This window comes from Nonomuraea montanisoli, assembly GCF_013363975.1.
In the GTDB taxonomy this organism is placed as follows: domain Bacteria; phylum Actinomycetota; class Actinomycetes; order Streptosporangiales; family Streptosporangiaceae; genus Nonomuraea; species Nonomuraea montanisoli.
Genome location: NZ_JABWGN010000027.1, coordinates 1 through 56851, shown reverse-complemented (window position 1 = coordinate 56851; position 56851 = coordinate 1). Strand labels below are relative to the sequence as shown.

50 protein-coding genes and 2 pseudogenes (1 of these 52 cut by a window edge) are annotated in these 56851 nt (G+C 72.1%); 32 read left to right on the top strand and 20 right to left on the bottom strand.

Going from position 1 to position 56851, the window contains the following annotated elements; translation table 11 throughout:
* The 5 genes from HTZ77_RS43165 to HTZ77_RS43145 all read right to left on the bottom strand — a co-directional run.
* Positions 1-266, bottom strand: partial view of an SGNH/GDSL hydrolase family protein gene (locus tag HTZ77_RS43165; protein WP_175595594.1) — the 5' portion only. It extends 505 nt beyond the left edge of the window; only the first 266 of its 771 coding nucleotides appear in the window; it begins with the start codon at positions 264-266; its stop codon lies off the left edge, out of view.
* A gap of 10 nt (positions 267-276) precedes the next feature.
* Positions 277-903, bottom strand: coding sequence for a PadR family transcriptional regulator (locus tag HTZ77_RS43160; protein WP_175595593.1), 627 nt, complete (start codon positions 901-903; stop codon positions 277-279).
* Between the two features lie 81 nt (positions 904-984).
* Positions 985-2715: a nickel/cobalt transporter gene (locus HTZ77_RS43155; RefSeq protein ID WP_175595592.1), complete on the bottom strand. Its 1731-nt coding sequence runs from the start codon at positions 2713-2715 to the stop codon at positions 985-987.
* Complete coding sequence (locus HTZ77_RS43150; protein WP_175595591.1) at positions 2712-3938, bottom strand: tetratricopeptide repeat protein; 1227 nt, start codon at positions 3936-3938, stop codon at positions 2712-2714. The genes HTZ77_RS43155 and HTZ77_RS43150 overlap by 4 nt, the downstream gene beginning before the upstream one ends.
* 285 nt (positions 3939-4223) lie before the next feature.
* Positions 4224-5600, bottom strand: coding sequence for a DUF4331 domain-containing protein (locus tag HTZ77_RS43145; protein ID WP_175595590.1), 1377 nt, complete (start codon positions 5598-5600; stop codon positions 4224-4226).
* A 277-nt stretch (positions 5601-5877) separates the two neighbouring features.
* Between HTZ77_RS43145 and HTZ77_RS43140 the strand changes: the two genes are divergently transcribed.
* From HTZ77_RS43140 to HTZ77_RS43130, 3 genes are all read left to right on the top strand, one after another.
* The gene (locus HTZ77_RS43140) at positions 5878-7644 is read left to right on the top strand and encodes an ABC transporter ATP-binding protein (protein ID WP_328809105.1); all 1767 of its coding nucleotides are present in this window, start codon (positions 5878-5880) and stop codon (positions 7642-7644) included.
* 53 nt (positions 7645-7697) lie between these two features.
* Positions 7698-9347 (top strand): urocanate hydratase, encoded by a 1650-nt coding sequence (gene hutU, locus HTZ77_RS43135; protein ID WP_175595588.1) that lies wholly within the window; start codon positions 7698-7700, stop codon positions 9345-9347.
* Between the two features lie 119 nt (positions 9348-9466).
* The gene (locus tag HTZ77_RS43130) at positions 9467-10297 is read left to right on the top strand and encodes a MurR/RpiR family transcriptional regulator (protein ID WP_328809104.1); all 831 of its coding nucleotides are present in this window, start codon (positions 9467-9469) and stop codon (positions 10295-10297) included.
* A gap of 17 nt (positions 10298-10314) precedes the next feature.
* Here HTZ77_RS43130 and HTZ77_RS43125 read toward each other — a convergent pair whose 3' ends face one another.
* From HTZ77_RS43125 to HTZ77_RS43115, 3 genes are read right to left on the bottom strand one after another with little or no spacing between them, the layout of a single operon-like run.
* Positions 10315-11061 carry an ABC transporter permease gene (locus HTZ77_RS43125; RefSeq protein WP_175595587.1) on the bottom strand — a complete coding sequence of 249 codons (747 nt, stop codon included), beginning with the start codon at positions 11059-11061 and terminating at the stop codon, positions 10315-10317.
* Positions 11058-12014, bottom strand: a complete 957-nt coding sequence (locus HTZ77_RS43120) for an ATP-binding cassette domain-containing protein (RefSeq protein WP_205304680.1) — start codon at positions 12012-12014, stop codon at positions 11058-11060. Before HTZ77_RS43120 ends, HTZ77_RS43125 begins: the two co-directional genes overlap by 4 nt.
* 11 nt (positions 12015-12025) lie before the next feature.
* Positions 12026-12580, bottom strand: a complete 555-nt coding sequence (locus HTZ77_RS43115; protein ID WP_175595586.1) for a PadR family transcriptional regulator — start codon at positions 12578-12580, stop codon at positions 12026-12028.
* A gap of 53 nt (positions 12581-12633) precedes the next feature.
* Between HTZ77_RS43115 and HTZ77_RS43110 the strand changes: the two genes are divergently transcribed.
* The 5 genes from HTZ77_RS43110 (at position 12634) to HTZ77_RS43090 (ending at position 18151) form a co-directional block, all read left to right on the top strand.
* Positions 12634-13320 (top strand): SDR family oxidoreductase, encoded by a 687-nt coding sequence (locus HTZ77_RS43110; RefSeq protein ID WP_175595585.1) that lies wholly within the window; start codon positions 12634-12636, stop codon positions 13318-13320.
* 49 nt (positions 13321-13369) lie between these two features.
* Complete coding sequence (locus HTZ77_RS43105) at positions 13370-14596, top strand: allantoate amidohydrolase (protein ID WP_175595584.1); 1227 nt, start codon at positions 13370-13372, stop codon at positions 14594-14596.
* On the top strand, positions 14587-15912 hold the full coding sequence (locus HTZ77_RS43100; RefSeq protein ID WP_175595583.1) for a formimidoylglutamate deiminase: 1326 nt from the start codon (positions 14587-14589) through the stop codon (positions 15910-15912). The genes HTZ77_RS43105 and HTZ77_RS43100 overlap by 10 nt, the downstream gene beginning before the upstream one ends.
* Positions 15913-15958: 46 nt before the next feature.
* Positions 15959-17143: an imidazolonepropionase gene (gene hutI / locus HTZ77_RS43095; RefSeq protein WP_175595582.1), complete on the top strand. Its 1185-nt coding sequence runs from the start codon at positions 15959-15961 to the stop codon at positions 17141-17143.
* Positions 17144-17209: 66 nt separating this feature from the next.
* Positions 17210-18151 carry a sigma-70 family RNA polymerase sigma factor gene (locus HTZ77_RS43090; RefSeq protein WP_175595581.1) on the top strand — a complete coding sequence of 314 codons (942 nt, stop codon included), beginning with the start codon at positions 17210-17212 and terminating at the stop codon, positions 18149-18151.
* Positions 18152-18193: 42 nt separating this feature from the next.
* Here the strand turns inward: HTZ77_RS43090 and HTZ77_RS43085 are convergent, their stop codons facing one another.
* Positions 18194-18766, bottom strand: coding sequence for a TetR/AcrR family transcriptional regulator (locus tag HTZ77_RS43085; RefSeq protein ID WP_175595580.1), 573 nt, complete (start codon positions 18764-18766; stop codon positions 18194-18196).
* Between the two features lie 100 nt (positions 18767-18866).
* On the opposite strand from HTZ77_RS43085, the gene HTZ77_RS43080 reads away from it, so the two are divergent.
* A complete protein-coding gene (locus tag HTZ77_RS43080; RefSeq protein ID WP_175595579.1) occupies positions 18867-19721 on the top strand; it encodes an alpha/beta fold hydrolase in 855 nt (284 codons plus the stop codon).
* On the opposite strand, the gene HTZ77_RS43075 is transcribed toward HTZ77_RS43080, so the two are convergent.
* Positions 19699-20070, bottom strand: a complete 372-nt coding sequence (locus tag HTZ77_RS43075; protein WP_175595578.1) for a nuclear transport factor 2 family protein — start codon at positions 20068-20070, stop codon at positions 19699-19701. The two genes, HTZ77_RS43080 and HTZ77_RS43075, sit on opposite strands and share 23 nt — an antisense overlap.
* Positions 20071-20131: 61 nt before the next feature.
* On the opposite strand from HTZ77_RS43075, the gene HTZ77_RS43070 reads away from it, so the two are divergent.
* Both HTZ77_RS43070 and HTZ77_RS48900 read left to right on the top strand, forming a co-directional pair.
* Positions 20132-20833, top strand: coding sequence for a CGNR zinc finger domain-containing protein (locus HTZ77_RS43070; RefSeq protein WP_328809103.1), 702 nt, complete (start codon positions 20132-20134; stop codon positions 20831-20833).
* Positions 20716-21249, top strand: coding sequence for a helix-turn-helix domain-containing protein (locus tag HTZ77_RS48900; RefSeq protein ID WP_407940647.1), 534 nt, complete (start codon positions 20716-20718; stop codon positions 21247-21249). The genes HTZ77_RS43070 and HTZ77_RS48900 overlap by 118 nt, the downstream gene beginning before the upstream one ends.
* A 262-nt stretch (positions 21250-21511) precedes the next feature.
* Here HTZ77_RS48900 and HTZ77_RS43060 read toward each other — a convergent pair whose 3' ends face one another.
* Entirely contained in the window at positions 21512-22438 is a 927-nt protein-coding gene (locus HTZ77_RS43060) for an ABC transporter substrate-binding protein (protein WP_175595577.1), read from the bottom strand.
* Between the two features lie 198 nt (positions 22439-22636).
* On the opposite strand from HTZ77_RS43060, the gene HTZ77_RS43055 reads away from it, so the two are divergent.
* The 8 genes and pseudogenes from HTZ77_RS43055 (at position 22637) to HTZ77_RS43020 (ending at position 32216) form a co-directional block, all read left to right on the top strand.
* A complete protein-coding gene (locus HTZ77_RS43055; protein ID WP_175595576.1) occupies positions 22637-23950 on the top strand; it encodes an ammonium transporter in 1314 nt (437 codons plus the stop codon).
* The gene (locus tag HTZ77_RS43050; RefSeq protein ID WP_175595575.1) at positions 23947-24285 is read left to right on the top strand and encodes a P-II family nitrogen regulator; all 339 of its coding nucleotides are present in this window, start codon (positions 23947-23949) and stop codon (positions 24283-24285) included. The genes HTZ77_RS43055 and HTZ77_RS43050 overlap by 4 nt, the downstream gene beginning before the upstream one ends.
* Positions 24286-24386: 101 nt before the next feature.
* Positions 24387-26675 (top strand): annotated as a pseudogene (locus tag HTZ77_RS43045) ([protein-PII] uridylyltransferase); the annotation flags it as partial.
* A gap of 224 nt (positions 26676-26899) precedes the next feature.
* Positions 26900-29848, top strand: coding sequence for a nitrate- and nitrite sensing domain-containing protein (locus tag HTZ77_RS43040; protein WP_175595574.1), 2949 nt, complete (start codon positions 26900-26902; stop codon positions 29846-29848).
* A 25-nt stretch (positions 29849-29873) separates the two neighbouring features.
* Positions 29874-30296 carry a roadblock/LC7 domain-containing protein gene (locus HTZ77_RS43035; RefSeq protein WP_175595573.1) on the top strand — a complete coding sequence of 141 codons (423 nt, stop codon included), beginning with the start codon at positions 29874-29876 and terminating at the stop codon, positions 30294-30296.
* Between the two features lie 26 nt (positions 30297-30322).
* The gene (locus HTZ77_RS43030) at positions 30323-30685 is read left to right on the top strand and encodes a DUF742 domain-containing protein (protein WP_175595572.1); all 363 of its coding nucleotides are present in this window, start codon (positions 30323-30325) and stop codon (positions 30683-30685) included.
* A complete protein-coding gene (locus HTZ77_RS43025) occupies positions 30666-31244 on the top strand; it encodes a GTP-binding protein (protein ID WP_175595571.1) in 579 nt (192 codons plus the stop codon). Before HTZ77_RS43030 ends, HTZ77_RS43025 begins: the two co-directional genes overlap by 20 nt.
* 183 nt (positions 31245-31427) lie before the next feature.
* Complete coding sequence (locus HTZ77_RS43020; RefSeq protein WP_175595570.1) at positions 31428-32216, top strand: hypothetical protein; 789 nt, start codon at positions 31428-31430, stop codon at positions 32214-32216.
* Between the two features lie 144 nt (positions 32217-32360).
* On the opposite strand, the gene HTZ77_RS43015 is transcribed toward HTZ77_RS43020, so the two are convergent.
* The 3 genes from HTZ77_RS43015 to HTZ77_RS43005 form a co-directional block, all read right to left on the bottom strand.
* Positions 32361-33128 (bottom strand): TetR/AcrR family transcriptional regulator, encoded by a 768-nt coding sequence (locus HTZ77_RS43015; protein WP_175595569.1) that lies wholly within the window; start codon positions 33126-33128, stop codon positions 32361-32363.
* A 23-nt stretch (positions 33129-33151) separates the two neighbouring features.
* Positions 33152-34129: an SIS domain-containing protein gene (locus HTZ77_RS43010; protein WP_175595568.1), complete on the bottom strand. Its 978-nt coding sequence runs from the start codon at positions 34127-34129 to the stop codon at positions 33152-33154.
* Positions 34130-34209: 80 nt separating this feature from the next.
* Positions 34210-35217, bottom strand: coding sequence for a hypothetical protein (locus tag HTZ77_RS43005; protein WP_175595567.1), 1008 nt, complete (start codon positions 35215-35217; stop codon positions 34210-34212).
* A 383-nt stretch (positions 35218-35600) separates the two neighbouring features.
* On the opposite strand from HTZ77_RS43005, the gene HTZ77_RS43000 reads away from it, so the two are divergent.
* The 4 genes from HTZ77_RS43000 to HTZ77_RS48610 are packed head-to-tail and all read left to right on the top strand — an operon-like array spanning position 35601 to position 39473.
* Positions 35601-36725 carry a polyamine ABC transporter substrate-binding protein gene (locus HTZ77_RS43000; protein WP_175595566.1) on the top strand — a complete coding sequence of 375 codons (1125 nt, stop codon included), beginning with the start codon at positions 35601-35603 and terminating at the stop codon, positions 36723-36725.
* 7 nt (positions 36726-36732) lie between these two features.
* Positions 36733-37599 (top strand): ABC transporter permease, encoded by an 867-nt coding sequence (locus HTZ77_RS42995; protein WP_175595565.1) that lies wholly within the window; start codon positions 36733-36735, stop codon positions 37597-37599.
* Positions 37592-38371, top strand: a complete 780-nt coding sequence (locus HTZ77_RS42990) for an ABC transporter permease (RefSeq protein WP_175595564.1) — start codon at positions 37592-37594, stop codon at positions 38369-38371. Before HTZ77_RS42995 ends, HTZ77_RS42990 begins: the two co-directional genes overlap by 8 nt.
* Entirely contained in the window at positions 38358-39473 is a 1116-nt protein-coding gene (locus tag HTZ77_RS48610) for an ABC transporter ATP-binding protein (RefSeq protein ID WP_175595563.1), read from the top strand. Before HTZ77_RS42990 ends, HTZ77_RS48610 begins: the two co-directional genes overlap by 14 nt.
* Positions 39474-39508: 35 nt before the next feature.
* On the opposite strand, the gene HTZ77_RS42980 is transcribed toward HTZ77_RS48610, so the two are convergent.
* A complete protein-coding gene (locus HTZ77_RS42980) occupies positions 39509-40114 on the bottom strand; it encodes a TetR/AcrR family transcriptional regulator (protein WP_175595562.1) in 606 nt (201 codons plus the stop codon).
* Positions 40115-40270: 156 nt separating this feature from the next.
* Between HTZ77_RS42980 and HTZ77_RS42975 the strand changes: the two genes are divergently transcribed.
* The 6 genes and pseudogenes from HTZ77_RS42975 (at position 40271) to HTZ77_RS42950 (ending at position 47952) form a co-directional block, all read left to right on the top strand.
* Positions 40271-41518 (top strand): glycosyltransferase, encoded by a 1248-nt coding sequence (locus HTZ77_RS42975; protein ID WP_235996049.1) that lies wholly within the window; start codon positions 40271-40273, stop codon positions 41516-41518.
* Between the two features lie 43 nt (positions 41519-41561).
* Positions 41562-42968 (top strand): annotated as a pseudogene (locus tag HTZ77_RS42970) (aminobutyraldehyde dehydrogenase); the annotation flags it as partial.
* 261 nt (positions 42969-43229) lie between these two features.
* Positions 43230-46550 carry a sensor histidine kinase gene (locus tag HTZ77_RS42965; RefSeq protein ID WP_175595559.1) on the top strand — a complete coding sequence of 1107 codons (3321 nt, stop codon included), beginning with the start codon at positions 43230-43232 and terminating at the stop codon, positions 46548-46550.
* Positions 46547-46969 carry a roadblock/LC7 domain-containing protein gene (locus HTZ77_RS42960; protein ID WP_175595558.1) on the top strand — a complete coding sequence of 141 codons (423 nt, stop codon included), beginning with the start codon at positions 46547-46549 and terminating at the stop codon, positions 46967-46969. The genes HTZ77_RS42965 and HTZ77_RS42960 overlap by 4 nt, the downstream gene beginning before the upstream one ends.
* A 19-nt stretch (positions 46970-46988) precedes the next feature.
* Positions 46989-47393, top strand: coding sequence for a DUF742 domain-containing protein (locus HTZ77_RS42955; protein WP_235996047.1), 405 nt, complete (start codon positions 46989-46991; stop codon positions 47391-47393).
* A 7-nt stretch (positions 47394-47400) separates the two neighbouring features.
* On the top strand, positions 47401-47952 hold the full coding sequence (locus HTZ77_RS42950) for a GTP-binding protein (protein ID WP_175595603.1): 552 nt from the start codon (positions 47401-47403) through the stop codon (positions 47950-47952).
* An 86-nt stretch (positions 47953-48038) separates the two neighbouring features.
* Here HTZ77_RS42950 and HTZ77_RS42945 read toward each other — a convergent pair whose 3' ends face one another.
* From HTZ77_RS42945 to HTZ77_RS42925, 5 genes are all read right to left on the bottom strand, one after another.
* Positions 48039-48818 carry an ABC transporter ATP-binding protein gene (locus tag HTZ77_RS42945; protein WP_175595557.1) on the bottom strand — a complete coding sequence of 260 codons (780 nt, stop codon included), beginning with the start codon at positions 48816-48818 and terminating at the stop codon, positions 48039-48041.
* A 105-nt stretch (positions 48819-48923) separates the two neighbouring features.
* A complete protein-coding gene (locus HTZ77_RS42940) occupies positions 48924-50381 on the bottom strand; it encodes a dihydroorotase (protein WP_328809102.1) in 1458 nt (485 codons plus the stop codon).
* A 9-nt stretch (positions 50382-50390) separates the two neighbouring features.
* Positions 50391-51167 (bottom strand): ABC transporter permease, encoded by a 777-nt coding sequence (locus HTZ77_RS42935; RefSeq protein WP_175595556.1) that lies wholly within the window; start codon positions 51165-51167, stop codon positions 50391-50393.
* Positions 51164-51973, bottom strand: coding sequence for an ABC transporter permease (locus HTZ77_RS42930; RefSeq protein ID WP_175595555.1), 810 nt, complete (start codon positions 51971-51973; stop codon positions 51164-51166). Before HTZ77_RS42930 ends, HTZ77_RS42935 begins: the two co-directional genes overlap by 4 nt.
* Entirely contained in the window at positions 51970-52965 is a 996-nt protein-coding gene (locus HTZ77_RS42925) for an ABC transporter substrate-binding protein (RefSeq protein ID WP_175595554.1), read from the bottom strand. The genes HTZ77_RS42930 and HTZ77_RS42925 overlap by 4 nt, the downstream gene beginning before the upstream one ends.
* 515 nt (positions 52966-53480) lie before the next feature.
* Between HTZ77_RS42925 and HTZ77_RS42920 the strand changes: the two genes are divergently transcribed.
* From HTZ77_RS42920 to HTZ77_RS42910, 3 genes are all read left to right on the top strand, one after another.
* Positions 53481-56228 (top strand): sensor histidine kinase, encoded by a 2748-nt coding sequence (locus HTZ77_RS42920; protein WP_175595553.1) that lies wholly within the window; start codon positions 53481-53483, stop codon positions 56226-56228.
* A complete protein-coding gene (locus tag HTZ77_RS42915) occupies positions 56225-56647 on the top strand; it encodes a roadblock/LC7 domain-containing protein (protein ID WP_175595552.1) in 423 nt (140 codons plus the stop codon). The genes HTZ77_RS42920 and HTZ77_RS42915 overlap by 4 nt, the downstream gene beginning before the upstream one ends.
* Positions 56648-56652: 5 nt before the next feature.
* On the top strand, positions 56653-56851 hold a 199-nt coding region (locus HTZ77_RS42910; RefSeq protein WP_175595551.1), incomplete at its 3' end, for a DUF742 domain-containing protein.

Below are 56851 nucleotides of genomic sequence, written 5' to 3'. Positions count from 1 at the left end.
AAGCGGGGACGGATCAGGTCGTTCATGCCCGCCATGACGGTCGCGAGGTCGGGCCGCAGCGCCAGGGCGGGGGCGAGCTGCTCGTCGCGCACCTGGGCGGCCAGCCGGCCGCGCACGGCCAGGTTCGCGTAGAGCAGGCCGGGTTCGCGCTCGGCGAGCAGCTCGGCGAACCGGTCGGCCCAGCCGCGCAGGCCGCCGTCGTCGTCGCCGTCGCCCAGGCCCTCGGTCTGGCTGTCGCCGAGGGCGACGTAACGCGTGTGGCTCATCGGGGTCCTCTCACTCGCTGCTCGTCGCGGACCGGTCGGTGGCGGACGGTGTGGGGGCTGCGGGGCGGTCAGTGGCGGACGGTGTGGCGGCGCGTTCGGTCAGGACGCGGGCCGTGGTCAGGCACCAGTCGCGCATCTCCCGCTCCAGCCGGCACCCGCCCAGGCACGACAGGTACGGGCCGACGCGCTCGCCCCGGCGCAGGAACTCCTCCTCGACCAGGTCGCCCCGCAGGTGACGCAGCGTCCGCTCGAACAGCTCCAGCTTGGCCGCGGCCTCCTCGGCCCGTTCGAGGAGCTGCGCGATCACCGGGGCCGGGTCGAGCCGGTCCACGGCGTGGACCTTGACCGTCAGGTCGTAGCGGATCAGCAGCGGCTTGCCGGGCGCGGCGGCGAACGCGGCCAGCTCGGCGATCCCGGCCTCGGTGACCGTGAAGACCCGCTTGTTCGGCCGGCCGCTCTGCACGACCTCCCGGCCGCTGACCAGCCCGTCGGCCTCCAGCCGGGCCAGCTCGGCGTAGAGCTGCTGGGGGGCGGCGTACCAGAAGTTGGCCACGCCCACGTCGAAGATCTTGGCGAGCTGGTAGCCGCTGTGCTCGCCGTCGAGCAGCGCCGCCAGCACCGCGTGCCTCAGGGCCACCGTTCAGCCCTCATAGTCATGCCGATGACTACTCATGGACATGACTATAGGGAGACCTCCGCCGGCTCGCCAGCCCCGGGTTCAGAGGGCGGTGACCGAGCGCAGCGCCAGGCCGGCGCCCAGCAGCACGACCATGACCGCCGTCCCGGCCGGGGCCAGGCCCGACAGGCGGGCGGCCAGCCGCCGACCGGCCGAGGCCCGCCGCTCCAGGCGGCCGACGAGCTTGACGAGCAGCAGTCCGGTGGCGGTGAGCGTGGCCGCCATGCCGAGCCCGTACGCCGTGACCAGCGCGACGCCGAACCAGGCGCGGCCCAGGCCGATCGCTCCGAGCAGCACGATCAGCGCCGATGGGCTCGGCACGAGGCCGCCCGCGATCCCCATCCCGAGCAACCCGCCCCGCCCGAACCCGTCACCCGCATGTCCGTGCCCGTGCCCGTGCCCGTGCCCATGTCCGTGCCCGTGTTCATGGTCGTGTCCGCGTCCGAGGTCGTGATCGTGGTCGTGGTCGTGGTCGGAGGGGCGGTCGCGGTGGGACGCGAGCAGCAGGCGGCCGCCCATGACGGCGATCAGCACGCCGCTCGCCACCCCGAGCCACGCCAGCACCGACTCGCCCGCCAGGGCCGTGAACGCGCTCAGCAGCAGCCCCACCACCAGTACCCCGGCCGTGTGGGTGGCCGTCACCGTGGCGCCCACCACCAGCGCGTCCCGGGGCCGCCCCCGACGCCCGGCCAGGTACGCCGCCATGATGGTCTTGCCGTGACCGGGGATCAGCGCGTGACCCGCGCCCAGCACCACGGCCAGACCCAGCGCCAGCAGCCCGAGCGGCGCCGTCAGCCGGTCCGCCCCGACGAGCCCCGTGAACGTCCTGTCCAGCGCCGCCAGCGCGTCCCCGACCGGCCCGCCGATCGCGATCCCGCCCAGCGGTGACGCCCCCTTCGTGCCCGCGCCGGACCCGGCGCCGGCCGCCAGACCGGCGCCGCCTACCGTCACCGTCGCCGTAAGCCGGTCGAGGGGGTCGGACAGCAGGTCCTGAGGGTACGTGCGCAGCTCGTCGCTCACGCTGACCGCGGGGACCGACGACGCGGCCAGCCGCACCCCGTCCCCGACCGCGGTGATCTCCCGCCAGCCGATCCGCTCCTGCTCGAACGCGTCCGCGAACGTCACCTCCGTGCCCCGCCCGCCCGGCGACGCCCCGAAGGCGGCCGGGGCCGTCAGCTCGCAGGTGAGGCGGCTGGTGCGCAGGCCACCCTGCCCCGGCCGGTAGGCGTACTCGGCCCGCTCCACCCGCCAGGGCGCCGCCGCGCCGTCCACGGTCAGCCGTTGCGCGGCGGCCAGTGCGGCGCACCGCCGGTCCGCGTAGGAGGCGTCCACCTCCGGCTGGGCCTGGAGGGTGGGCAGCTCGGCGGCGTCCACCACGGCCAGGTTCCGCACCCGGCCGGGCTGGAGGCGCAGGCCGTTGTAGTGGTTCACGGTGAAGTTCCCCATGGGGTGCGCCAGCGCGGTCGCCGCCAGTGCGGGCCGGGCGAGCAGGAGCGGCCCGAGCAGGAGCGCGCCCATGACGCCGGCCGCCAGCGCGGCCGACACCAGCCGGGCCCCGGCGCGCAAGGCGCTCGGGCGGGCGGGGGCCGCGTTCAGGGAGGAGGCGCTGGGGCGGGCGAGTGCCGTGTTCTGGGGAGAGGTGCCGGAGTGGGCGTTCTCGGGAGAGGTGCCGGGGGCGGCGTTCTGGTAGCAGGCGGTGGTGGCGGGCTGGAGGGACGCGTCGAGGGCGGCAGGGGGCGCGTCGGGGCGGGTGGTCGTGTGAGAGGGCGTCATGAGAACCTCGCCAGGGCGGGCAGGGACGGGTCGAAGCCGGGTCGGGCCGTCAGGTCCGCCGCGTTCGCGCGCCCGCGCCCGAGGGCCTGCTCGATGCGCGCGCGGTGGTGGCGCAGAAGCGGGTTGCGCCAGCGCGTCGAGGTGGCCTTGACCGCGTACGGCAGGGCCGCCTTCGCGTCGCCCGCCCTGAACAGCGCCCAGGCCAGCGCGTCCGCCGCCACCAGGTTGGGGTTGCGGGCGTACTCGGCCCGGGCGTGCCGCACCGCCTGCCGCGGGTCGCCGTGGTCGGCCTCGAACTCGGCCCACGTCAGGTCGTCGCGCACCCCGGCCGACTCCAGCAGCCCGCGCTGGGCCCGCAGCAGCGTCCAGTCGGCGGGGCGGCCCGCCTTGGCGGCGGTCTCGCCCTGCTCGATGAGGTACTGCGGCAGCGGGAGCCGCCGCACCACCCCCTCGTACAGGGTGAGCGCCTCGGTCAGCCGCCCGCCGAGCGCCGTGACCCGCGCCTGCCCGGCCAGTGCCGGCGTGTACGCGGGGTCGGCCGCGAGCGCCCGGCCGTACTGGTCGCCCGCCTCCCGCAGGTCGCCGGAGTGCAGGGCCAGCTCGCCGAGGTAGTAGCGGACGTAGGCGACGTCGGCCGGGGTGTAGGCGTCGTCCAGGGCGTACTGGAGGAACGCGCGCGCGTCCTTCTGGTCGCCGCGCAGCTCGGCCGCGTACGAGGCCCGGGCGAAGGAGGCGACGCCGGGTCGCAGGCCCATCATCCGGTCCACGGCCCGGCGGGCGCCGGACAGGTCGCCGAGCTGGGTGCGGGCGTCGGCCAGCACCCCGTAGGCCGCCGCGCCGTACGGGTTGACGGCGGTGGCGCGCTCGGCGAGCCGTACCGCGTCGGAGAACTCGTGGCGGCCGGCGGCCAGCGCGGCCCGCCCGGTGAGCACCGCGTCGTCCTCGGGGGCCAGCCTGGCCGCGGTGGCGAGGGCGCCCTCGGCCTTGACGTAGTACGACGGGTCGCCGGTGACCCTGGCCTGGTCGACGTACTGGAGGCCGAGGCCGGCCCAGCCGCGGTGGTCGCCGGGCAGGCGCTTGAGCCGGGCCTGCAGCGTCTCGGTGAACGGCGCCGCCTGCCGCGGTGGCGCGGCCGGCCGCGCGGGCGGGGCGGACACCGCGACGGCGGTGAAGACCAGCGCGCCGGCCAGGACCACGCCGCCGGCGAGGACGAGCGATCGCATCGGGTGCTCCGGATGGGTCGTGGGCCTGAGCCCGGGGACATGGGCGTGCGTCCGGGAGGTGGGGGCGGAGTCCGGGAAGTGGAGGGGTGGAGGTCGGGAGGTGGAGGGGCGGAGGCCGGGAGGCCGGCCGGTCGCGACGGGGGACGCGACCGGCCGGTGGGCGGCGGACCCCGGGGTGGGCGGGTCCGCCGGGGCGGGCGCCCGGCCAGGAGAGGGAGCCGGGCGGCCGTCACGAGGGGTGGCCGGCGGGGAGCCGGGCGACCGTCGCCAGGGGTGGCCGGGCGGTCAGCGCTGGTTGACGGCGACGCCGCTCGGCAGCGGGATGTACGGGAACGAGCGCAGGATCGGCTTGTCGTTGTGGTCCACCTTGTCGGTCAGCGCCGCGACGAGCTTGCCGGAGGTGGCGGCCCCGGCCAGGGCCTGCAGCTCGATGTCGACGACGTCGTCGCCGAGCCGCCGCCCGTTCGGGAACCCCTGCAGGTCGCCCGCGAGCACGCCGAGCCGGTTCGGGTCCTTGGCCGGCGGGACCGTCATGTTGAGCCGCAGCATCTCGGCCGGCCGCAGCTTGCCGGCGTCCTTGTTGAGGGTCTGGGAGTTCAGGTCGGCGGCGATGGGCCCGTTGCCCTTGGCGACGCCGGTCAGGAAGATCTCCACCAGGTCGGCGCGGGGCGTGGCGGGCGCCTTGATGCCGTAGACGGCCTCCAGCAGCTTCGGCAGCTCGGGGTCGGTGACCCGCTTGACCAGGGCCGCCACGTCGGCGTCCTTGGCCGGGGGCAGCGCGTTGAAGGCGTCCTTCAGGCCCGCGGGCGACACGACCTCGTTGACCAGCGGGTTGCCGAGCCGCGAGACCTGGGTGTAGCCGCGGGGGCTCCACTTGTCGGTGGTCGACCAGACGCCGATCACCGGGTTGCGCCGGACGTCGCCCCTGAGCGCCAGGTCCGCGGCGGGCACCTGCACGGCCAGCGAGTTGACGTTGTAGCCCTTGGTGGTGTCCTGGCCCACCTCGGACAGGTTGCCGCCGTACAGCAGGTCGAAGACCCGCAGGTCGAGGAAGAACGCCTCGTCGGCCTGGCCGGCGAACGCCTTGCCGCCGCCGGACAGGCCGTGGACCGCCTGCTCGCGGAGCGTGGCGTAGTCGGGCATGGAGGCCGGGCCGACGTCGCTGGGGGCGACGACGCCGTTGGAGACGAGGGTCCGGACGCCGTGGCGGGTGATCCGCTTGAGGGTGTAGCGCTGGCGGAAGAGCAGGTTCTCGTCGTCGAGCGAGGTGACGGGGCCGTTGTTGTACAGGAACGTGCTGGTGCCGCGGCGGTCCTCGTCGCGGAACGTCCACTGGTAGGTGATGTCCGGCCGGGCGTCGCCGTCGTTGTCGATCTTGATGTTGTAGCGCGACCTGGTGTCGAACGGGTAGAAGTTCGGCCCGCCGTTGGGCTCCTGGAACGGGATCCAGTTGGCCAGGAGCGTCACCGTGTCGGCCCGGTCGGGGCTGACGAACGCGTACACGTCGGTGTTGTCGTTGCGCGGGTCGCCCGCGATCATCGGGGCCTCGCGATGCGAGGAGGCGGTTCCCGCGTCCGTCCGGAGCAGCGCGAACGAGGAGGCGGTCAGCGCCGCCGCGACGCCCAGCCCGATCAGTGCGCGCCGGTTGATCCGGAGCTCCATGTTCGGTCCTTCTTTCTGAGGGCTGATCTGTTCGAGAGGTTCCGGCCGGGTTCCTCGATGGGTGATACGTCGGCGGAGCGCGTTCGGATGTGGCCGAGCGCAAGGTCTCTGTGTGGAGATCGCCAAGCCCTCCTCCTCAGGGAGGACTCCGAAGGAGGAGACGTCAACCAAAGTTGACATACTTTGGTCGTCAATTTAGGTTGACGGGTGTCGAAGGTGCGCGCCCGTTCGTTGGGCGTTTCAGGATTTATCGAGATGTGTCGTGAAAGGAGGCGTGGTGATCAAGGAGCTGCTCTCCTACGTTCGCCCGCACCGGGGGATCCTCGTCGTCGGGGGGTTACTGGGCCTGGTCGGCTCGGCGGCGGGGCTCGCCATGCCGCTGCTGGCCAAGTACGTCGTGGACGCCTTCGGGCAGGGCGGGTCGATCGCCGGCCCGCTCACCGGGCTCACCGTGGCGGTCCTGGTCGGCGCCGTGGTCTCGGCCGGGGGCAACTACCTCATGGAGCGCACCGGCGAGGGCATCGTGCTCAGCGCCCGTCGCCGCCTCGTGGACCGGCTGCTCCGGCTCAAGGTGGCCGACGTGGACCGGCTCAAGCCGGGCGACCTGCTGTCCCGGGTGACCGGCGACACGACCCTGCTGCGGGCCGTGCTGACCAACGGCATCGTCAACTCCATCGGCGCGGTGTTCATGCTCGTCGGCGCCGTGGTCATGATGGCCGCCATGGACGGCGTGCTGCTGCTCGTCACGCTGCTCGTGGTCGTCGTGATCGGCGGCATGACCGGGCTGATCATGCCGCGGATCCAGCGGGCGCAGAAGGAGGCCCAGACCGCGGTGGGCGACATGGGCGCCGTCCTCGACCGGGCGCTCCAGGCGTACCGGACGGTCAAGGCGAGCGGGGCGGAGGAGCGGGAGATCGCGGTCGTCGGCGACGCCGCCGAGCGGGCCCGCGACCGGGGGCTCCAGGTCGCCGGGTGGACCTCGCTGGCCGGTGTGGCCACGTGGATGGCCGTGCAGCTCGCCTTCCTCAGCGTGCTCGCGGTGGGCGGGTCGCGGGTCGCGTCCGGGGCGCTGGCGATCTCGTCGCTGATCGCGTTCCTGCTGTATTTGTTCTACCTGGTCGCGCCCATCGGGCAGCTCGTCGAGGGGGCCGTCCAGCTCCAGCAGGGCCTGGCCGCGATGAAGCGCATCAAGGAGATCGAGGACCTGCCGGCCGAGCCGGCCGAGCCGGTCGCCGCCCCCGCTCCCGCCGAGCCCGCCACGGGGCACGCCGCATCAGCCGCCCCGGTCCGGGCCCCGGAGCGGGCGGAGCCGGTCGGGGTGCGGTTCGAGGACGTGGTGTTCCGTTACGGCGAGGACCGGCCGGCCGTGCACGACGGGGTGACCTTCGAGGTGCCCGCGGGCGGGCTGACCGCGCTCGTCGGGCCGTCCGGTGCCGGGAAGTCCACGGTGTTCGCCCTGCTCGAACGCTTCTACGACCACCAGTCCGGGACCATCCTGGTCGACGGGCGCGACATCCGCGCGTGGCCGCTCGCCGAGCTGCGCGCCGCCTTCGGGTACGTCGAGCAGGACGCGCCCGTGCTCGCCGGGACCCTGCGCGAGAACCTCCTGTTCGCCGCCCCCGGCGCCCCCGAGGACGAGCTGTGGAGCGCGATCGCCCGCACCCGCCTCGACGACCTCGTCGCCCGGCTGCCCGAGGGACTGGAGACGCCGGTCGGCCACCGCGGCGTGCTGCTGTCCGGCGGCGAGCGGCAGCGGGTCGCCATCGCCCGGGCCTTGCTGCGCAAGCCCCGGCTGCTCCTGCTCGACGAGGCCACCTCGCAGCTCGACGCGGTCAACGAGCTGCGGCTGCGCGAGGTCATCGCCGAGGTCGCCACCGAGACCACCGTGCTCGTCATCGCGCACCGGCTGTCCACCGTGACCAACGCGGGCCGCATCGTCGTCATGGAGGGCGGCGGCGTACGGGCGTCCGGCACCCACGAGGAGCTGGTCGGCCACGACGACCTCTACCGTGAGCTGGCCGCCACCCAGTTCCTGGTGAGCTGAGGCATTGTTACTCTTCCAGAGACAAAGATGAATGCCTTCATTCAGGAGGTCGCATGAGCCGCATCGTGCGCGCGCCGCGAGGCACCACGCTCACCGCGAAGGGGTGGCCCCAGGAGGCCGCCCTCCGGATGCTCCAGAACAACCTGGATCCGGAGGTGGCCGAGCACCCCGAGCAGCTGGTCGTCTACGGCGGTTCGGGCCGGGCGGCGCGCGACTGGCCGTCGTTCGACGCGCTGGTCAGGACGCTGACGACGTTGGAGGGCGACGAGACGCTGCTCGTCCAGTCCGGACGCCCGGTCGGGGTGTTCCGCACCCACGAGTGGGCGCCGCGCGTCCTCATCGCCAACTCCAACCTGGTGCCCGACTGGGCGAACTGGGAGGAGTTCCGGCGGCTGGAGGCGGCCGGGCTCACCATGTACGGGCAGATGACCGCGGGCTCGTGGATCTACATCGGCACGCAGGGCATCCTGCAGGGCACGTACGAGACGTTCGCCGCCGTGGCCGAGAAGAAGTTCGGCGGGTCGCTGGCCGGGACGATCACGCTCACGGCGGGTCTCGGCGGCATGGGCGGCGCCCAGCCGCTGTCCGTCACCCTCAACGGCGGCGTCGTCATCTGCGTCGACTGCGACCCCCGCTCGGTGTCGCGTCGCATCGAGCACCGCTACCTCGACGTCCAGGCGTCCTCGATGGACGAGGCGCTGCGCCTGGCCTACGAGGCGCGCGACGCCCGCCGGCCGCTGTCCATCGGCGTCGTCGCCAACGCCGCCGAGGCCGTGCCCGAGCTGCTGGCGCGCGGCGCCGAGATCGACATCGTCACCGACCAGACCTCGGCCCACGACCCGCTCATGTACCTGCCGGTCGGCGTCGCGTTCGAGGACATGGCGACCGAGCGCGACAAGGACCCGGCCGCCTTCACCCGCCGCGCCCGCGAGTCGATGGCCCGGCACGTCGAGGCCATGGTCGGCTTCAAGGACGCCGGGGCCGAGGTGTTCGACTACGGCAACTCCATCCGGGGCGAGGCGCAGCTGGCCGGCTACGAGCGGGCCTTCGACTTCCCCGGCTTCGTGCCGGCCTACATCCGGCCGCTGTTCTGCGAGGGCAAGGGCCCGTTCCGGTGGGCGGCGCTGAGCGGCGACCCGGCCGACATCGCCGCCACCGACCGCGCCATCCTCGACCTGTTCCCGGACAACGAGCCGCTGGCGCGGTGGATCCGCGCCGCCGGGGAGAAGGTCCACTTCCAGGGGCTGCCCGCGCGCATCTGCTGGCTCGGGTACGGCGAGCGGCACCTGGCGGGCGAGCGGTTCAACGACATGGTGGCCTCCGGGGAGCTGCAGGCGCCGGTCGTCATCGGCCGCGACCACCTCGACAGCGGGTCGGTCGCCTCGCCGTACCGCGAGACCGAGGCGATGGCCGACGGCTCCGACGCGATCGCCGACTGGCCGCTGCTGAACGCCATGCTCAACACCGCCTCGGGCGCGGCCTGGGTGTCGATCCACCACGGCGGCGGCGTCGGCATCGGCCGCTCGATCCACGCGGGCCAGGTCACGGTGGCCGACGGCACGGCCCTGGCCCGCGAGAAGGTCAACCGCGTGCTGACCAACGACCCGGGCACGGGCGTGATGCGGCACGTGGACGCCGGCTACGACGAGGCGGCGCAGGTCGCGCAGGAGCGCGGCGTGCGTATCCCGATGCGGGAGTCCTGACGGCGCCGTCGGCGGCCGTTCCCGACCCTTCCGGAACAGGGGGCGGGAACGGCCGCCGTGGCGGCGCCCGATGGTGCCAGGGATGAGAATGCGGCCCGCGTGGTGTTAGAGGTGGCGTGGTGGGTGGATATCACGGCGCGATGGAGCCGCTGCTCAACGGCCGGAGGCTGTCGCCCGTGCAGCGCAGGATCGCCCATTACCTGTCGGAGCATCTCGACGAGGCCATCTTCCTGTCCAGCGTCGAACTGGCCGAACGGGCGGGAGTGAGCCAGCCGTCGGTGACCCGTTTCGCCGTGGTGCTGGGCTTCGCCGGCTACCCGGAGCTGCGGCAGGCGCTGCGGCCGATGGTGATGGGCGGCGCGGTCGAGGCGCCGCAGGGCAGCCTGCTGCGCGGCGCCATCGACAACGAGGTCCGCAACCTCACCCTGCTGCGCGAGCGCCTGGCGTCGCTGCCGCTCAAGGAGGCGGGGGAGGCGCTGGCCGCGACCGAGCCGCTGGTCGTCCTCGGGCTGCGCGTCTCGTCGGGGCTCGCCACCACGCTCGCCTACTACGCCCGCCGCATCCACCCCGACGTGCGGCTGCTCACACATGGCGGGTCGGAGCTGGCCGACGGCCTGCACGCCGCCCGCCGGGCCGGGGCCGAGTGGGTGGTGGCGGTGCTGCTGCCCCGCTACCCGGTGGAGGCGGTCCAGGCTCTGGAGTACGCGGGCAAGCTCGGCCTGCGTACGGCCGTCATCACCGACAAGCCGGGCTTCCCCGCCGAGATCGTGCTGGACGCGCCCGTGGGCGACCGGCTGGTTTTCGACTCCCACGCGGCGCCGCTGGCCCTGGCCATGGCCCTGGTGGAGGCCATGGCCGACGCGGCGCCGCTGCGCACCCAGGCGCGGCTGGAGGAGTACGAGCGGATGACCGACGAGACCGGGACGTTCGTCCAGGGCGACCCCGCGTAACGGGACGCGAGCGGGAGTCAGCCGGCGATCGCGCGCAGGGAGCGTACGGACCAGGTGACCGTGAGCGCCGACAGCACGAGCATGATGCCGAACGCCAGCGGGACCGACGGGTCGGCCAGGTGCCCGGCGAACAGCGCCCGCCCCGCCACCACCGGGTGGTACATCGGGTTGAACAGCGCGACCTTCTGCATCCACTCGGGCGCCAGCGTCATCGGCAGCAGCGCGCCCGACAGCAGCATGATGGGCAGGGCGAAGAACTGCATGGTCTGGGCCATGCCGTTCTCGTCGCGCAGCGACAGGGCCAGGCCGTAGCCGATGCCGGAGGCGAACAGCCCGGTCACGGCGACGAGCAGCACGGTCAGGACCAGGCCCGGCAGGCTCGCCCGCATCCCCATGGCCAGGGCGATGAGGAGGACCGCGACGGACTGGGCCACCAGCACCACCCCGTCGCGCAGGGTGCGGCCGAGCACGATCGACGGGCGCCAGGCGGGGCTGACCGCGATGCGCTCCAGCACGCCGCTGCGCAGCTCGTAGATCATGCCGTAGCCGACGCCGATCGCGCCGAACAGCGCGGTGATCACCAGCATGCCCGGCGCGAACGAGGTGAGCGCGGCGGCCATCGACCGCCCGGACGAGCCCGCCACCAGGGGACCGAACAGCAGCAGGTACACGACCGGCTGGACGATGCCGAACAGCGGCCAGATCGGGTTGCGGAAGGTGTTGCGCAGCTCGTGGCCCAGGAAGAGCAGGGTGTGGCGGATCACGCGGCGGCTCCCGTGTCACGCAGCGAACGGCCGGTCTTGGCCAGGAAGACGTCGTCCAGGGTGGAGCGCTCCAGCGAGATCGAGGTCAGGCCGAGGCCGTGCTCCTCCAGGACGCGCAGCATGGCGGGCAGGGCCCGCTCACCGTCGTCCACGTACACGCGCAGCACCTCGTCGTCGACGCGGGTCTCGCGGGCGTACGGCTTGAGCTTCTCGGCGGCCGGCTCGGGGTCGCCGACCCGCAGGGTCACCACGTCGCCGGAGACCTCGCGTTTGAGCTCGGACGGGGTGCCCTGCGCGACGACCAGGCCGTGGTCGATGATGGCCAGGCGGTCGCAGAGCGCGTCGGCCTCGTCCAGGTAGTGGGTGCTGAGCAGGACGCTGGTGCCGCGTTCGCGCAACTCGCGGATGCGGTTCCAGAGGTTGGCCCGGTTCTGCGGGTCGAGCCCGGTGGTCGGCTCGTCCAGGAAGAGCAGCGGCGGGCTGTGGACGAGGCCGAGGGCGATGGCCACGCGCCGTCTCTGGCCGCCCGAAAGGGTGCGGGCGGGCCGGTCGGCCACCTCGGACAGGTCGAAGCGGTCCAGCACGTCGGCCGTCGCCTCGCTCGCGCGGGCGAGCCCGTGGACACGCGCGGCCATCATGATCTGGGCGCGTGGCGTGGTGTTCTCCTCGACGCCGCCGGCCTGGCTGACGTAGCCGAGGCGGGCGCGGATCCGGCCGGGTTCGGTGAGCAGGTCGTGGCCGGCGACGGTGGCCGTGCCGGCGTCGGGGGCGATCAGCGTGGCCAGCATCCTGATCGTGGTGGTCTTGCCGGCGCCGTTCGGGCCGAGGACGCCGAAGATCTCCCCGGTCTCGACGGCGAGGTCGACGCCGCGTACGGCCTCGACGGTCTGGATGGCGCCGCGGCGGCCCCGGGTGGTGAAGGTCTTGCGTAAGCCGTGCGCGTCAATGATCATCTGTTGTTCCCTCAAGGTAGTTCGTCGGCCTCCACCCGCGGGATCGCCTTCTCGGCCCAGTCGAGCTGGGCGGCGTACATGGCGGCGGTGAGGCGGAGGTTCTCGTCCACGTGCTGGGGCGCGCCGTAGCGCTGCTTGGCGCCGAAGATGTGCTCGATCATGGTGATGTTCATGCGGAGCTGCTGGATCCTGCTGTGCAGGCCGTCGAGCAGCTCCTCCTTGCTGAGGCGGTCCATGAAGCTGAGCGCCACCTGGAACGGGTCGACGATCGGCTTGACCTCGTGCCAGGAGGTGAGCAGCTGCCGTTGGAACTCCAGCCGGCCGGGCTCGGTGATCCGGTAGACCGCCTTGGCGCCCTTGGTGCGGCCGCCGGTGCTCTCGGGTTCGGTCACGATCTCCAGCAGGCCCTCGTCGGCCATCTTGGCCAGGCCGTGGTAGATCGAGCCGAAGGCCACGTTGGCCCAGGAGTCCGCGCCCATCACCTCCAGCCGTCTGCGGACCTGGTAACCGTTCATCGGCTCGTCGAGCAACGTGCCGAGGATGAGAATGCGGGTCGACGTCGACATGCTCAAGTTTGTGTTCAAATTTGAGTGTCTGTCAAGGTCGTAAACTGCTGCGCATGACCGAACGACCGACGGCGCTGGTCACCGGCGCCTCCCGGGGAGTGGGCGAGGCCGTCGCCCGGGCGCTGGCGCCCACGCACCACGTCCTGCTCGGTGGCCGCGACGCCGAGGCCCTGGACAAGCTGGCCGGCGAGCTGCCCGACGCCCGGCCGTGGCCCGTCGAGCTGACCGGGGTCGGCCCCGCCGACGTCGCCGGCGTGGAGCGGCTCGACCTGCTCGTCCACAGCGCCGGCGTCGCCCTGCTCGGGCGCGTCGCGGAGCTGACCGCCGACACCTGGCGGCGCACGATGGAGATCAACGTCGTGGCCGTGGCCGAGCTGACCCGCCTGCTGCTGCCCGCGCTGCGCGCCGCCCGCGGGCACGTGATCTGCGTCAACTCGGGCGCGGGGCAGCGCGCCAACCCCAACTGGGGGGCGTACGCGGCCAGCAAGTTCGCCCTGCGGGCCTTCGCCGACGCGCTGCGCCTGGAGGAGCAGGAGCTGCGGGTGACGACCGTCTACCCGGGCCGCGTCGACACCGACATGCAGCGCAGCGTGCGCGACCAGGAGGGCGGCGCGTACGAGCCGGACCGGTACCTGCGCGCCGACACCGTCGCCCGCGCCGTGCTGGCCGCCGTCAACGCCGGCCCGGACGCCCACCTCACCGAGATCACGCTGCGTCCCAGCGAGGGCCCGGTCAACTGACTGATCACCCCCCTCCCCGCTGAATGGCTTCATTCACTACAGTGGCACCATGCTTGACGACCTCGCGCGCATCGGACACGACCCCTCCACCAACGGTTACGTCAGGGACGCCTGGTCGGCCGCCGACCTGGAGCTGCGCGAGTGGTTCAGGGGCGAGGCCGGCCGGCTCGGGCTCGACCTGCGCGAGGACCGCAACGGCAACCTGTGGGCGTGGTGGGGCGACCCGTCGCGCGAGCCGGGCGTCGTCACGGGCAGCCACCTCGACTCCGTGCGCCAGGGCGGCGCCTTCGACGGGCCGCTCGGCGTGGTCTCCGCCTTCGCCGCACTCGACGTGCTGCGGCGCCGGGGCGTGCGGCCCGCCAGGCCGCTGGGCGTGGCCTGCTTCACCGACGAGGAGGGCGCCCGGTTCGGCGTGCCGTGCGTCGGGTCGCGGCTGCTGACCGGGGCGCTCGCCCCCGACCGGGCGCTCGGGCTGACCGACGACGCCGGCGACACGCTCGCCGACGTCCTCACCAGGGCCGGCCGCCGGCCGGGCGACCTGGGCAAGGACGACGAGACCCTGGCGATGGTCGGCACGTTCGTGGAGCTCCACGTCGAGCAGGGCCGCGGACTGGCCGCCACGGGCAGCCCGGTCGGCGTCGCGAGCGCGATCTGGCCGCACGGCCGCTGGCGCTTCGACTTCCGCGGCCGGGCCGACCACGCGGGCACCACCCGGCTGGAGGACCGCGACGACCCGATGCTGCCGTTCGCCCGCATGGTGCTCGCGGCCCGCGAGGCGGCGGTCCGGCGCGGCGTGGTCGCGACCGTGGGCCGGGCCCGGATCTCGCCGGGCAACACCAACGCCGTGCCCGGCCTGGTGTCGGCCTGGCTCGACGCCCGGGGGGCCGCCGAGGCGGATGTGCGGGCGCTGGTGGCCGAGCTCGCCGAAGGCGCCGGGGTGGAGGCGGCCGAGGAGTCGTGGACGCCGGTCGTGGACTTCGAGGCGGGGCTCCGCGACCACCTGGCCGCCGTAGCCGGCCGCGCCCTCGCCGACCGGGAAGCGGCGCCCGGAGAGGTCCGCGACCGCGCGCGGGCGGAGGTGGCGCCCGTGCCGGTGCTGGCGACCGGGGCCGGGCACGACGCCGGGATCCTCGCGGCGGCCGGCGTGCCCACCGCGATGCTGTTCGTCCGCAATCCCAGCGGCGTGTCCCACTCGCCCGAGGAGCACGCCGACTCCGCCGACTGCGAGGCCGGGGTGGCCGCGCTCGCGAGCGTCCTGGAGGACCTGTGCCGCTGACGTACTGGTGCGAGCACGCCTGGCTGCCCGACGGCGTCGCCGACGGCGTGCTCGTCGAGATCGACGGCGAGCGGATCGCCCGGGTGACCCGCGGCGAGCCCGCCGGGGCCGAACGGCTCCCCGGGCTCACCGTCCCGGGCCTGGCCAACGCCCACTCGCACGCCTTCCACCGGGCCCTGCGCGGCGTCACCCAGACGGGCCGGGGCGACTTCTGGACGTGGCGCGAGCAGATGTACGGCGTCGCCGCCCGCCTCGACCCCGACGGCTATCTCGCGCTGGCCCGCGCCGTCTACGCCGAGATGGCGCTGGCCGGGATCACCTGCGTCGGCGAGTTCCACTACCTGCACCACGGGCCGGACGGGCGGCCGTACGACGACCCCAACGTCATGGGCCACGCGCTGGTCGAGGCGGCCCGCGAGGCCGGGCTGCGGATCGCGCTGCTCGACGCCTGCTACCTGACGGGCGGGTTCGGCGAACCGCTGTCGGGCGCGCAGATCCGCTTCGGTGACGGCGACTCCGAGCGGTGGGCGGTGCGGGCCGAGGCCCTGGCCGCCGCCTACGAGGGGCGGGCCGACGTGGAGATCGGGGCGGCCGTCCACTCCGTGCGCGCGGTGCCGCCGGAACACGTTCCCGTGGTGGCCGAGTTCTCCCACCGGCACGCCGCGCCGCTGCACGCCCACGTCTCCGAGCAGGTGGCGGAGAACGCGGCGTGCGTCGAGATGTACGCCGCCACCCCCGTACGGATCCTGCACGAGCACGGCGCGCTCGGCCCGCGCTCCACCGCCGTCCACGCCACCCACCTGACCGAGGTGGACGTCGAGCTGCTCGGCCGGTCCGGCACCCACGTCTGCATGTGCCCCACCACCGAGCGCGACCTCGCCGACGGCATCGGCCCGGCCCGTTCCCTGTTCGACCGGGGGGCGCCGATCACGCTCGGCTCCGACAGCCACGCCGTGATCGACCTGTTCGAGGAGGCGCGGGCCGTCGAGCTGGACGAGCGGCTGGCCAGCCACCGGCGCGGCCACTGGCGGGCCGCCGAGCTGCTGACCGCCGCCACCGCCGCGGGCCACACCTCGCTCGGGTTCCCGGACGCGGGGATGCTCGTGCCGGGCGCGTGGGCCGACCTGGTGACGGTGCGCCTCGACACGGTCCGCACGGCCGGCGCGGGGGCGACGCCGGAGGCCGTGGTGTACGCGGCGACGGCGGCCGACGTCCACTCGGTGATCTCGGGGGGCCGCCGCGTGGTGAGCGACGGGCGGCACGTGCTGGGCGACGTGGGCGCCATGCTGGCCGAGACGATCGAGCGGTTGCGGTGACGCGGATGTGCGGGACGACGGGCGGGAACGCCAGGGGAGGGACGCCATGACGGCGACGCTGATCGACGGGATCGGGCTGCTCTACACGGCCGACCCGGAGCGCGAGGAGATCCGGGACGCGGCGCTCGTCGCCGAGGACGGGCGCGTCGCCTGGGTGGGGCCCGCCGCCGAGGCGCCCCACGCCGACCGGCGCGTGGACGCCGGGGGCCGGTGCGTCGTCCCGGGGTTCGTGGACAGCCACGCGCACCTCGTCTTCGCCGGCGACCGGACCGCCGAGTTCGAGGCCCGCATGTCCGGCCGCCCGTACTCCGCGGGCGGCATCAGGTCCACGGTCGAGGCCACACGGCGGGCCGGCGACGCCGAGCTGGCCACCCACGCCGCCGCCCTCGTGGCCGAGATGCTCGCGCAGGGCACCACCACGGTCGAGATCAAGAGCGGCTACGGCCTGAGCGTCGAGGACGAGCGGCGCTCGCTGGAGATCGCGACCGGGCTGACCGACGAGACGACGTTCCTCGGGGCGCACGTGGTGCCGGCCGGCGCGTCGGCCGACGACTACGTGCGGCTGGTCACGGGGGAGATGCTGGCGGCCTGCGCGCCGTACGCCAAGTGGGTGGACGTCTTCTGCGAGCGGGGGGCCTTCGACGGCGACCAGACGCGGGAGATCCTGCGGGCCGGGATCGCGGCCGGGCTCCAGGCGCGGGTGCACGCGGCCCAGCTCGGCCCCGGCCCCGGCGTGCTGATCGCCTGCGAGCTGGGGGCGGCCTCGGCCGACCACTGCACGCACCTGACCGACGCCGACGTGGACGCGCTCGCCTCCTCCGGCACGGTCGCGACGCTCCTGCCGGGGGCGGAGTTCTCCACCCGCTCCCCGTACCCCGACGCGCGGCGGCTCATCGACGCCGGAGTGACCGTCGCCCTGGCCACCGACTGCAACCCCGGCTCGTCGTTCACCTCCTCCATGCCGTTCTGCGTGGCGCTGGCCGTGCGGGAGATGGGGATGACGCCGCTGGAGGCGGTGCGGGCGGCCACCTACGGCGGGGCGCGCGCGCTGCGCCGGACGGACGTAGGCTGGCTGCGTCCGGGGGCCCGGGCCGATCTCGTGGTCCTCGACGCGCCCTCGTACGTACACCTCGCCTACCGGCCCGGCGTCCCCCTCGTTCACCAGGTCTTCCAGGCCGGTCTCCTCCTTGAGGAGGACACCCAGAACCGTCCGCTGGTCGTACCCCTTTAGGGAATCTTTGCATCTCGCCGGACGTTGCCGGGTTATACACGCAGCTGCGGAACGAGGTGCCTGGGGATGGCAAGGCCTACGGGGAGTCGCACGCAGGAGCAGCACGTCGCCGAGCGCGATCTGCTGGGGACCTATCTGGCCGAGATCGGCAGGGTCCCGCTGCTCACGGCGGAGGAGGAGGTCGAGCTCGCCAAGCGCATCGAGGCGGGCCTCTTCGCCGAGCAGCTGCTCGACAGCGGGGGCTCGGAGCCGCGGATCGGGGACGCGGCCGACGAGGAGCTGGAGCGCCTGGCGGTGTCCGGCCGGCGGGCGAAGGACGAGTTCATCCAGGCCAACCTGCGGCTGGTCGTCGCGGTGGCCCGGAAGTACTCGGGGCGGGGCATGCCGCTGATCGACCTGGTCCAGGAGGGCAACCTGGGGCTGGTCCGGGCGGTGGAGAAGTTCGACTACAAGCGGGGCTACAAGTTCTCGACGTACGCCACGTGGTGGATCCGGCAGTCGGTGGGGCGGGCCATCCACGAGCAGGCGCGGCCGGTGCGGCTGCCCACGCACGCCGGTGAGCAGATGACCCGGCTGATGCGGGTGCGGCGCGACATGCTGGCCGAGTTCGACGTCGAGCCCACCGACGACGACCTCGCGGAGATCCTGGAGCTGCCCATCGAGCGGGTGCGCGAACTGCGCCGCTGGGCCTCCGACCCGGTGTCGCTCCAGCTCGGCGTGGGCGACGAGGACGAGACCGAACTGGGCGACATGATCGCCGACGAGACCTGGGCCGACCCGGAGCAGCAGGCCATCGACATCCTGGAGCGCGAGCGGCTCGACGAGTGGCTGACCGGCCTGGAGGGCGACACGCGCGACATGCTGCGCTGGCGCTACGGGCTGGTCGACGGGCGCGAGCACACGCTGACCGAGGTGGGCGAGCGTTACGGCATCGGCCGCGACCGCGCCCGCCGCATCGAGCGCGACGCGCTGGCGCGGCTGCGCCGCATGGCCACCGCCGCCGCCTGACCCGTCCGCCGCCTCCTCGGCCCTGCCCGGCCTGTCCGGTGTTCAGGGCGTCGGGCCGAGGACGCGGCGGAGGAAGTCCTCCAGGGCGGCCTCGGCCGCCTCGGGGCCGCCGCCGCGCGCCACCAGCAGCGCGCTCTCGTTGATGGCGGCCAGCAGCATGTGCGCGTGCAGGTCGGTGAACTCCTCCGGCACCGCCCTGGCCGCCTGGAGCGCCGCCTTCAGCATCCCGAACGCGTACCGCTCCTCCATGGCCCGCCAGCGCTCCCAGCCGAGCACCGAGGGCGCGTCGATCAGCACGATGCGGCGCACCACCGGGTCGCCCGCCAGCCGCATCCACTCCAGGCAGCCCGTCACCAGGGCCTGACGGGGATCCTCGACGCCCCGCACCGAGGCGACGATCGCCCGGCCCACCTCCGCCTCCACGGCCTCCAGCACCGCCTCGAACAGCGCGTCCTTGCCCGCGTAGTGGTGGTAGAGGGCGCCCCGGCTCAGGCCGGACTCGTGCAGCACGGCCTCGATCGAGGTGCCCTCGTAGCCGTGCTCGGCGAACAGGCGGCGGGCGATGGCGACCACCTTCTCGCGCGTGGCCACGCCGCGCTGCGCCCTGAGACTCATGCCCCCACTCTAGACATACCGACTCTCGGTCGGTTATTTTCCAGACCGACAGTCGGTCTGTTTCGCGGCCCCTGAGGCCCCCGGTGGAGTGGAGGACGCCATGGCCAAGATCGCCGGCCTGACGTACGTGGACGAGGGCGAAGGGCCCGTGGCGCTGTTCCTGCACGGGGTGGGCACCAGCTCGCACCTGTGGCGGCACGTCATCGCCGAGCTGCGCGGCGAGCGCCGCTGCGTGGCGCCCGACCTGCCCGTGCACGGCGGCAGCGACCTCCGCGAGGACCTGTCGCTGCCGGCGCTCGCGGACGCGATCGAGGAGTTCTGCGCCGAGCTGGGGCTCGGCCCGGTCGACCTGGTCGCCAACGACACGGGCGGCGCCGTCGCCCAGCAGCTCGCGGTCCGCCACCCCGCGCGGCTGCGCACGCTCACGCTCACCAACTGCGACGTCCACGACGACACGCCGCCCCCGGCGTTCCGGCCGACGGTCGAGCTGGCCGAGCGCGGGGAGCTGGCCGGGCTCGTCGGAGTCGTGCTCGATCAGCCGGAGCTGCTCTCGGCCACCGCGTACGGCCAGAGCTACGAGCGCATCGGCGACCCGGCGGCGGTCGTCGAGGCGTACCTGCGGCCCATTCTCGGCAAGCCGGGCGGCGGTGAGGCGTTCGAAAGGCTGCTGACCTCGATCGACGCCAAGGACATGATCGCCATCGAGCCGGCGCTCACCCTGCTGGCCGTGCCCGCGCTCGTGGTGTGGGGCACGGGCGACGTGTTCTTCGAGACGCGGTGGGCGCGGTGGCTGCGCGACACGATCCCCGGCGTCAGGAAGGTCGTGGAGATCGAGGGCGGGCGGCTGTTCTTCCCCGAGGAGCGGGCCGCCGAGCTGGTGCCCCACCTGCGGGCCTTCTGGGAGTCCGAGCGTGCGACCGCGGCGGGATCGGTCAGTGCTCGGGGGCGGGGGTGATCTGGAAGTGCGCGGCCTTCCACTCGCCGTCCCGGCGCACCAGGGAGGTCGTCGCGTAGACGCGCATGGTCCGCTCGGTGGTGCCGCCCACGAGCATGTCGATCTCGACGGTGCTGGTGTGGATCGCGCTGTCCTCGGTCAGCATGATCACCTTGTGGTCGGACTGGTCGGTCCGTGTGTACGGGTTCTGGTTCTCGGCGAAGCCCTTGAGGATGGTGTCGCGGTCGGTCACCACGCCCCAGGGGGAGACGCTGTGGACGTCCTCGGTGAGGAAGCGGTCGTAGAAGGCGGCGTCGCCGTTCCGGTTGGCCTCCCACGCCTTTTCGGTCAGCGCGATCAGCTCGTCCATGGGGGATCTCCTTCGGTCAGGTGACACCGGTTTAAGTGGTGTCAAGTGTTACAGTGTCCTGGTGGAAGACGCAAGCGGGATGCTGCTGACGGGCGGGGACGGGCAGCGGTTCAGGTTCGACGCGGGCACGCTGTGCCTGGAGTTCCTGCTCAGCGGGGCCGTGGAGCCGTGGGAGCTGCTGCGCGAGCCCGCCGACCTGGCGGCGTGGGTCCCCCTGACGCGGCTCGGGATCGAGGGGCCGGTGACGGTGGGGCGGGGTGACCTGACGGCGGCCAGGAGGCTGCGGGCCGCGATCTGGCGGCTGGCCGTGCGGTCCGCCGGGGCCGAGGGCGTCCCGGGGGTCCCGGCCCCGATCGAGGACCCGCCCGAGGACCCGATCCGGGAGGCGGGCCCGCCCGAGGGCCCGATCCGGGAGGCGGGCCCGCCCGAGGGCCCGATCCAGGAGGCAGACCTGCCGGTCGGCGGGGGCGAGGACGATCTGCGCGTGCTGAACGCCGCCGCCTCCGCGCCGCCGCCCGTGCCGGTGATCGGGGCGGGCCTGGAACGCGGCTGGGCGTACCCCGTGACGGCCTCGCAGTTCCTGTCGGCCGTGGCCCGGGACGCCATCGACCTGTTCAGCGGCCCACGGGCCGCGCGGGTGCGCATGTGCGCGGGGGGCAACTGCTATCTGATCTTCCTCGACACCTCACGCCCGGGCGCCCGCCGCTGGTGCTCGATGAGCCGCTGCGGCAACCGCCAGAAGCTCCGCACCCGCCGCTCGTAGCTCGATGTACTGACGCACGATCGTGCGGTGATGCTCCGTCGGCCGATCCAGCGAAGTGGGAGCCTGGCCGGAGTTCGCCGGTACGGATTTCGCTGTGCCCGGCCATACTCCACCGCAAGGATGAGCTCGTGCGGTTGCGGCACTCCTTCCGGTTGGACCCGACCCCGAGTCGGCGGATCGCGCCGGCTCGCGCGTTCGGGTGCGCCCGGGTGGTGTTCAACGACGCCTCGCGTTACGCCGGGCGGCGCACTCCCGAGGGCTGCCGTTCGTCAGCGACGGTGAGTTGTCCAAGCGGGTCATCACGCAGGCCAAACAGACTTCCGAACGCGCCTGGCTGGGCGAGGTGTCCGCGGTGGTGTTGCAGCAGGCATTGGCCGACGCCTGCGCGGCCTACCGCAACTTCTTCACCAGCGTGAGCGGCAGACGGAAAGGACCGAAGATCGCCCCGCCCCGGTTCCGGTCCCGCCGCGACAGCCGGCAGCACAACCAGGCGTCCGCGCTCGGCATGGCGCCCCAGCCGTGCGCCGGCGCGTACGCCCGCGTGCTGCGTCCGGGCCGGGTCGCGACGGGCGACCCGGTGCGGCTGCGCGTCCCCCGAGACCCGCGCGGGCCGGCCGGCCGCAGCAGGTCACGCAGATCCAGGGGTGCCGGGAAAGGCCCGGGGATGACGGGAAAGGCTCAGACGAGCGGGGTCAGGCGGGTGTCGAGGTCGTCGAGGATCTTGCCGGCGGCCGTGACCCCGATGCCGAGCATCCAGATCTCGTCGTCCACGTTGTAGGCGTGCCCCGCCTTGACGGCCGCGAGGTTCTTCCACAGGGGCCCGCCGGTCACCGCCGCCTGGCTCTTGGCGGCCGCCTCGCCGTACGCGCTGTAGAAGACGGCGTCGGCGTCGGCCTGGGCGATGTTCTCCTGGCTGAGCTTGCCGAAGCGCTTGTCGGCCTGACCGGTCAGCATCTGCGTCTCGGGCCGCGGGATGCCCGCGTCGCCGACCACGATGCCGCTGAACGACTCGGGACCGTACATGCGGATCTCCGTCGGCATGAAGCGCACGATGCTCACCTTCAGCGCGGTGAACTTGGCGCCGACCTGCTTGGCCCGCGCCTCGTACGCCGACAGCAGCTCGGCGGCCCGCTCCTTCTTGCCCAGGGCCTCGGCGTCGAGCAGGAAGTTCTGCTTCCAGGTGACGCCGACCTTCTCGGTGAACACCGTGGGCGCGATCTTGCTGAGCTTGTCGTAGAAGGCGGCCTGGCGGAACTTGGTGCCGAGGATCAGGTCCGGCTTCAGCGCCATGATGGCTTCGAGGTTGAGCTGCTGGAGCGTGCCCACGGGCTTGGTGGCCGACAGGGCGGAGCCGAGGTACTTCGGCCAGGCCTGGCTCTCGGCCGCCTGCGCCGCGCCCACCGGCGTCAGGCCGAGCGACACCATCGTGTCGAGCTTGTCGGTGTCGAGCACCACGACCCGCTTGGGCTCCGCCGGGACCTTCGTCTCGCCCATGGCGTGCTTGACGGTCCGCGTCGGACCGGAGTCCTGGGATGGGGTGGAGGCGCCGCAGGCGGTGAGGGCGAGCAGGGGGAGCAGGGCCGCGGCGGCCAGGCGGAGACGCATGTGGGTTCCTTGATCGTTTAGGTAAGGCAAACCTAAGTCTAGTGCCCGTCATGTCCGGAACGCCGGGTGTGAAAAGGCCGAAACAACCGCGAAACACCACTGAGGCGAGATTCACGAACGTGAAACACGCCTGGTCGAGCCATGAAACCGCGGACGAACACGCTGTGGCCACACGTCATATGTAAGGAGGGTCGCGTCGTGAAGATCGATAGCGGCACGACTGCCTGGATGCTCACGGCCACCGCGCTGGTACTGCTGATGACTCCGGGCCTCGCGTTCTTCTACGGGGGCATGACCAGGGCCAAGAGCGTCCTGAACATGATGATGATGTCGTTCGTCGCCATCATCACCGTGACGATCGCCTGGGTGCTCTACGGGCACTCGCTGGCGTTCAGCGACAATTCCATGTCGTGGCTGAACCAGTTCGTCGGGGGCCTCGACCACGTCGGTCTGCAGAGCCTCGTCGACACGGCCACCAAGAGCGACGGCACGGGCATGCCCAGCCTGGTCTTCTCGGCCTTCCAGCTGACGTTCGCCATCATCACGGTCGCCCTGATCAGCGGCGCGATCGCGGACCGCGCGAAGTTCGGCGCCTGGGTGCTGTTCAGCTTCATCTGGGCGACGATCGTGTACTTCCCCGTCGCCCACTGGGTCTGGGGCACCGGCTGGCTGAACACCCTCGGCATCGAGGACTTCGCCGGCGGCACGGTCGTCCACATCAACGCCGGCGCCGCCGCGCTCGCCCTCGCGCTCGTCCTCGGCAAGCGCAAGGGCTGGCGCAAGGAGCCGATGCGCCCGCACAACCTCACGCTGGTGCTGCTCGGCGCCGGTCTGCTGTGGTTCGGCTGGTTCGGCTTCAACGCCGGCTCCGAGCTGGCGGTGGACGGCACGGCCGGCCTGGCGTTCATGAACACCCAGATCGCCACCGCCGTCGCGGCCGGCGCCTGGCTCGTCGTCGAGAAGATGCGCGACGGCCACGCCACCAGCCTCGGCGTCGCCTCCGGCGCGGTCGCCGGCCTGGTCGCCATCACCCCCGCCTGCGGCTTCGTGGACCCCTGGGCCGCGATGCTCATCGGCCTGATCGCCGGCGCGGTCTGCGCCTTCGCCGTCGGCCTGAAGTACAAGATCGACGTCGACGACTCCCTCGACGTGGTCGGCGTCCACCTGGTGGGCGGCGTCATCGGCGCCGTCTCCCTCGGCTTCCTGGCCGCCTACCCCTTCCTGGAGCAGCAGAACAAGGGCCTGTTCTACGGCGGGGGCCTGACCCAGCTCGGCCTCCAGGTGCTCGGCCCGGTCGCCATCGGCGGCTACTCCTTCATCGTCACCTGGGTCGTCGGCAAGATCATCGACAAGGTGATGGGCTTCCGGGTCTCGGCCGAGGAAGAGGTCACCGGCATCGACATCACCACCCACGCCGAGACCGGGTACGACCTCGGCACCGTCCACGCCTCCGGCGTGGCATCCCCCAACGGGCCCGCCGTCACCCCGGCGCCTAAGAAGGTGGACGCATGAGACTCATCACCGCGGTCATCAAGCCCTTCAAGCTCGATGACGTGAAGGCCGCCCTGGAGCAGTTCGGCATCAAGGGCATGACGGTCAGCGAGGCCAGCGGGTACGGCCGGCAGCGCGGCCACACCGAGGTCTACCGGGGCGCCGAGTACCAGGTGGACCTGGTGCCGAAGGTCCGGCTGGAGGTGCTGGCGGACGAGGACGACGCCGACGACGTGATCGACGTCATCGTCAAGGCGGCCCAGACCGGGAAGATCGGCGACGGCAAGGTCTGGTCGGTGCCCGTGGACACGGTGATCCGCGTCCGCACCGGCGAGCGCGGCCCCGACGCCCTGTAGGCGCCACCGCGGGTCCGGCGCGGACGCGAGAGCCCGCGCCGGACCGGCGGGTCACACCGGACCGGCGGGTCACAGCGAACCGGCAAGGCGCGCCGGACCGGCAAGTCACGGCAGATCGGCAAGCGAGACGAGGGCGTCCGGACGGAGCCCGAAGAGAGGACGTCTTGAGGGGAGAAGCTCGCTCGTACGCCGCGGCGCGCAAGGAGCGGGCCGCGGACACGGACCGCTGGCTGAAGGACCTCTTCCGCACGGCGAGCGACGGCGACGGCGTCTCCCTGGTCGCCGTCGGCAGCCTGGGACGCGGCGAACTGGCCCCGGGCAGCGACCTCGACCTGGTGCTGCTGCACGGAGGCCGGGACGACGTCGGCAGGATCGCCGACCGTGTCTGGTACCCCGTCTGGGACTCCGGCGTCGGCCTCGACCACTCGGTGCGTACCGTCGAGGAGGCCGTGGCGGTCGCCCGCGACGACCTGAAGGCGGTCCTCGGCCTCATCCAGGCCCGGCACGTGGCCGGAGACCCGGAGCTGACGCGGAAGGCCAGGGAGGCGGTGCTCGCCGAGTGGCGCGCCGACTCCCGGCGCCGGCTCGGCGAGCTGCGCGAGGCGGCCGACAAGCGGGCCCAGACCAGCGGCGAGGTCGCCTTCCTCCTCGAACCCGACCTCAAGGACGGCCGCGGCGGCCTGCGCGACCTCCAGGCCATGCAGGCCGTGGCCGCCGCCTGGGTGGCCTCGGCGCCGGGGCCGCGGGCCCGCGAGGCGTACGAGTTCATCCTGGACGTGCGGCACGCGCTGCACGTCGTCACCGCCCGGGGGGCCGACCGGCTCGTCCTGCAGGAGCAGGAGGCCGTCGCCGGGCTGCTCGGCCTGCTCGACGCCGAGGCGCTGATGCGCCGGCTCGCGGAGGCCGGCCGGACGATCTCCCACGCGTTCGACGTGACCTGGCGCACGGTTGACAGGCTGGTGTCAGGACCGGCCCCGAGAGGGCGCCGGCCGCTGGCCGACGGCGTCGTCGAGCACGGCGGCGAGGTGGTGCTGGCCCGGGGCGCCGACCCCCGCAAGGACCCGCTGCTGGTGCTGCGCGCCGCCGCCGCGGCGGCCGACTCCGGGCTGCCGCTGGCGCCCGCGACGATGTCCGTCCTCGCAGCTCAGTCGCCTCCGCTGCCGGTGCCGTGGCCGGACGACGCCCGCGACGCGCTGGTGTCGATCCTGGGGGCCGGCCGGGCGGCCGTGCCCGTCTGGGAGGAGCTCGACCAGGCCGGCATCCTTGTCAAGATTCTTCCTGACTGGGAACGCGTGCGCCACCGCCCCCAGCGCAACCCCATCCACCGCTTCACCGTCGACCGGCACCTCATCGAGGCCGCGGCGAACGCCGCCAGTCACACGCGCGAGGTGTCGCGGCCCGACCTGCTGCTGATCGCGGCGCTGCTGCACGACATCGGCAAGGGCTGGCCCGGCGACCACTCGGCCACGGGGGAGGTCGTGGTACGCGACATCGCCGCCCGCATCGGCCTGCCCCCCGCGGACGGGGAGATCCTGGCCACGGTGGTGCGCCATCATCTCCTGCTGCCCGAGACGGCGACCCGGCGCGACCTCGACGACCCCGTGACGATCGAGAAGGTCGCGGGCACGGTCGGCTCCCGTGAGGTGCTGGACCTGCTGGCGGCCCTGGCGGTCGCCGACGGCCACGCCACCGGACCGGCCGCCTGGAACGCCTGGAAGGCGGGCCTGGTCGCCGATCTCGTACGCCGGGTCCGCTCCGTCCTGTCGGGCGCACCGCCGCCCAGGGCGCCCTCCCTGTCGGCCGAGCAGGCCGCCCTGGCCCGGCACGGGGGCGGCGCCGTGCGCGTCAACGGAGGAGCGGTCACCGTGGTCGCCCCCGACCGGATCGGGCTGCTGTGGAGCGCAGCGGGCGTGCTCGCCGCGCACCGCATGATCGTCCGGTCGGCGTCGGCGGCCTCCGCGGGATCCACGGCGGTGATCGAGTTCTCCGTCGTTCCCGAGTACGGCTCGCCGCCGGACCCGGCCACGCTGGAAGCCGACCTCCGGCTCGTCCTTGCAGGCCGTCTTGACATCGAGCAACGCCTGGCCCGTCGGAACCGGTATATGAGGGCGCCTCGCGTTCCGGTCGCCCCACCCCGTGTGACCTTGGTGGACGACGCCTCCGCGACCGCCACGGTGGTCGAAGTCAGGGCCCATGACAGGCCTGGACTGCTGTGGCGCATCGGACGGGCGTTCGGGGAGTGCGGTCTTGACGTGAGAGCTGCTCGCGTGGAGACTCTCGGCGCGGAGGCGGTGGACGTCTTCTATGTGGTCGATCGCGCCGGACGTCCTCTCAGTGACGACGCGCAGCGGGGCCAGGTCCGCGATCAGGTGCTGGCGGCACTGCGCTAAACCACTCACGACGGACGGGTCACATATGTAACGATTGCATCCGATTTGCGTATTTAGTCTCACGCTGCGGATACCTTGTGGACGTCCTAGAGCCCGTGGACCACGGGATTGATTGAGGGGTAGCGGAAGCAGTGACTACGGGGAACTCCGACAGCGGCCAGGCCGCCGGCCGGGCGCGCGACAGGCGATCCCTGTCGCCCCGGATCGGACTGCGCAACTGGCGCGTGAGATGGCGTCTGACCGCCCTCATCCTGGTTCCCACCGTCGTCTGCGTGGCGCTGGGGGGCGCCCGCGTGGTCGGGTCGATCCAGAGCATCAACGACTACGAGCGCACCATCCGGGCCGCCGAGGACGCGGGACACATCCGCGACCTCGTCCAGGCGCTGGGCATGGAGCGTGACACGGGCGGCTGGATGGCCGTCTCCAACGCCCAGCGCAAGAAGCTCGTCAAGCCGTACGCCGAGCGCAAGGACGCCGTCGACAAGCTCGTCTCCACGGTGCAGGCTGACATGGACGCCATGGACGACTCGTACGGCGTGCGCGTCCTCGACGTCGTCCGGCGGGCCCGCCTCGACGTCAAGCAGCTCACCCGGACCCGGACCGAGGGCCAGCGCGACACCTCCCGCTACAACACCCTGCTCGACACGATGCTGCGCCTGCACGACGAGCTGAGCCTGCTCAGCGACGACTCGCAGATCATCGGCCAGTTCCGCGCCCTGGGCGCGCTCGCCCGGGCCAAGGAGGAGATCTCCCGCCAGCGGATCCAGCTCATCAAGGGCTTCTACCAGCCCGGCAGCATGGACTCCAAGGAGGTCGAGCGCTTCATCGCCTCCAACGCCGCCCAGCGCTCCGACATGGCCACCGTCGGTCAGGAGGCCGGCCCGCAGGTCGCCATCCGGCTCCAGAAGGCGCTGACCCGGCCCGAGTACTACAACACCGAGCTGATCAAGTCCCGCGCCGTCACGCTGGCCAGCGGCAAGGCGCCCGGCGTCCGCATCCGGCAGAACCTGCTCGCCTCCACCGACCCCCGCAAGATCTCGGCCACCGACCAGTGGTTCAACGACAACGCCGCCACGATCGACGCCCTCCACTCGGTGGAGGAGGAGATCAGCAAGAAGGTGGCCCTGCGCGGCACCGAGCTGCGCGACGCCGAGATCCGCAACGCCGTCATCGCCGGTGTCCTGATCCTCGCGCTGCTGCTGCTCGTGGCGCTGCTCACCGTCGCCATCGCCCGCTCCATGGTCAGCCCGCTGCGCCGCCTGCGCACCGAGGCCCTGGAGATCGCCGGCTTCCGCCTGCCGGACGTGGTGCGCAAGCTCCGCCTCAACGGCGACGTGGTGCCCGAGATCCGGCCGATCGACGTCGAGGGCAACGACGAGATCGGCGAGGTGGCCAAGGCCTTCGACCAGGTCCACCGGCAGGCCGTCCGGCTGGCGGGCGAGGAGGCCGAGCTGCGCGGCAACATCAGCTCGATGTTCGTCAACCTCTCGCGCCGCACCCAGACGCTGGTCGAGCGGCAGATCTCGCTCATCGACGGCCTGGAGAAGGGCGAGCAGGACGGCGCCCGCCTCGCCGACCTGTTCAAGCTCGACCACCTGGCCACCCGCATGCGCCGCAACTCCGAGAACCTGCTGGTCCTCGCCGGCCACGAGCCCTCCCGGCGGCGCAGCCAGCCGGCCAAGCTCGTGGACGTCGTGCGCGCCGCGCTCTCCGAGGTCGAGGGGTACGAGCGCGTCCAGGTGAAGGTCCACCGCGCCACCGCGGTGGTCGGCAGCGCCGCCAACGACCTCGTCCACCTCGTGGCCGAGCTGGTCGAGAACGCCCTGCAGTTCTCCCCGAGCAACGCCCAGGTCTCCGTGACCAGCAGCCTCATCGAGGGCGGCGGGGCCCTGCTGTCGGTGACCGACTCCGGCATCAGCATGACCGAGGAGGAGCTGGCGGAGGCCAACCGCCGCCTCGCCGAGCCGCCCGTCGTGGACGTGTCGGTCTCGCGGCGCATGGGCCTGTTCGTGGTCGGCCGCCTGGCCCTGCGCCACGGCATCCGCGTCCAGCTCCGCAAGGGCGACGGCAACGGCCTGATCGCCATGGTGCTGCTGCCGCCGGCGCTCATCCCCGACGGCACCCAGCAGCCGCTGCCGCAGCGTCCCGCCTTCGGCGGCGAGCAGGCGGCCGGCGCCAGCGCCGCGCCGCGCGGCCCCGGCTTCGGCGGCTCCGGCCTGACCACCCCCGGCGTCGGCGGCCCCGGTCTCGGCGGTCCCGCGCTGGCGGGCAGCGGCGTGGGCGGGCCCGGCCCGAACGGCAGTCGGCAGAGCGCTCCGGGGCAGAACGGCACCTTCCGCTCGTTCGGCAACCTCGACTCCTTCGGCACCGGCGGCAACGGAACGGGGCGCCCCGGCGTCCCGTTCACCGCCGACACCGACGGCGGCGCGCTGCGCCAGCCCCCCTCGTTCGACACCGGCGGCTTCCCGTCGGCCCCGGGCGTCGAAGGCCCGCCCCGCAGGGAGAACCCGCCGCGGCGGGAAGCCCTGCCGCGCAGGGACGCCTTCCCGAGCCGCGACGAGTTCCCGAGCCGTGAGGGCTTCCCCAGCCGCGACGCTTTCCCGAGCCGCGAGGGCTTCCCCAGCCGTGAGGGCCTCCCAGCCCCGGCAAGTGGTAATGGCGCGTTCCAGAATCCGCCGCCCGCCACCTCGGGTTACAGCACCGCCGACGTGCGCAGGCCGGAGTCCCCGCCCTCGGTGGACGTCTCGCCGATGGACAAGGACCAGGAGGAGTACCTGCCGATCTTCGCGTCGGTGGAGTCGGCCTGGTTCCGCCGTCCGCCCGCGGAACAGGCGTCCCCCGCGCCCGGCCGAGATGAGCACAACCCATCGCAAGCCGTAGTCTCTGGGGAGGAAGCGTGGCGAACGGCCGCGGACGCCGGATGGCGTGCGGCGGCCGCGGCCAGCGACCCCAGCCTCGGCGGCATCACCGCCGCCGGGTTGCCCAAACGCACCCCCAAGGCCAACCTGGTCCCGGGTACGGCCGGTTCGCAGGCCGCGCAGCCCCAGCGGCAGCAGCGGCAGGCGCCGGTGCCGCCGGTCTCGGCTGACCGGATGCGCAGCCGGATGGCCAGCTTCCAGCAGGGAGTGCGACGGGGACGGGCGGAAGTACGCGAACAGGAGGAACAAGAGTGAGCGAGCGTCTTTCCAGGGAGGACGCGTGACAACGCTGAGCCACGAGGCGCATCGGTTCGACTGGCTGATCACGGACTTCGTGCGCAACACCCCCGGTGTCGCGCACGCGGTCGTCGTCTCGGCCGATGGTCTCTGCCTGGCGAGCTCCGAGGGCTTCCCGCCCGACCGGGCCGACCAGCTCGCCGCGGTCTCCGCCGGACTGCTGAGCCTCACCGTGGGCGCGTCCCGCGTGTTCGAGGGCGGCTCCGTGACGCAGACGGTCGTCGAGATGCAGCGCGGCCTGCTCATCGTGATGGCGATCAGCGACGGCTCGGTGATCACCGTGCTGGCCGCGCCCGACTGCGACATGGGTCTGGTGGCCTACCAGATGACGCTGCTCGTCGACCGGGCCGGGCAGGCGCTGACGCCGGCCCTGCGCGCCGAGCTCCAGGCTGCCAGGACACGGTGAGGCAATGACACTCATGGGAGAGGGCCGTGTACGGCACTGACGGCACGGGGGACGACGAGCCCCTGTTCCGTCCGTACGCGGTGACCGGCGGCCGTTCGGAGCCGCGTTACCACCTTGCGATGGAGACGCTGATCTCGTCCATGTCCATACCGGACGACGAGATGGCCTTGCTGACTCCCGAGCAGGAGGCCATCATGCAGCTCTGCCGAACGTTCCGGTCGGTCGCCGAGATCTCGGCCCTCCTCCGGGTCCCGCTGGGCGTGGCGAGGGTGCTCGTGGCGGACATGTCCGATGAAGGGCTTGTCCGCCTCCACCAGCCGCGCCTCAGCCAGGGACAGCCAGACCTCAACATGCTCGAAAGGGTGCTCAGTGGACTTCGCAGGCTCTAGCCCCGGCCTCACGTCGACGAAGATCGTCGTCGCGGGCGGGTTCGGCGTCGGCAAGACGACGTTCGTGGGGGCGGTGTCAGAGATCCTTCCGCTGACCACGGAAGCGGTGATGACCGACGCGTCCGCGGGCATCGACGACCTCGGCATGACGCCCAACAAGCAGACGACGACCGTGGCCATGGACTTCGGCCGCCTGTCGCTCGACCGCGACCTGATCCTGTACCTGTTCGGCACCCCCGGGCAGCACCGGTTCTGGTTCATGTGGGACGACCTCGTGCGGGGCGCCATCGGCGCCGTCGTGCTCCTCGACACGCGCCGGCTGGCCGACAGCTTCCCGGCCATCGACTACTTCGAGGAGGCGAAGCTGCCGTTCGTCGTCGGCGTCAACGGCTGGGACGGGCAGTTCCTCCACTCCGAGGACGAGGTGCGCGAGGCGCTGGCGCTGCCGGCGCACGTGCCGATCGTCCGCACGGACGCGCGCAACCGCGAGTCGGTGAAGGCGACGCTGATCTCGCTGGTCGAGCACGTCGTACGGCTCCGGGCCGCGCCGGTCTCCTGACCGGCTCCGCGCCGAGTGGGTTCGCCGGCCCGGTCTCCTGACCGGGGCTGGTGACCGGCTTCTGACGCGGCAAACCACCCTTTGCCTCCGTTACCCCGACATTTCGGGAAATAGGAGGTGGGGTGATCGCGATCGCCACTACGCTGCTAGGCCCTGTCGGATGAGGAGCCCGGGAGGGCTCCGATGGGGGGAGTAGACCGCATGGTGTGGATCGCGCTCGCCGTGTCGGCCCTCGCCGTGGCCGCCGCGCTCGCGTGGTGGCTGCGCCGCGACCGGCCCGCCGAGGGAAGGGCCGCGGAAGGCCCGCAGAAGGCGCCTGAGCACGCGTGGGGCCCGGTCCTCGACCCGGAGACCGGGATCGCGTTCACGGAGGGCCTGCGGGCCTTTCACGACGAAGGCGACGCCGTGCTCCTGGAGCTCTCCCAGTCCGTGGTCGTCACCCCCGACCCGCCCCGCGCGATCTCCCTGCCCCTGCTGGCCGAGGGCTTCGCCGCCCGCGGCGAGGAGGCCCTGCACGACCCGGAGGGCACGGTCCGCGACCTCGTGGCCGAACGCGGGGCGGTGGAGGGGCCGGGCGTGCTCCACCTGAGCGCCGCCTGGCTGGACGGGATGGTCGACGGCATGGACCGGTGGCACTTCGCCGAGGCCGTCCAGGAGATCGTCTGCTCCCCGCCCTCGGCCGGCGTCACCGCCTGGAAGGCCGAGGAGGAGACGGGGGTCCTGCTGATCACCGTACGTCCCTCCGCCGGGGAGGGCGAGAACACCGTCATGATCGACCTGGCCCGGGTGCTCGACCGCTACCGGGAGGCGCGCGAGGAGCAGCCGGGCGCGCCCGTCGAGGCGCTGCTGCGCACGGTGGTGTCGCACGTGGTGGCGTCGGGAGGGGCGGGGCTCACCTGGACCCGACCGCCTACCGGCGAACAGGACGGCATCCTCCTGTCGGCCGCCACTGCTCCTTCCGTGTTGCGTTGAGGTCTTTGGGTGGGGTGGTTGGGCGTCCAGGACGGCATCGTCCTGTCGGCCGCCACTGCTCCTTCCGTGTTGCGTTGAGGTCTTGTGGAGGGGGCCGCGTTGCGCTGAGGGGCCCGCGTCGCGCACCAAGGAAGCGGCGCGTGCTCAGGAGGGGGTGCGGTGGGTGATCAGGGCTTCGATGCCGTCGAGGAGGCGCTGGAGGCCGAACTCGAAGGCGCGCTCCGCGCTGTAGGCCGTGCCCATGGCCTCGCCCGCCGCCTCGCCCACCCGCGTGGCCGTCGGGAAGCGGCTCACATCGGCGATGCGGCTGAGGAACGGCGCGTGCGCCGCCCACCACTGCTCGTCCGTCATGCCGGTCTCGCGCTCGGCCTGCGACGCCTCCACCGCGCCCCGGGCCGTGCCGTGGACGAACCCGGTCACCAGCGTGACGACCGCGTCCATCTCGACGTCGGTCAGGCCGATGCCGTCCACGGCGCGCAGCTCGTAGTCGTACTTGGCGGTGCCGTTGGGGCCGAGCACGGGGCGGCTGGCCGCCACCTGGGACAGCCAGGGGTGGCGCAGGTAGAGGGCCCAGTTCTCGCGGACGACGTGCTCAAGCCGCCCCCGCCACCCGCCGGGCACGTCCTCGGAGCGGTCCGTCTCGCCGTACACGGTGTCGAGCATGACGTCGAACAGCTCCGGCTTGCCCGGCACGTACGTGTAGAGCGACATCGTGCCGACGCCGAGCCGCTCGGCCACGCGGCGCATGGACAGCGCCTGGAGCCCCTCGGCGTCGGCCACCTCGATGGCGGCGCGCACGATCCGGTCCACGCTCAGGTCGGGCTTGCCCTTGCGGCTCGCCCGCTCGCTGGTGCGCCAGAGCAGCGCGAGGCTGCGAGCGGGGTCGCCCTTGCCGAAGTACTCGGTCGTCACCTTTCGTACGGTACACCGTACGGTCAGGGTGCCGTCAGCGGGGAGGCTGCGGCCCACCAGTGGGCGGCGACCAGCTCGGCCACCAGCGTCTCCGTCAGCAGCGCCACCTCGGGGTCGTCGTCGTACCGGTAGCGGATCGACGCCGCGGCCCCCGGCACGTCGCCGCCCACCGCGAGCACCGTCGAGCCGCGCTGCCGCACCCAGTCCGTGGCCTGCTCGTCGTAGCGGGACCCGGGGAACAGCAGGGCGCGGTAGTCGAGCGTCTTGGTCAGGTACACGTCCACGTGCGCCCAGTCGCCCGTCTCGCAGGCGTCGGCCTGGCGGCGCGGGCCCTCGCGGACCATCAGCGCCGACTGCTCCGCCGACGAGAGCCGCTCGGCGGGCGCGACGGCGTAGACGCCGTGCGGCCCGTCCAGCAGCTCCAGCGCCATGGGCAGCCACTCCTTCCTGCGGTCCAGCAGGTCGGCCGTGGCCTCGGCGGTCCGCCGGAGCAGGGCCGGCAGGTCGCGGGCCGTGCCCGTGAGCCGGGACTCCAGGGCGAGCAGGAGCGCCAGCGTGTGCTGGAACGTGCGGCACGAGACGCCGCCGCGCTCCTCGCCCGCCCGCATCGGCACCACCAGGTCGGCGCCCTCGGTGACGGCGGATCCGGGGGCGTTGGTGAGGGCCAGGACGAACGCCTTCGTGCCGGCGTAGCGGGCGAGCGCGTCCAGGGTCTCGCGGCTGCCGCCCGTGGCGGAGATGGGGACCACGAGCGTGCCGGGGTTCGCGGGGTACGTGGCGGCGGCGGAGGCGTAGTCGGCGTAGGCGTCGATCCCCGCGGCGCGCAGCCGGAGGGCGGCCACGCCGGCCGCGTAGCGGGAGCTGCCCATGCCGAGGAACAGCACCCGCTCGACGCCCGCCGGCAGGCCCTCGAACGGGTCGGCGGCGGCCGGGTCGCCGGCCAGCGCCTCCAGGGCGTCGGGCTTGGCCTCCAGATCGGCCAGGAACAGCTCGGGATTCAACGGATTCTCCAGGTGGTGCTCGGTGCCGCGCGGCAGGCGCGGCGGTGTTCTGCGAGGGCGACGAGAGGGTTTCGCCGGGATCAGGGGTACCAGGTGCGCAGGACGCCCATGGGGGCGTAGCGCCAGCGGGGCAGGTGGCGGGCCGCGTACACGAGCTCACGGCACTCCTGCTCGACCTCGAACGGCCGCAGCAGCGCCTCGTCCAGCAGGTCGGGCCGCCCGCGTCCGGCCAGGCGGTGGCGGTAGGCCGACAGCATGGCCTCGCGGGTCTCGCGGGCCCAGCGGGCGGCGTGCTCCGGCGGCGTGCCGCGTCTCCTGACGGCCACCTGGGCGACGTGTTCGAGGCTCGTGGCGAGCTGGGCGACGTCCCGGGCGGCCGGCTGGTACGGCTCGGCGCCGGTCACGGTCGGGTTGCCGTCGAAGTCGATCACCGCGTAGCCCTCGCGCCACCGGAGGAGCTGACCCACGTGCAGGTCGCCGTGGATGCGGATCAGCGGCGTGGGCCCGGCGGGCCGATGCAGGGGCTCCAGCTCCCGGCGCAGGGCGGCCTCCCGGGCCGCCAGCCACGCGCCGTCCTCCCCGTCGGTCAGCGCCAGCGCCTCCCGGAGCGCCTGCTCGGCGCGCGCCCCGTACCGGCCCGGGTCCCCGCCCGCGTCGTGCGGGGCGGCCGTACCGGCGAGATCCGGGGCGGCCGTACCGGCGAGATCGGGGGCGGCCGTGCCAGCGGGGCCAGCCCCGGGCGGGCGGAAGGGGGACGGGGGCGGGCGGAAGGTGGACAGGGCCACGTGCAGGTCGGCGGTCAGGCGGCCGAGGTCCCGCGCGAACGAGGTGCGTCCGGCCTCGGCCTCGTCCACGCACCACTCCCACCCGTCGCGAGCCTCCGGCAGGTAGCCCGTCACGAGGGCCAGCAGCACCTCTCGCTCGCCCGCGGCACTCCCCGCGCCCGACTTTTCGCGCAAAGTCAGGGCGGCGTACGGCGGCGCGATCTCCTGAAAACCGCTCGCGGCCAGGTGTGCGAGGACGTCAGGGGCCGGATGCGGCAGCGGGGCCGGGGGTGTCAGCCACTTGACGACGACCCGATCACTCACCACCACCGAATAGTTTGTCTGATCGACGTGCTCTCCGAAGTCGCGTTCAGCCGGGACCCCGGTGTCGGCGGCGGCTTCGCCGTGCGAGAGGCTGGGCAGCGGGCCGAGCCGGCGCACGGCGAAAGGTGCGGGCACGACGTCCGCCAACGACGCGACGAACGCAGCTGTGAGGCCGCGGTCCCGCTGGGTGAGGGGATTCTCACCGACGGAGATCAACCGGTCCCATATTGAATCGGGATTCAACAGCATGACCAAACTTCCAGGTGGCAATGTCCGGAAAAGTCTTGCTCATGTTGATTTCTGCTGCAACACTCCTGCTCTGGTCTGCCGTGTCCGTTGGTCGCGCGACCCCTCGTCCCTCGTCATCAGAAGGAGTAGCGGCCTTGTCCCGATTCCGGTTCACCCGTCGTCTTCCGGCCGTCGTAGCGGTGGCCGGCCTCGCGCTCGCCGTGGCGGCGTGCGGTGGTGAGTCGTCGAGCAGCGGCGCGGGTTCGGCTCCGAAAGCCGAGGCCGACCAGCTCAACCCCAACGCGGACCTGAGCAAGCAGTCGATCAGCGTCACGGTGTGGGACGGGTACACCCCGAAGGAGCTGCCCGAGAAGGTCAAGGCGAAACTCAAGGTCCAGGACATGAAGATCGCCCTGCACGCCACCAACGAGGAGGCGATGACCAAGCTCACCGCCGGCGGCGACAGCGGCATCGACGTGGCGTTCGTGTCGGGCCAGTACGCCCAGGCGCTCAACGAGCAGGGCCTGCTGGAGCCGATCCACCCCGAGCTGATCCCCAACCTGTCGAACCTCTACCCCGAGGCCACCCAGCTCTCCTACGACAAGGGCAACAAGTACTCCGTGCCCTACACCTGGGGCACCACCGGCATCTGCTACCGCAGCGACCTGGTCAAGGCCGAGCCGAAGAGCTGGAACGACATCCTGAACCCGCCGGCCTGGGCCGACAAGAAGGTCACCATGATGACCACCGAGCGCTGGCTGGCCCTGCCCGCCCTCAAGGCGCTCGGCTACTCGGTCAACACCGACAAGGACGACGAGATCAACAAGGCCAAGGAGCTGCTGCTCAAGGCCAAGCCGCACCTGCTCGGGTACGACGACACCACCTTCGGCGACAAGCTGACGAGCGGCGAGGCCGTCATGGTCGAGGCGTGGGACGGCTGGTGCCCCACGACCAACGAGAAGCAGAACATCAAGTTCGTCGTGCCGAAGGAGGGCAGCGACCTCTGGGTGGACACCATGGTGATCATGAAGTCCTCCAAGAACAAGGAGGCCGCGCACGCCTTCATCAACTACATCCTCGACCCCGAGATCCACAGCTGGGCGGCGGAGAACATCAACTACAAGGTGCCCAACAAGGCGGCCATGGACCGGGTGAGCCCGCCCAAGGGCTCGCTGCTCGGCATCAAGCCCGCCGAGCTCCTCAACGGCGAGTCGATCATCGACCTGGGGCAGGCGTCGACCAAGTTCACGCGCCTGTCGACCGAGGTCGCGGCGCAGTGACGTTGTGATGTCCCCGGCTAGGACCCGGCCGGCGACCGCCCTGAGGGTGCGGCGCCGGCTGGGCGCGTTCGTCTTCCTGACCCCCGGCCTCGCCTATCTCGTCGTGCTGCTGCTGGTGCCGCTGGCGCTGGTGCTGAGCTACGTGTTCTTCCAGCGCGGCCGCTTCGGCGGGGTCGTCTACGAGTACACCACCGAGAACTTCTCCCGCCTGCTGGACCCGCTCTACCTGCGGGTGCTCGGCGAGTCCCTGCAGATCGCGGCGCTGACCACGGTGATCGCGCTCGCGCTCGGCTATCCCACGGCGTACCTGATCGCCCGGCTGCCCCGGAAGTGGAAGACGGTCGCGCTCGTCGCGATCGTGCTCCCGTTCTGGACGAACTTCATCATCCGCATGTACGCCTGGATCATCCTGCTCAACGGTCCCGGCCTGATCAACTCGGCGCTGAAGAGCCTCGGCCTCGGCCCGTTCGAGCTGCTCTACAACCAGGGCGCCATCGTCACCGGGCTGGTCTACTCGTACCTGCCGCTGATGGTGCTGCCGCTCTACGCGGCCATCGAGAAGCTCGACCCGCAGCTGCGGGAGGCGTCGGCGAACCTCGGCGCGTCCGGGTTCACCACCTTCCGCAAGGTCACGCTGCCGCTGACCGTGCCCGGGGTGCTGACCGGCAGCCTGTTCGTGTTCGTGCCGAGCTTCGGCAACTTCGTCATCCCGGAGATGCTGGGCGGCGGCAAGTCGGTCATGGTGGGCAACCTGATCCGCACGGAGTTCCTCAAGGCCCGGGACTGGCCGTTCGGCTCCGCGCTGGCGCTCGCGCTCGTCGCCGTGCTGGTCGTGCTGCTCCTCGCGCAGGCATGGGCGGCCCGCCGTGCGTAGGTCGAAGCTGCTGTACGTCCCGTTCTGGGTGACGATCGTCTTCCTGTACGCGCCGATCGCCGTGGTCGTCGCGATGTCGTTCAACTCCGGCAAGTCGGCCTACACCTACGAGGGCTTCAGCCTGAAGTGGTACGGCGTGCTGGCCCAGGACCAGCGGGTCATCGACGGCCTGGTGAACACGCTGATCGTCGCGGCGGGCTCGACCGTGATCGCCACGGTGCTCGGCACGCTGCTGGCCGTCGGCCTGGCCCGCCACACCCGCTCGCGCGCGCTCGACGCGATCGCGCTGATGCCGGCGGTGCTGCCCGACCTCGTGCTCGCGATCGGCCTGCTGCTGTTCTACGGTCTGATTCAACTCACGCTCGGCCTGTACTCGGTCGTCCTCGCGCACGGCGTGTTCGCGATGGCGTTCGTGGCGGCCGTGGTCCGCACCCGGCTGGCCAACACCGACACCTCGCTGGAGGAGGCCTCGCGCGACCTCGGCGCGGGACCGGTCACCACCTTCATGAAGGTCACCCTCCCGCAGCTCGCCCCGGGCATCCTGGCGGGCGCGATGCTGGCGTTCACGCTGTCGCTCGACGAGTTCGTGATCGCCTTCTTCACGATCGGCAACCTCCAGCAGACGCTGCCGATCGTCATCTACTCGATGATCCGGTTCGGGGTGACCCCCGAGATCAACGCGCTCGGCGCGATCCTCCTGCTGGTGAGCTTCACCGCGGTGATCGCGGGCCAGCGCATGACCAAGATCGGCGAAGCACGTGCTCAAGATTGACGGCATCACCCGCACTTTCGGCCAGGTCACCGCGCTCGACGGGGTCTCCCTGGAGATCGGGCAGGGCGAGTTCTTCGCCCTGCTGGGCCCGTCCGGCTGCGGCAAGACGACGCTGCTGCGCATCATCGCGGGGTTCGAGACGCCCGACTCCGGCACGGTGACGCTCGACGGCGACGACCTGCTCGCGCTGCCGCCGAACCGCCGGCCGATCAGCCTCATGTTCCAGTCGTACGCGCTGTTCCCGCACATGACCGTGGCCAGGAACGTGGCGTACGGGCTGGAGCGCGAGAAGCTGCCCCGGGAGGAGATCCGGCGGCGCGTCGGCGAGGTGCTGGAGACCGTGGGTCTGTCGGCGCACGGCGACCGCAGGCCCGCGCAGCTGTCCGGCGGCCAGCGCCAGCGCGTGGCGCTGGCCCGCTCCATCGTCAAGCGGCCTCGCCTGCTGCTGCTCGACGAGCCGCTGTCGGCGCTGGACAAGAAGGTCCGCGCCGACATGCAACTGGAGCTGAAGCGGCTGCAGAACGAGGTCGGCATCACCTTCGTGGTCGTCACGCACGACCAGGAGGAGGCCATGTCGCTGGCCGACCGGATCGCGGTCTTCGACAGCGGCAGCGTCCGCCAGGTGGATGAGCCGGTCGCCCTCTACGAGCGTCCGCGCAGCCCGTTCGTCGCGGGCTTCGTCGGCGCCAACAACACCTTCGAGGGCAAGGTCAGCGCGGCCGGGCTGGACGCGGGCGACCTGGGCGAGCTGGCCGGGACCCCGCTCGACGGGCTGGAGGAGGGCGCCGGCGCGCTGCTGTGCGTGCGGCCGGAGAAGATCGCGCTGCGCGAGGTCCCCGAGGAGGCCGCGGGCCCGGACGCCGAGCCCGCCGCGGCGCCGGAGGAGCTCCAGGAAGGCGCGGAGGGGCCCGCCGAGGGGCTGGAGGGCGCCGTGCTGGACGTCAGCTTCTACGGGGGCGTCTCCCACCTGTCGGTGGACGTGCCGGGCCACGCCAAACCGGTGCTGGTGGCCGTGCAGGGCGCGAGCGCCGTACGGCCGGGCGCGAAGGTGCGCCTCACCTGGGACCCCCGCGACGCCGTCGTCATCCCCGTCCCGTCATGACCGGCCCCGCCGGGAACGGCCCGCCCGCGCGCGGCTCAGGCGACGAGGTCGTTGCCCGTCGCCGTGCGCGCGTAGGACAGGATCAGCTCGGCCGCCTCCTCGGGCCCGATCACCGGGTGCCGGGCCGTGATGCGGTAACCGTAGGCGTCCTCCAGCGCCACCAGGTTGCGGGCCAGCGACTGCGAGTCGCCGCTCAGCCGGAACACGCCGAGCGCCGCGCCCGTGTCGAGGATCGACTGGTACATCGACACCTGGCGGTCGTACAGCGAGGTGAGCAGCACCCCGTAGACGCGGTTGCGCCCGGCGGCGCCGCCGAGCTCGTTGAGCAGCCGCACGTCGGGGTCGAGCGGCCCGGTGGGCAGCCCGGAGCGGATCGTCATGACGAGCTTGCTGACCGGGTCGGTCACGGTGGCGAGCTGGCGCAGCCGCTGCTCGTAGAAGCGCTCCATGCCGGCGTGCTGGGCCTCGACGAGCAGCTCGCTGAGGTCGGGATAGTGGTAGAGCACCGCGCCCGAGGTCAGGCCCGCCTCCTCGGCGACATGGGAGAGCTGGACGCCGTCGATGCCGTGGCGGATGATGGCGCGGCGCGCCGCCTCGATCAGGTCGATGCGCCGGTCGGTGCGGCTCTTGCGCTGGGCCATGCTCACCACCTCGTTCCCCCGAGCTGTTCGGCCCCCGTTCAGGAAGCCGTGACCATAGTGCCTTGAAGTTGACCTTTACGCTAGATGAGTATTTGAATTCACGTTCAACTAGTTCGCCCCCTCCGGAGTAGCGTGATGTCTCTCACGATCCTGTTCATGCCAGAAAGCGCCTACGGGCCGACCAACAACTCCATCGGCATCGGCGACATCCTCCGTCGTCGCGGCCACCGCGTCGTCTTCGCCGCCGAGGCGTCCTGGAAGGGCAAGCTGGAGGCCCTCGGCTTCGAGGAGGACCTGGTCGACCTCGCGCCGCCGGCCGAGGAGGAGCAGGATCCGGGACAGTTCTGGAAGGACTTCATCCGCGAGACCGCGCCCGAGTACCGCAAGAGCACGCTGGAGCAGCTCGAGACGGTCACCAAGCCGATCTGGGACTCGCTCATCGACGGCGTGAAGTACTGCGAGCCGCAGCTCAAGGCGATCATCGAGCGGGTCCAGCCGGACGTCATCGTCGAGGACAACGTCATCACGTTCCCGGCCCTGCTCACCGCGGGCCGCAAGTTCGTCCGGATCGTCTCCTGCAACCCGCTGGAGGTCCGCGGCGAGAACGTCGCGCCGGTCTTCTCCGGCCTGCCCGCCGACGACCGCGGCGAGTGGGACGCCTTCCGCGCCGAGTACGACCGCACCCACCGCGAGCTGTGGACCGCCTTCAACGAGTGGTGCGTCGAGCAGGGCACCGAGCCGCTGCCCGACCTCGACTTCATCCACCAGGGCGACCTGAACCTCTACGTCTACCCGGAGATCCTCGACTACACCGCCGAGCGCCCGCTCGGCCCCACGTGGCACCGGCTCGACTCGTCCGTCCGCGAGACCGACGAGCCGTTCGAGCTGCCCTTCCAGCGGGGCGAGGGCGCGCTGGTCTACTTCTCGCTCGGCTCGCTCGGCTCCTCCGACGTGGAGCTGATGCAGCGGGTGATCGACGTGCTGGCCACCACCCCGCACCAGTACATCGTCTCCAAGGGCCCCCTGCACGAGGAGATCAAGCTCGCCGACAACATGTGGGGCGCCGAGTTCCTCCCGCAGACGAAGATCATCCCGCTCTGCGACCTGGTCATCACCCACGGCGGCAACAACACCACCACCGAGGCCGCGCACTTCGGCAAGCCGATGATCCTCCTGCCGCTGTTCTGGGACCAGTACGACAACGCCCAGCGCGTCCACGAGCTGGGCTACGGCGTCCGGCTGTCCACCTACGCCTTCACGGACGAGGAGCTGACGGGCGCCGTCGAGCGCCTGCTCGGCGACACCGGGCTGCGCGCCCGGCTGGCGGCGGCGGGCGAGGAGATCCGCGGCCGCGACGGCCTGCGCAAGGCGGCCGACCTCATCGAGCGGCTCGGCCAGGAATAGCCGGGCCGGCAACGACGAGCGGGCCGGCGAGAGCCGGCCAGGAGCGAGAACCATGCGTGAACTGATCAACCCGGCGACCGGCGACCTGACGGACCGCGTCCCGGACACCCCCGTCGAGAACGTGGCGGCGGCCGTCGCCACCGCCCGCGCCGCCTTCGCCGAGTGGGCGGAGGCGACCCCGGGCGAGCGCGCGCGGCTGCTGCTGCGCGTCGCCGACCTGGTCGAGGCCGACAGTGACGAGCTGACCCGGCTGGAGGTGGAGGACACCGGCAAGCCGGCCGCCGTCGTGCGCGACGGCGAGCTGCCGTTCGCCGTCGACAACCTGCGCTTCTTCGCGGGCGCGGCGCGCTCGCTGGAGGGCACGGGCGCCGGGGTGTTCAGCCGCGGCTACACCTCGATCATGGTGCGCCGGCCCGTCGGGGTGGTCGGCTCGATCGCCCCGTGGAACTTCCCGCTGGTCATGGCGATCTGGAAGCTGGGGCCGGCCATCGCCGCGGGCAACGCCGTGGTGATCAAGCCGGCCCCGCAGACGCCGCGCACCACGCTGCGCCTGGCGGAGCTGTTCGCCGAGGCGGGCGCGCCCCGCGGCCTGCTGCAGGTCGTCACGGGCGACGCCGAGGTGGGCGAGGCGCTGGTCACCGACCCGGGCGTGGACATGGTGAGCGTCACGGGCTCCACCGAGACCGGCCGGGCCGTCATGACCGGCGCGGCCCGGACGCTGAAGCGGGTCCACCTGGAGCTCGGCGGCAAGGCGCCCGCGCTGGTCTTCGACGACGCCGACCTCGGCGCCATGGCCGCCGGCGTGGCGATGGGCGCGACGTACAACTCGGGGCAGGACTGCACTGCGGCCACCCGCGTGTACGTCGACCGGCGGGTCCACGACGAGGCGGTCGAGGCGATCCGGGCGACTCTTGCCGAAATCGTGACCGGAGACCCCTGGGACCCGGCCACCGACATCGGGCCGCTCATCTCGGCCGCGCACCGTGATCGCGTACACGGGTTCGTGCAGCGTGCGGCCGGGAAGGTGCTGCAGGGCGGCGTGCCGGCCGAGGGTCCCGGGTTCTACTACCCGCCCACGTTGGTGACCGGGGTGGATCAGAACAGCGATATCGTGCAAGGGGAACTTTTCGGTCCTGTCCTCGTGGTCCTGCCCTTCGACGGCGAGGACGAGGCGGTCCGGCTCGCCAACGACACGCGCTACGGCCTGGCCTCCTCGGTGTGGTCGCGCGACGTCGCCCGGGCGATGCGGGTCTCGCATCGTCTCGACGTGGGTGTGACGTGGGTGAACGACCACCTGCCCATCGCCAGCGAGGCTCCGCACGGCGGGGTCAAGGGCAGCGGGTTCGGCAAGGACATGAGCCAGGAGGCGGTGCAGGAGTACGCGGTGACCCGTCACCTGATGGTCAAGCACGCGGCGCCGGTGGAGCGGGACTCGTTCCGGCCCGCCTGAAGAGACGCCCAAGAAGACGCGCGGTGATATGCGACCCAAACGGCACGTCTGGTCGCATTTGGTGGGATATGTCCGGTTGGCTGATCTGGTACGGGTTGTGTTCCAATTACCCAGCCCGCACAAATCCCATGCGCCCCAAGCGTGTCAGATTTTTCGAGCACGTACGGCGAGAGGTTGCGAGAGTCAGTGAGGACCGATAACCCCAGGCACACCAGGCCGGAGGAGTACACAGGCGGCCGGTTCCGGCTGGGGAACTGGCGCGTGCGCACCAGGCTGGTCGCGCTGATCCTCATCCCGACCGTCGTCGGCGTGCTCCTCGCCGGCGTCCAGCTGGCCAACTCGATCGCCACCAGCGCCGAGTACCGCCGGCTCACCCAGATCGCCGAGCTGGTGCAGTCCGTCGGCGCGATGTCCGACGAACTCGGCAAGGAGCGGACGCTCACGGCGTGGTACATCGCCGAGGGCCGCCGCTCCGCCCGGCGGGCCCAGCTCAACACCCAGCGCGACGCGGTCAACACGGTGCGCAAGCGCGTCCTGTCGGCCGTGTCGGCGCTCGACGCCAGCCACTCGCCGCGCACCCTGGAGGAGGCGGAGGAGATCCGCCGCTGGCTCACCGGCCTCGACGGCCTGCGCCAGTCGATCGCCCAGAGCGGCAGCGCCCCGCCCCGAGCCGCCCTGCGCACCTTCAGCTCCATGATCGAGGTCATGAGCAAGCTCCAGGACGAGCTGGCCGGCGGCACCAACGACGACCTCATCGGCGAGGACGTCGTCGCCCTCGGCGCCCTCCAGCGGGCGAAGGAAGAGGTCGCCCGCCAGCAGGGCATCCTCACCGTCGCCCTCGTGGAACGCAAGCTCGACTACGACGACCTGTCCGACTTCCTCGGCTCCTGGAACCGCCAGCAGCAGGAGCTGGCCACCTTCGAGGAAGAGGCCCGCGAGGCCGACCTCAAGGCGTACCGCAAGAACATGCGCGGCCTGCAGATCGACCGCGCCGACGCCATGCGCCAGCGCGCCCTGGCCCAGCTGCGCGAGTACAAGCTCATCCGCGACCTCGACGTCACCGCCACCCCGCGCCGCGAGCTCAACCTCTGGTACGAGAGCACCTCGCTCCAGGTCAGCGCCCTGCGCAAGATCGAGGACGGCCTGGCGACCCGGATCGTGATCGAGACCCGGAAGCTGAGCGACTCCGAGCAGCGCAGCGCCATCATCTCCGGCGCGATGATCCTCGTGCTGCTGCTCCTCGTCCTGGTCTTCACCACCCGCGTGGCCGGTTCGCTGGTGCGCCCGCTGCGTCGCCTGCGCGCCGAGGCGCTCCAGGTGGCCACCACCCGGCTGCCCGAGACCGTCCGCGTGCTGCGCGAGTCGGGCGAGGGCGCCGCGCTGCCCGAGGTGCCCTCGATCGGCGTCAACACCCGCGACGAGATCGGGGAAGTGGCCCGGGCCTTCGACGAGGTCCACCGCGAGGCGATCCGGCTGGCCGGCGACGAGGCCAAGCTGCGCGCCAACGTCAACGCCATGTTCGTCAACCTCTCCCGCCGCAGCCAGACGCTGGTCGAGCGGCAGCTCCAGCTCATCGAGGGCCTGGAGCAGGGCGAGGAGGACGAGAACCGGCTCGCCAACCTGTTCCGGCTCGACCACCTGGCCACCCGCATGCGGCGCAACAGCGAGAACCTCCTGGTCCTCGCCGGCCAGGAGGCCGCCCGCAAGTGGAGCGAGCCGGTGCCCCTGGTCGACGTCGCCCGCGCCTCGCTGTCCGAGGTCGAGAACTACGAACGGGTCCAGATCCAGATCCCCTCGGGCGTGCAGATCGCCGGACCGGCCGTCACCGACGCCGTCCACCTGCTCGCCGAGCTGATCGAGAACGCCATCTCCTTCTCCCCGCGCGAGAGCAAGGTGCAGGTCACCAGCTCGCCCGCCGACGGCGGCGTGCTCGTGACGATCAACGACCTGGGCATCGGCATGTCGGCCGAGGAACTGGCCGAGGCCAACTGGCGCCTGGCCAACCCGCCGGTGGTGGACGTCGCCGTCTCCCGCCGCATGGGCCTGTTCGTGGTCGGCCGCCTGGCCCTGCGCCACGGCGTCGGCGTCCAGCTCCGCATGCGCGAGACCGGTGGCCTGAGCGCCCTGGTCATGCTGCCCAACACGCTCATCGTCGGCGCCCAGGGCCCGGGCGGCGTGCCGCAGCAGCGCGGCCAGTACGAGGCGTTCACCGACTTCGACCCGAGCATGTTCGGCGAGCCCTCCTTCGAGGGCGCGGCCTCCAACGGCAGCGGCGCCTACGCCTCGCCGGCGGCCCTGGCCGACCCCCGCTCCGACGCGCCGGTCGACACCGAGTGGCCCGGCTCGCTGCCCGCCCCCGGCACCGGCAACTGGCCCTCGTTCGCCGAGGAGCCGCCGTCGCCGGCGCGGCAGGACGAGCCCCGCTGGCCGGGCTTCGGCGACGAGCAGCCGGCCGCCGCGCAGGAGGACCGCTGGGGTTCGTTCGCCGACCCGGCGCCCGCGCAGGAGGAGCGCTGGGGGTCCTTCGCCGACCCGGCGCCCGCGCAGGACGTGCCCAACTGGCCGTCGTTCGCCACCGAGCCGCCCCCGCCGGGCGCGCCGCAGGACGAGCCGCGCTGGCCGTCCTTCGCCACCGAGCCGCCTCCGATGCGCGAGGAGCCGGAGACGCGCTGGCCGTCGTTCGGCGAGCAGCCGGCCGCCTCGCTGTTCACCCCCTCCGAGCCGGCCCGCCCGTACGGCGACGACCCGTCCCGCTCGCCGTTCGGCGAGGAGCCGCCGAGGCCGTCGTTCGGTGACGACCCGTCCAGGTCGCCCTTCGGTGACGAGCCGTCCAGGTCGTCCTTCGGCGACGACCCGTCCCGGTCGTCCTTCGGTGACGACGGCGGCTCGGCGTTCGGCGACGAGTACCGCTGGCCGTCCTTCGCCGATACGGTCAAGCCGGCCGACTCCTTCGCGCCCAACGGGCAGCAGGGCTTCGACCCGTTCGGCCCCGGCGAGTACTCCTCGCAGGACATGACCGGCCCGCTGCCGGTGGTCCGCGGCTCGGCGATGGAGCCGCCGAGCGAGGAGTTCCTGCCCATCTTCTCGTCGGTGGGCTCCGACTGGTTCCGCAAGCCCGACCCCGAGGTGCTCCGCCCGCGTGAGCCGGAGATCGAGGAGTCGGAGACGGCCGTGCAGCCCGCGGTGCGCCTCGACGGCCCGCCGCCGGCCCCGCCGCTGCCCAAGCGGGGCGCGCCGGAGGCCCAGCCGGAGAGCCTGAGCCCCTCCGGCCTGCCGCGCCGCCGTCCCGGCGAGTCGGGCGCGGGCGCCGCGTGGTCGTCGCCGGCCGACAGCGGCTTCCAGGCCGCCCAGGCCGCGGCCCAGCCCGCGCAGGGCGGCACGACGTCCTCGGGCCTGCCCCGCCGCGTGCCGAAGGCCAACCTGGTGCCCGGTACGGCGAGCCTGGCCGAGCCCCAGGCGCAGTCACCCGCGCCACAGATCTCTCCCGACAGGTTGCGGAGCCGGCTCTCCAGCTTCCAACAGGGCGTACGGCAAGGGCGTGCGTTCACCCGCGGAGAAGGGAACGAGGAGGAGGAGAAATGAGAGAACTGAGCCAGGGAGCGCGTGGCATCAGTTGGCTGATCACTGACTTCGTCAACAACGTGCCGGGTGTCGCGCACACCGTCGTGGTCTCGTCGGACGGTCTGCCACTGGCGTTCTCCGAGGGTTTCCCGAAGGACCGGGCGGACCAGCTCGCCGCGGTCGCCTCGGGTGTCATCAGCCTGACGCAGGGCGCGGCCCGTGTCTTCGAGGGCGGCATGGTCAGCCAGACCGTCATCGAGATGCAGCGCGGCCTGTTGATGATCATGTCGATCAGCGACGGCTCCTGTTTGGCTGTGCTGGCCGCGCCCGATTGTGACATGGGCCTGGTGGCCTACCAGATGACGCTGCTCGTCGAGCGCGCGGGTCAGGTGCTCACGCCTGCCGTACGCGCCGAGCTGCAGGCGGCCCGCCCCCGTTAGCGGGCGGTGACAGGAGAAGATGGTGTCAGGTCAGGGTTGGGCTGGTGATAGCACTCCGCCGCATCCGGCGGCTCCACGTCCGCAGAAGTCGAGCTCCCTGGTACGGCCCTATGCCGTGACAGGGGGGCGCACGGCGCCGCGGATGAAGTTCGCCATGGAGGCGCTGGTGTCCTCCGTGACGTCGGAATACCAAGACATATCTCTGCTGAGTCCGGAGTATCAGGCGATCATTCAACTGACCCGGAACGTCAGGTCGGTTGCTGAGATCTCGGCCCTCTTACGCCAGCCTTTGGGCGTGGTCCGGGTGCTGATCGCCGACATGGCGTCCGAAGGCCTGATCCGCGTGCACCAGCCTGCGCTGGACGCGGGAAAGCCGGACCTCAACTTGCTCGAAAGGGTGCTCAGTGGACTTCGCAGGCTCTAGCGCCGGGCTGACCTCGACGAAGATCGTCGTGGCCGGCGGGTTCGGCGTGGGCAAGACGACGTTCGTGGGTGCGGTCTCGGAGATCCTCCCGCTCACCACGGAGGCGGTGATGACGGACGCGTCGGCCGGGGTCGACGACGTCTCGCTCACCCCGAACAAGACCACCACGACCGTCGCCATGGACTTCGGCCGCGTCTCGCTGGACCGGGACCTGATCCTCTACCTGTTCGGCACGCCCGGACAGCACCGGTTCTGGTTCATGTGGGACGACCTGGTGCGCGGCGCGATCGGGGCCGTGGTGCTCGCGGACACGCGACGCCTGGCCGACAGCTTCCCCGCGATCGATTACTTCGAGGAGGCGAAGCTGCCGTTCGTCATCGGCATCAACGGCTGGGACGGGCACTTCAACCACCACGACGACGAGATCCGCGAGGCGCTGTCGCTGGGCTCGCACATCCCGGTCGTCCGGCTGGACGCCCGGGTCCGCGAGTCGGTGAAGAGCACGCTGATCACGCTGGTGGAGCACGCGCTGACGCGGCACAGCCACCTGCCCGCCTGACATCCGGCGCGGAGGACCCGCCCGTACGACGAACGCCGCCGGACCCCGAGGTCCGGCGGCGTCTCGTTGTCGTGAGGGCGTGGGGATCAGGCGGGGGCGGCGACGTCCACCCCGCGCACCAGGCGGCCGACCTCGCCCCGCAGGCGCACGAAGTCGGGGTGCTCCCGGGTGGTGATCTGGTCGCGCGGTCCCGGCAGGTCCACCCGCAGGTCGCCCACCACGTGCGCGGGCGCCTTGGACAGCACCACGACGCGGTCGCCGACGTAGACGCTCTCGTCGATGTCGTGGGTGATGAGCACGATCGTCATGCGGTGGTGGCCGCGCACCTTGAGGACCAGGTCCTCCAGATCCTCGCGGGTCTGGGCGTCCACCGAGCCGAACGGCTCGTCCATGAGCATGAGGCTGGGCCGGTAGGCCAGGGCGCGGGCGATCGCGACCCGCTGCTGCATGCCGCCGGAGAGCTGGAAGGGGTACTTCTCGGCGGCGCCGAGCAGGCCCACCGACTCCAGCGCCTCCTGGGCCGCCTCGCGCCGGGCCCGCTTGTCCATGTCCCTGCGGCGCAGCGGCAGCGCGACGTTGTCGGCCACCGACATCCAGGGGAACAGGGACCGGCTGTAGTCCTGGAAGACCACGGCCAGGTTGTCGGGCGTCTGGCGCACCAGCTTGCCGTCGACCCGGATCTCGCCGCCCGTGGGGGTGATCAGTCCGGCGATCGAGCGGAGCAGCGTGGACTTGCCGCATCCGGAGGGGCCCACGATGCACAGGAGCTCGCCCTCGGCGACGCTGAGCTTGAGCCCGTCGATCGCACGGTGCTCGTTGGCGCTGCCGGGACCGTAAACGTGCGTGAGGTTGTCTATCTCGAGCAAGGGACGTCCTAGGACAGGCGAATCCGGAGATGAGGGATAACAGGCCGACTGTACCGAAGTCAGGGATGGTTGGACATGGAGATGGTCATTCCCGGACCCCCTGGCTCAGGCCACCGGCCGGCGCAGGTAGCGGCCGACGGGCCGGCCGACGATCTTGCCGGTGTCGAGCACGTGGTGGCCCCGCACGAACGTGTCGGTGACCTTGGCGTTCAGCTCGAACCCCTCGAACGGCGTGTACTCCTGGGCCGAGTCCGAGTCCGCCGCCCGCACGGTCCAGGTGGCGTCCGGGTCCACCAGGCAGATGTCGGCGTCGAAGCCCGGCGCGATGGTGCCCTTGGTGCGCAGGCCGTACCTGCGGGCCGGGTTCCACGAGGTGAGCGCGGCGATGCGCCCCCACGACAGGCCCCGGCGGCGGCCCTCGGTGATGAGGCCGGGCAGCAGGTACTCGGCGCCGCCGAAGCCGGCCTTGGCCAGGAACACGTCCTCGGCCGGGGCGCCGAACTTCAGCTCCTCCCGGCAGCAGGCGTGGTCGCTGACGACCCAGTCGACCGTGCCGTCGAGCACGTACTCCCACAGCGCCTCGACGTCCTCGCGGGGCCTGATCGGCGGGTTGACCTTGGCGCCGATGCCGCTGGCCGTCTCGATGTCGGCCAGCAGGTGCCCGATCGTCACCTCGCGGCGGAAGTCGATGTGCGGGAACGTGCGCTGCATCCGCACGGCCGCGTCGACGGCCTTGCGTGAGGACAGGTGGAGCAGGTTGACGTTGCCGAGCCCGGTCTCGTGGGCCAGGTAGGAGGCGATGAACACGGCCAGGCCCTCGGAGTGGGGCGGGCGCGAGGCGCTGTAGGCGGCCAGACCGCTCAGGTCGCCGGCCTCCTCCACCAGCCGCGTGTACGCCGTCATGATCTCGGCGGTCTCGCAGTGCAGCGACAGCGAGATCTCACTGGCCAGCTCGGGGAAGCGCTCCCGGGCCGCCTGCACGCCGCGCATGACGAACTCGAAGTGGGCGTAGTCGTAGCGCTCGCCCTCGGGCAGCATGAGGAAGGCGCTCTGGTCGGCCGAGCGGCCGTGCAGCCCGTGCCCGCCGTAGAACATGAAGATCTTGAACGACGGCACGCCGAACCGCTCGACCAGGTCGGGAAGCTCGCCGATGTGGCCGCTGGACATCGGCGCCAGGTGGAAGCCGTAGTCCACGTAGGCCCGGTCCTCGGCCAGCGCCAGCACCTCGGGGAAGAAGTCGGCGTACGAGCCGCCCCGGTTGAGGTAGTACATGCCGGTGCGCATGTAGGTGAGCGCGGTCGTGACGCCGCCCTGCGCGGAGGCGCGGCTCTCGGAGCCGGCGTCCTCGGCCAGCGGGTTGTAGATCCCCCAGTGCTGGTGGGCGTCCACCACGCCGGGGAACGCGAGCCGTCCCGCCCCCTCGATCACCTCCGGGACGCCCTCCGCGGGCAGCCCCGGCGCGACCCGGTCCACGCGCCCGCCGGTCACGGCGATGTCGGCCATGACGGGCTCGTTCCGGTCATGCGTCACGACCCGCACGTTCTTCAGCAGCAGGTCCGTCACATCCGCCTCCTACGCGGTACGGCGGGCTCCCCGGTGCCAGGTCAGCACGCGGCGCTCCGCCATGAGGAACAGGGAGTTGAGGGCGAAGCCGAGGACGCCGAGCACCACCACGCCGGCCCACAGCCCGGGCATGTCGGCGTTGTTGCTCGCCGTGCTCAGCAGGTAGCCGATGCCGTCGGTGCTGCCCTTCAGCTCGGAGATGACCATGAGGATGAGCGCCAGCGACACGCTCAGCCGCAGGCCCGCGAAGATCTTCGGGGACGCCGAGGGCAGGATGATGCGGAACAGCCGCAGCCGGGCCGGCACGCCGAAGACCGTGGCGGTCTCCAACTGCAGGGGGTCCACGGTGCGCGCCCCGTCGATGGAGTTGAGCAGGATCGGCCAGACGACGCCGAACACGATGGTCGCCACCTGCACCTGGGTGCCCATGGTGAACAGCACCAGGAAGACGGGCAGCATCGCGGGCGGCGGCACGGCCCGGCCGAACTCGACGAGCGGGTCCACGTAGTCGGACAGCCAGGCCACCCGGCCGATCGCCACGCCGAGCGCGACCCCGGCGACCACGGCGACGCTCCAGGACCCGACGACGCGCACGAGGCTCGGCACGAAGTTGTCCACCGCTTCCTCGGTCAGGACGTACGGCCCGGAGAACCACCGCTCGTACATCCAGGAGGCGATCCGGGTCGGCGCGGGCAGGTACGGGCTGGCCTGGGCCCGGGCCAGCAGCTCCCAGCATGCCAGCACCACGGGCACCAGCCAGAGCCGCCGGACGAGTGTCGCGATCATGCGTGCCGCCACCGGAAGAGCCGCCGCTCCGCGCGCAGGAGCAGCGTGTTGACGGCGAGCCCGACCAGCCCGGCCCACACCAGGGTCGCGATCACGTCGACCATCGCGTCGGCGCCGATGCCGGTGCTCGCCTGGATGAGGAAGGCGCCGATGCCGCCGGCGCCGCCCACGACGTACTCGACGCTGATGGCCAGGATGAGCGTGATCGAGGCGGCCAGCCGGACGCCGGTGAAGATGAACGGCGCCGCGCTCGGCAGGCTGACCCGCCAGATGACCGCGCCGGAGCCGAAGCCGAACGAGCGCAGCGTCTCGGTGGCTACGGGATCGACGTCGCGCACGCCGTACAGGGTGTTGATGAGGATGGGCCAGGACGCGGCGTAGACGATGAGCGCCACCTTGGCGTTGATCTCGGGCTGGAAGAAGAACAGGGCGAGCGGGATCAGCGCGACCGACGGGATCGGCCGCAGGAACTCGACGATGGCGCGGGTCATCTCCTCCACCACGGGGACGGTGCCGAGCAGCAGGCCGACGGGCACGGCGACGAGCACGGCCAGCGGCAGGCCCACGGCCGCGGCGGTGAGCGTGGAGGCGAGGTCGGCGAGGAACGCGGGGTCGGCGGCGAGCTGCGCCACCCGGGCCAGCGACGTCGAGGCGGAGGGCAGCCAGGAGATCAGGCCGGTGCGGCCGGCCAGCTCCCAGGCGAGGAGGAAGACCGCCACACCGGTGGCGTGGCGGAGGTACTTCGCGAGACGGGCGCGGGAGGGGGAGGTGCGCCCCCTCCCCGCCAGGGTGGCCGTGCTCGTCATCCCTGCGCGGTGACGATCATCGGGGCGACGTCGATCTTGTTCTTGATGAAGCCGTACTCGACCATGAGGTCGGCGACGCGCTGGATGCGCTGGGCGCTGAGCGTGGTCGGGTAGTTGCCGAGGTTGATGGTGGCGGCCGTGGCGGCGGGGATCTTGGTGAAGGTGGGCAGGATCTTGGTCACGGCGCTGCGGTCGGTGGCGGCGATGTTCTGGGCCTTGGCCATCGCGCGCTGGAAGGCGGCCATGGTCTTGGGGTTGGCGGCGACCCACTTCTCGGTGGCGGCCCAGCCGGTGATCGGCAGGCTCTCCGTGGGGCCGGACATGGTGTCGACGAGCATGGTCGCGCCCAGCTTGTTCTTGGCCTCGCTGACGTAGGGGTCGGTCATCCAGACCGCGTCCACGTCGCCCTTCTGCAGCGCCGTCAGCCAGTTGGTGGTGGGCACCTCGACGTACTGGATGTCCTTGCCGGGGGTCGGGTCAAGGCCGGCGATCTTGAGGTGGGGGTTCATGGTCAGGACGCCGAGGCCCTTGAGGGCGTTGACCCCGATCTTCTTGCCCTTGAGGTCGGCGACCTTCTTGATGGGGGAGTCACGCCGCACCATGATCCCGAAGGCGCCGGTGGCTCCCTGGTAGGAGTCGGCGATGTACTTGAACTTCTCCAGGCCCTCGCTCTGGATCGTCAGGATGGTGGCGTAGCTGCCGAGGACCACGTCCATGCTGCCGTTGGACAGCTTGGGCAGCACGGCCTGCGGGGCCTGGATGGCCTCGGTCTTCACGTTGAGCCCCTGCTCCTTGAAGAAGCCGCGCTCGATCGCGATGAACAGCGGGGCGGAGTCGGCTCCCGGATACTGCCCGATGAGCAGGTCGGTCTTCTCCAGCCCGTTGGCGTTGCTCCCACCTCCCGGTTTGGTGTCCGTACCGGAGCAACTCGTCAGGGCAAGGGTGGCCACCAGTCCGATCAGGGCGATGCGCCCTGCCGCAGCGAGCCTCATGTCGCGTCTCCTTTGAACGGGGGTGATCGTCACTCGACTCACCCCAAAGCGCAGGCAACCCTTGCGCATGGTCCCCCGATTCTGGAAATTATCAATATATATGGCGAAAAAACGATCACACTGTTTTTCTGGAGGTATGTCCAGATATAGGTGATGATATGGCTGGCGTTCATCGAGGACGTGTGGCTACTGTCGGGACGTGGAGACATATGCCAGATGATCGACTTGCCGGTGTGGCCACACCGCTAGTCGAATTATCTGTCTGAACATAAAGAGGTTTTCGGACCACGGGTGCCGGGGGCGGCACACGGACGAGCACGGGCACGATTCGATCTCTTGCACCAAGGCCATCCAAGGAGAGGTTGCGGAGGCCAGTGAGAACTACATTGCCCCCTGCGAACGGCGATTCCGGGTTACCCGCCGAGGCGTCCTTTCCGTCATCTCATACGAGGACCGGGCCGGCGGTCCACCCCGGGCACGCCCGGGGGCCGGGCGGCATCGTGCGCAACTGGCGCGTGCGCACGAAGCTTCTGGTCCTGATCGTCATCCCGACCGTCGCTGCGCTGGCGCTCGGCGGGCTGCGCGTCGTCTCCTCCGTCACCAGCGCCTCCGAGTACGAGCGCGTGTACCAGACGGCCGTCCTGGCCGGAAAGCTGACCGGGCTGGCCCACGAGACCGAGCTGGAACGCGACCTCACCGCCACCTTCGTGGCGCAGGACCGCAAGGGCGACCGCAACCCGGTCACCGCCCAGTACTCCACCGTGGACCGGCTGGTCGCCGAGCTGCGCCCCGACGTCGCGGCCCTCGCCGCCTCCGACAGCCCCCTGCGGGCCGAGGCCGTGCGCGTCAAGAACCGCTTCGACGAGCTGCCCAGCTCGCGCCGGACCGCGACGGAGTCCAAGCTGAACGTCGCCTCCGTCATCGAGCTGTACGACCGCTCCATCTCCGACTTCCTCGGCCTCAACGCCACCATCGACCAGGGCGCCGTCGACAAGGAGCTCACCGACAGCGTCGCCGGGTTCGCCGCCCTGTCGCGGGCCAAGCAGTACGTGTCGCGCCAGCGGGCGCTGCTGGTCTCGGCGCTGGCCGTCGGCCACTTCAGCCAGGACGAGCTGGACGCGTTCATCGCCGCCCGCGCCCAGCGCAACAGCGAGCTGGCCGCCTTCCGCGCGCAGGTGCCGCTCGCGCTGCGCCAGGCCTACGACGACACGGTCAGCGGCCAGGCCGTCGACCGGGCCGAGCTGATCCAGGCCCGTGCCCTGGCCCTGCAGGACGCCGGGCAGCCGCTCACCGACGCCGGACTCGACCTCACCAGCGACGGCCAGGCGTGGTTCACCGCCGTCACCGAGACCATCGACGGCATGCGGCAGGTGGAGCAGCGGGTCGCCGACTCGATCATGCTGCGCAGCCGTACCGTCCAGGTCTCCGAGCAGCAGGGCGCGATGGTCTTCGCGATCGCGATCGCCGTGCTCCTGGTGCTCGTGCTGCTGGTCACCGTACTGATGGCACGTTCCCTCAGCGGCCCGCTGCGCCGGCTGCGGCGCGAGGCGCTGCTGATCGCCGGGCGCCGCCTGCCCGAAACGGTCCAGCGGCTGCGGGATTCGGACACGACCGGCGTGCCGGACGTGGAGCCGATCAGTGTGGTCGGCGACGACGAGATCGGCGAGGTCGCCCGGGCCTTCGACGAGGTCCACCGGGAGGCGGTGCGGCTGGCGGGTGAGGAGTCGCGGTTGCGGTCGAACGTGAACGCGATGTTCGTGAACCTGTCGCGGCGCTCGCAGACGCTGGTGGAGCGGCAGATCACGTTGATCGACGGTCTGGAGCAGGGCGAGCAGGACGAGAGCCGGCTGGCGAACCTGTTCAAGCTGGACCACCTTGCCACCCGTATGCGGCGCAACAGCGAGAACCTGCTGGTCCTCGCCGGCCAGGATCCGCCGCGCCGCTGGAGTCAGCCCGTCAAGCTGGTGGACGTGACCCGCGCCTCGCTCTCGGAGGTCGAGAACTACGAGCGGGTGGTCCTCCAGGTCCCCGACGGGGTGTCGGTGGCCGGCCAGGCCGTCAACGACGTCATCCACCTCCTGGCCGAGCTGGTCGAGAACGCCCTGTCGTTCTCGCCGCGCGAGACCAGGGTGACGGTGTCGGGCAGCCGCATCGACGGCGGCGGCGTCATGCTGTCCATCACCGACGCGGGCATCGGCATGACCCAGGACGAGCTGGTCCAGGCCAACGAGCGCCTGACGGACGCGCCCACCGTGGACGTGTCGGCCTCCCGCCGCATGGGCCTGTTCGTGGTCGCCCGCCTGGCCCACCGCCACGGCATCCGCGTCCAGCTCCGGCCGCACGCCTCCGGCGGTCTGACCGCCATGGTGCTGCTCCCGGACTCCCTGCTCGGCAATCCGTCGCCCGCGTACGCGAACCCGCCCGGCCCCGCGCAGGAGGACACCTACAGCGGCCCGCGGCTCGCGCCGTCGCCCGCTCCCACGCCGACCTGGACCGCGGGCGGCTACCAGCCGGGACCCGGCCATCCGTCCTTCCCGTCCGGCCCGTCCGGTCCCGCCCAGCACAACGGCTGGCCGGCCATGTCGTCCTGGCCGTCCGAGCCCAGCGGCTGGCCGTCGGAGCCGCGCGCCGGGTTCAACACCAACGACTCGTGGCTGCCGCCCCAGACCCCCGGCTGGAACGCCGACGGCAACGGCCTGCCCCGCAGGCCCCCGCTCGACGACCCCCATCCGTGGGGCGCTCCGGACCCGCCGGTCGACCGGCCCTTCGACCGCTCCTTCGACCGGCCCTTCGACCGCCCCCTCGGCCGCCCGCGACCGTCGCGGCCCGACTTCCCGGAGACCGACGCGGCCAGCACCGGCCCCATCCCCCGGGTCGACAGCCAGCCCTCCGCCGGTGACGACTACCTGCCGATCTTCGCGGCCGTGGAGTCGGCGTGGTTCGCCGGCGGCGCGAGCTGGGGCTCCTCCAAGGCCGACGCGGGGTGGAGCGCGGCGGAGGCCGTGGTGGAGCCGGTGCGTGACGGTGCGACGGCGTCGGGTCTGCCCAAGCGGGTGCCCAAGGCCAACCTCGTCCCCGGCTCGGCGGCCGGCGCGGCGCCGGCCAAGAACGTCGCGCCGATGCCGGCGGTCTCGCCGGACCGGGTGCGTAACCGGTTGTCCAGCTTCCAGCAGGGCTTCCGGGCCGCCCGCGAGGACATCAACGAGGGCAAGGCGTACCCGGCGGGACCCCGGGACGCCGACAGCAGTGAGGAGGGCGCATGAAGGATCTCAGTCACGCGGCACGCGGTGTCGACTGGCTGATCACCGATTTCGTCAGCACCGTGCCGGGAGTGGCGCACGCGGTGGTCGTCTCCTCGGACGGCCTGCCGCTCGCCGCGTCCTCCGGCTTCCCGCCGGACCGGGCCGACCAGCTCGCGGCCATCGCTTCGGGCCTGGTGAGCCTGACGCAGGGCGCGGCGCGGGTGTTCGAGGGCGGTGTGGTCAACCAGACGATCGTGGAGATGCAGCGGGGGCTGATGCTGATCATGTCGATCAGCGACGGCTCGTGCATGGCGGTGCTGGCCGCCCCCGACTGTGACATGGGTCTGGTGGCGTACCAGATGACGCTGATGGTCGATCGTGCTGGTCAGGTGCTGACTCCGGCGGTGCGCGCGGAGCTGCGGGCAAGTCAGTCCAGGTGATCGAGGTGACCGACCCCAGATGGAACAGCGGTCCCGTGCAGAGGCCGCCGTCCTCCTTCGACCCCGGGTCTCCGGTGCGTCCGTACGCGGTGACGGGTGGGCGTACGGCGCCGCGGGTGAAGCTGGCGATGGAGGCGTTGGTGTCGTCGGCGACGGCTGAGCCGCGGGAGTTCTCGCATATCACGCCGGAGTATCAGGCGATTT

What these genes read in the sequence shown, in the direction of transcription:
- HTZ77_RS43085 (WP_175595580.1), bottom strand. Translation starts at nt 18,766, where the DNA reads ATGAGTCTCAGGGCGCAGCGCGGCGTGGCCACGCGCGAGAAGGTGGTC.
- HTZ77_RS42960 (WP_175595558.1), top strand. Translation starts at nt 46,547, where the DNA reads ATGAGAGAACTGAGCCAGGGAGCGCGTGGCATCAGTTGGCTGATCACT.
- hutU (WP_175595588.1), top strand. Translation starts at nt 7,698, where the DNA reads ATGAGCCGCATCGTGCGCGCGCCGCGAGGCACCACGCTCACCGCGAAG.
- HTZ77_RS42925 (WP_175595554.1), bottom strand. Translation starts at nt 52,965, where the DNA reads ATGAGGCTCGCTGCGGCAGGGCGCATCGCCCTGATCGGACTGGTGGCC.
- HTZ77_RS43105 (WP_175595584.1), top strand. Translation starts at nt 13,370, where the DNA reads ATGCTTGACGACCTCGCGCGCATCGGACACGACCCCTCCACCAACGGT.
- HTZ77_RS42955 (WP_235996047.1), top strand. Translation starts at nt 46,989, where the DNA reads ATGGTGTCAGGTCAGGGTTGGGCTGGTGATAGCACTCCGCCGCATCCG.
- HTZ77_RS43115 (WP_175595586.1), bottom strand. Translation starts at nt 12,580, where the DNA reads ATGTCGACGTCGACCCGCATTCTCATCCTCGGCACGTTGCTCGACGAG.
- HTZ77_RS42915 (WP_175595552.1), top strand. Translation starts at nt 56,225, where the DNA reads ATGAAGGATCTCAGTCACGCGGCACGCGGTGTCGACTGGCTGATCACC.
- HTZ77_RS43060 (WP_175595577.1), bottom strand. Translation starts at nt 22,438, where the DNA reads ATGCGTCTCCGCCTGGCCGCCGCGGCCCTGCTCCCCCTGCTCGCCCTC.
- HTZ77_RS43020 (WP_175595570.1), top strand. Translation starts at nt 31,428, where the DNA reads ATGGGGGGAGTAGACCGCATGGTGTGGATCGCGCTCGCCGTGTCGGCC.
- HTZ77_RS43075 (WP_175595578.1), bottom strand. Translation starts at nt 20,070, where the DNA reads ATGGACGAGCTGATCGCGCTGACCGAAAAGGCGTGGGAGGCCAACCGG.
- HTZ77_RS42995 (WP_175595565.1), top strand. Translation starts at nt 36,733, where the DNA reads ATGTCCCCGGCTAGGACCCGGCCGGCGACCGCCCTGAGGGTGCGGCGC.
- HTZ77_RS43090 (WP_175595581.1), top strand. Translation starts at nt 17,210, where the DNA reads ATGGCAAGGCCTACGGGGAGTCGCACGCAGGAGCAGCACGTCGCCGAG.
- HTZ77_RS43120 (WP_205304680.1), bottom strand. Translation starts at nt 12,014, where the DNA reads ATGATCATTGACGCGCACGGCTTACGCAAGACCTTCACCACCCGGGGC.
- HTZ77_RS43155 (WP_175595592.1), bottom strand. Translation starts at nt 2,715, where the DNA reads ATGACGCCCTCTCACACGACCACCCGCCCCGACGCGCCCCCTGCCGCC.
- HTZ77_RS42935 (WP_175595556.1), bottom strand. Translation starts at nt 51,167, where the DNA reads ATGATCGCGACACTCGTCCGGCGGCTCTGGCTGGTGCCCGTGGTGCTG.
- HTZ77_RS43150 (WP_175595591.1), bottom strand. Translation starts at nt 3,938, where the DNA reads ATGCGATCGCTCGTCCTCGCCGGCGGCGTGGTCCTGGCCGGCGCGCTG.
- hutI (WP_175595582.1), top strand. Translation starts at nt 15,959, where the DNA reads ATGACGGCGACGCTGATCGACGGGATCGGGCTGCTCTACACGGCCGAC.
- HTZ77_RS43050 (WP_175595575.1), top strand. Translation starts at nt 23,947, where the DNA reads ATGAGACTCATCACCGCGGTCATCAAGCCCTTCAAGCTCGATGACGTG.
- HTZ77_RS42980 (WP_175595562.1), bottom strand. Translation starts at nt 40,114, where the DNA reads ATGGCCCAGCGCAAGAGCCGCACCGACCGGCGCATCGACCTGATCGAG.
- HTZ77_RS42975 (WP_235996049.1), top strand. Translation starts at nt 40,271, where the DNA reads ATGCCAGAAAGCGCCTACGGGCCGACCAACAACTCCATCGGCATCGGC.
- HTZ77_RS42930 (WP_175595555.1), bottom strand. Translation starts at nt 51,973, where the DNA reads ATGACGAGCACGGCCACCCTGGCGGGGAGGGGGCGCACCTCCCCCTCC.
- HTZ77_RS43080 (WP_175595579.1), top strand. Translation starts at nt 18,867, where the DNA reads ATGGCCAAGATCGCCGGCCTGACGTACGTGGACGAGGGCGAAGGGCCC.
- HTZ77_RS43145 (WP_175595590.1), bottom strand. Translation starts at nt 5,600, where the DNA reads ATGGAGCTCCGGATCAACCGGCGCGCACTGATCGGGCTGGGCGTCGCG.
- HTZ77_RS43110 (WP_175595585.1), top strand. Translation starts at nt 12,634, where the DNA reads ATGACCGAACGACCGACGGCGCTGGTCACCGGCGCCTCCCGGGGAGTG.